Genomic DNA, 54716 nt, shown 5'->3' with positions numbered 1-54716 from the left:
CGCCCGGGCACTTCGCCCAGGTGATCTTCTGCCGGTGGAAGCGGGTGAGATCGGGCTCGGCGTTGTTCGTGGCGGCCGGCAGTCCGGTGCCGAGCACGGCCAGTCCGACCGCGCCGGTGACCGCGCAGCGCCGCAGCCTGGGCCGCGTTGACAGCTTGGCCAGCATCGATGCCTCCAGGGACGCCCGTCGCGGACCGGGTTACGGCGTCCTCGATCACGATAAGCGGGCCTCGGGGCGCACGCCTCCCGAGCTGTGGGCCCGTCCGGGGCGACGTACCCTGCGCGCCTCGCCTACCGGTCGGACGTCTTTACCGCTAGTTCGACAACCTTGCCGCTCGATGGGGTGAATGGCCGATAAGCCATAACTCGGATGGTTCGCCTGCGTTTTATCCGGTGCGGGCGAGTGCCCGCGACCATGTCTGGAAGGCAGGGAACCTATGAGACGGGTTACCCGATACGGTGTGATCGCCGTCGCGGCCTCGGGCGCGATGGCCGTGACGATGCCGGCATGCGCCGATTCCGCGGCGAACGGTGCCACGGCCGACTCGCCGGGGGTGCTCTCCGGCAACACGATCCAGCTCCCGGTGCACGTCCCGGTGAACGTGTGCGGGAACACCGTGAACGTGGTGGGGCTGCTCAACCCCGCCGCGGGCAACAGCTGCGTCAACAACGACGGCGCGGGCAAGTCGGAGAGCGCCGCGAAGGACGCCGCGAAGGGTGGCGCCTCGGCCGAGGGAAGCGGAAAGGATTCGGCGGGCGTCGTCGCCGGCAACGCGATCCAGCTCCCGGTGCACGTCCCGGTGAACGTCAGCGGCAACACGGTGAACGTGGTCGGCGTCGGCAACCCCGCGACCGGCAACGAGTCCGTGAACACGCCCGGCGACCGCCCTCCCCACACGACGAAGCCGACGCCCAAGCCGCCCGTGCCCAGGACGCACCACCCGCGGCCGAAGGAGGTCCCGCCCGCGATCGTCCCGCACGGGCCCGGGGGCTCCCTCGCCCACACGGGAGCGGACCAGACGCTCGCCGCCGTGGCGGGCGGCACGGTGCTCGTCCTGAGCGGGGCCATCCTGTACCGGCGCTTCCGCCCCCAGGCGGTGCGCTGACCCCGCGCCTCGCGCGCGGCTCGAAGGGCCCCACCGGACGGCGGGCGGTGGGGCCCTTCATCCGGCCCTTCAGTCGGCCCTTCATCGTGCGAACGTGCGTTCGTCAGTTCGCTCTCCCGGTACGGCAACGGCTTGATCGCGCCGTGACGCCGCTCCGGATGATCCGCAAGGATGCTGAGGCGCGGTCGTCACCACGCGCACGCAACCCCCTACGGAATGGAGCGCACCCATGGCCTCTCCGGCCCCCGAAGATCTCGCCGTCACTCGCGCCGGCCTCGACGACTGGTCGGTGATCAAGGGATGGGCCGCGGACGAGAGCTGGAACCCCGGGCTCGCCGACGCACCGGCGTTCTTCGCGCAGGATCCCGACGGGTTCTTCATCGGCCGGATCGACGGCGAGCCCGTCTCGGCGATCTCGGTCGTCAACCACGGCACCGACTACGCCTTCCTCGGCCACTACCTGGTCCGCCCCGACCTGCGCGGCCGCGGCCACGGCCTCACCACGTGGAAGACGGCGCTCGCCCACGCCGGAAACCGCACGGTCGGGCTCGACGGCGTGGTCGCGCAGCAGGACAACTACCGCCGCTCCGGCTTCGAACTTGCCTACCGCACGGCCCGGTTCACCGGAACCGCGCCCGCCTCCGACATCCCGGCGGACGTCCGTGTCGTACGGCCCGAGGACATCGCGGACATCACCGCGTACGACGCCACCTGCACCCCCGCCGACCGGCCCCGCTTCCTCGCGCACTGGCTCACCGGACCGGGACACCACGCCGCCGTCCGCCGCACCGGCGACCGCGTCACCGGCTACGGCGTGATCCGCCCCGGCCACGACTGCCCGCGCATCGGCCCGCTTTTCGCGGACACCGCCGAGGACGCGCGGGCCCTGTTCGCCGCCCTCACCGCCGAGGTCGCCGGCCGACAGGTCGCCATCGACGTGCCCCAGACCAACCCGGCGGGCGTCGCCCTCGCCGAGGACGCCGGTTTCACGCCCTCCTTCGAGACGGCACGCATGTACACGGGCCCGGTGCGGCCGTACGCCGAGGAGCGCGTCTTCGGCGTCACCACGCTGGAGCTCGGCTAGGAGCGTGGGTCGGTAACGAGTTCTAGGAGCCTGGGTCAGTAATCGCCGTCGCGGCGGTCCAGATGATCTCGAAGTACCTGACGCGTTCGTCCTGTCCGGCCGGCCGCATGCCGGCTGCCATCATGACGTGCTGGGACGCGATGTTGTCGTGGTCGGCGTCGCCTTTCACACAGGTGACGCCGCGTGCCCGCGCGATCAGCAGCAGCCCGCGCAGGGCTTCGGAGGCGTATCCCTTGCCTCGCGCTGACGGGATGAGGCCGTAGCCGATCGTGACGCTGCCGTTCGCGTCCATGGGGCCGTGGAAGCCCAGGCCGCCGATCGCCTGACCGTCCTCGCGGCGACGGATCTCATAGGTACCGAACGGCTGGGGATCACCGGTGTCCGCGCAGGTGCCCAGGAAGCGTCTGGCCGCGGACACGTCCCCATCGGTGGGGTATCCGGGCGCCCACCGGGTATCGCCGGGCGACTCGCCCGCCACGACTCGCTCAGCCTCGCCGACGGTCATCGGATGAAGCACGAGCCGCGCTGTCACAAGATCGCCCATGGCAGGGAGGGATATCACGCGGGACGAGCAGACGGCACCTGGATTATCCGACCGGGAAGCGTCCCGCCTCTGCTTGGTGATCGTAGGTACGGAAGGATCCTGGCATGCGTGGTGGGGATGGGCCGTTCGAGGTCGCACCAGCTCCTGCTGCTGCCCCGTCACCACCGGGGTCCGCTCCTCGCGGGCGATCGAACGCAAGCCCGCCGACGACATCGCTTTCCGGTTCCTGGCGGCCGACCAGCCCTGGCCAGATCATGACCTGCCATCGATCACGGCCGGCGGGTCGCTTGCTCGTCACTGACCCACGCTCCTAGCGTCGGGGGCCGGTCGTGCCCCCTCGCCGGTGGAAGCGGACGTGCAGGGCGCGGACGTCCTCGGTCAGCTCGGGCACCGGGCCGTCCACCGTCACCCCGGGCGCGACCTCCCGCACCGGCAGCGTCCGCACCGGCGGGGCGGGCACCCCCAACTCGGCCAGCCAGTCGGCCAGTTGCTCCGACGAGGCGACGTACACGATGCGGCCCAGGCCCACCCACGCGTGCGCGGCCGCGCACATCGGGCAGTGCTCGCCGGAGGTGTAGACGGTGGCGGCGGCCCGCTCCTCGGGCGACATGTGGGCGGCGGACCAGCGAGCCAGCTCGAACTCCGGGTGCCGGGTGCGGTCGCCCGAGGCCACCCGGTTGTGATCCTCGGCGAGCACCGCGCCGTCCGCCCCCACCAGAACCGAGCCGAACGGCTCGTCCCCGGCCTCCAGCGCGTCGGTCGCGAGCTCGACACAGCGGCGCAGGTACGGCAGCTCGGCGTCCTTCACAACCATGGCGTACGGCCCTCCTCGCGGCGTGATCTTCCCTGCGCACCCTATGCGCGCCCGCGCACGGCCGGGAAGGCGGGCCGACGACCGAGCACGGCTGTGAGGAACGCGGCGGCCAGCGAGCGAGCCCGCCGCGATGTCCGGCCGCATCGACTGCATCCACGGCCGCATCGACTGCCCGGCCCGCGACGCGACCGGTTCAGTCTCGCCCGGCGGCGGCGCTGCCCGAGCTCGGTCAAGGTTCGGTTGACCGGTAAAGCTGTTGCCCCGGGCCCGGCCCGGTGCTGGAGTGAGCCCATGGATCATGTCGGGATACTCGCCCTGTACGACCGGGACATGCGTGAAGGCGCACAGCCGGACAGCCCGGACGCCCGGGTCGAGCGGATCGGGAGCGTGGTCCGCCAGATCTCCTCCGCGCACGGATGGAACGGCGTCGTGTGGTCCGACCTGGACGAGGTGACCGCGGACGCGGCGATCGCCGAGCAGATCGCCCACTTCACCGGGCTCGGCCAAGAGTTCGAGTGGAAGCTCTACGGGCACGATCTGCCGGTCGACCTCGGCCGACGGCTCAGGAGCGCCGGGTTCACGGCCCAGCCCGAGGAGACGCTGATGATCGGCGAGGTCGCCGCTCTGACCCTGGACGCCGAGCCGCCGGAGGGCATCCGCGTCCGTCCCGTCACCGACGCGGAGGGCGTCGGCCTCGTGGCGGAGGTGCACGAGAAGGCGTTCGGCGCCGACAGCTCCCGCATGCGCCACCAACTGCTCGCCCGCCTCGCGGCCGACCCGGACACCGTGGTCGCCGTCGTCGCGTTGGCCGGGGACACACCCGTGAGCGCGGCCCGCATGGAACTGGTGCCCGGCACCAGGTTCGCCGGACTGTGGGGCGGCGGCACCGTCGAGGCCTGGCGCGGTCGCGGCATCTACCGCGCCCTGGTCGCCCACCGGGCCCGCGCCGCCGTGGACCGCGGCTACCGCTACCTCCAGGTCGACGCCATGAGCACGAGCCGCCCCGTCCTGGAGCGCCTCGGCTTCGCGCCGCTGACCACCACGACGCCGTACGTCTATGTGCCGTAGGCGACGGCCACCCCGTTGATGTCACATGCGGGCCCGACCGATCCGTCGCATGGTCATGACGACGAACCAGAGCAACCAGAGCAACCAGAGCAACCAGAGCAACCACAGCAACCAGAGCAATGAGACCCACCACAGCAATGAGGCCGACGGGAGCCGGAGCGTTCTCCTCGCGGGCGCCGGGGGTGTCCTCGGCGGCCACATCGCCCACGCTCTCCAGGAGGCGGGCCACAAGGTCACCGGCCTCGGCCGCGGCCCGCGCAACGACATCCAGGCCGACCTGACCGACCGCGACGCCCTGCTGCGCGCCGTCGACGGCCACCACTTCGACACGGTGATCCACGCCGCGACCGCGCTGCGCAAGCCACCCATGCGCCACCGCGGCATGTACGCCACCAACGCGCTGCGCACCGAGGGAACCGCCCACCTCATCGAGGCCGCGCAGGCCACCGGCGCCCGGCGTCTCGTGGCGGAGTCCATGGTCTTCGGTTATGGCTACGGCGACCACGGCGACCACGTGATCACCGAGGACGACCCCTTCGGTCCGCGTGGCCGGGACCCGGAGCTGGAACGGCACATCGGGGCCATGCGCACCAAGGAGCGCCTCACCTTCGGCACCCCGGGCCTGGAGGGCGTCGCGCTCCGCTTCGGCCTGTTCTACGGTCCCGGCGGCACCGACGCCCTCGTGACCATGCTGCGCAAGCGGCAACTGCCCGTCCCCGCCGACCACGGCCGGGTCCTGCCCTGGATCGAGCTCACCGACGCGGCCCGGGCCGTGGTCGCCGCCGTCGAACGCGGGCGCCCCGGCCAGGCGTACAACATCGCGGACCGCGCTCCCATGGGCTTCGGGGCGCATGTGCGGTGCGTGGCCGAGGAGTTCGGGCTGCCGAAGCCGATGACCGTACCGCTGTGGCTCATGAGGCCCATGTCGTACGCGCACACGGTGATGTCGACGACGCTTCGGGTCTCCACGGCGCGGGCGGAGCGAGAACTCGGCTGGGTACCCGCGCACCCCTCGGCCCGTGACGGCCTCGCAGCGCTGCGGGCCACCGCGGGACGCGGCTGAGCGGCGCGTCGCGTGCGGTCGGCGCGCCGTTCAGGTCATGACCAGGTGCCGGAGGATGTGCCGCCCTTCCCCGGTGTGCCCGGTTGTGTGCCCGGTGCACAGCTCTGTGCCTTGTGGCAGCCCGCTCCGCCTACGACGTCAGCGGCGTGCCTTCGTCCGGTCCAGTGCCGCCACGCCCAGTGCCGCGAGGCCGATCTGGATGAGCCATTCGACCCAGTCGACGCCGTCGGTGTCGGCGACGTCGAGTCCGGCCGCGATGAACGAACCGAGCAGCGCGGCCACGATGCCGACGAGGATCGTCCACAGGACTCCGATGCGCTGACGGCCCGGAACCACGAGGCGACCCAGCACACCGATGATGATGCCGATGACAATGGCACTGATGATGCCCGAGATCTCCATTTCGCCTCTCTTCTTCCTGTCCCCCTCCTGTCCCCGTGTGTACTCGGGTTCCCCTTGGAGGGAGAGACAGTCCGTTCTCGGCGTCGGCGTCGGCGACGGCGACGGCGGATGCGGGCATGCTGGGCCGGTGGCTTTGACGCGTGCTGATCGACGGAGGTGCGGATGGAGGAGCGGGTGCTCGGTGGCGGAGCCGTCGGCGAGGTCGTGCGGGTGGGGACGACCGTGCGGCGTACGCCGTCCGAACGCGCGGACTTTGTGCGGGAGTTGCTCACGTTCTTCGAGAGCCGGGGGTGGGAAGGGGCCCCGCGCTACATCGGGACGGACGAGCGGGGGAGGGAGGTGCTCGGATACATCGAGGGGCGGGCCGCCGTCACCCCCGAGGAGCGGGCCGCGGCGTGCACCGACGCGGGGCTCGTGCGCGTCGCCCAACTCGTCCGCGCCGTCCACGACATGACGCACGGCACCCCGCTCGCCGGTGACCAGGACGTCGTGTGCCACAACGACCTCGCCCCGAAGAACACCGTCTACACGGTGGACGGCGCCGAGTGGTGGCCGACCGCCGTCATCGACTGGGACCTGGCGGCGCCCGGCGAGCGCGTCCATGATCTCGCCCACGTGTGCTGGCAGTACCTGGATCTGGGGCCGAACATCACCAGTGTCCCCGACGCGGCCCGGCGGATCGCGCTCGTCTGCGACGCGTACGGGACGTGCGGCGGCAGGGAGGAGATCGTCGACGTGATCCTGTGGTGGCAGGACCGCTGCCGGCGGGGCATCGAGGCGGGCGCGGCGCGTGGTGAGCCGGCCATGGTCGGGTTGCGGGAACGTGGGGCCGTGGACGAGGTGCGCAGTGCCTACGCGTGGGTGGCCGAACACCGGCGTGAGCTGGGGTTCTTCCTGCGCTGAGGCCGTGTGGGCGGGTGCGCGCCGCAGAGCGGCCCGAAACGCTCCCCGGCGCGTGAGGGCGGGTCCGTGTCAGCTCGCGGGCGCCGGATCGTCGTCGACCCACGAGGTCACCTGACCGTCCGGCTGGAGGGCGACGTGCAGCCCGTTGTTCTGGCCGTACGCGGCGCGGCCGTTCGCCACCAGAGTGTCGAGCCGCACGCCGTCGGCGTAGACGTCGGCCTCGTATCGGCCGGCCGTGAGCCTGAAGACCTTCGCCGTCGTCACCCCGTCCGCCAGCGTCGGCGTGGCGACCAGGACGCGCTTGACGACCGGCTTGGGCTTCGGCTTCTCCCGCCCGACCCAGGACGTGACCTTGCCGTCCGGGTGGAGGGTGACGTGCAGTCCGTCGTTCTGGGCGTACGCGGCCCTGCCGTTGACGTGGAGGGCCCCGTACTTCGAGCCCTTGGCCCAGATCTCCGCCTCGTAGTGGGTCTCGCCGGTCCGGTAGACCTTCGCCCGGCTGACCTCGTCCGCGAGCTTCACCGTCTGCACGTGGACGCGCTTGGCCTTGGCGTGGTGGGCCACGGACATGACGGTGCGGAGTGCACGCATCAGTGAGGTTCCTTCGGTGGGGTTCGTTCCGACGCGTTCGACGCTACGGACCGTCCATCAAGGAGCCCCATACGTCATGTAACAGCTGTGTGGCACATAGGGGTCGAAACGGGCAAATTCCTGAGGCTGACGCGCCCGGGTTGACATGGCGCGCCAGTCGGTGACCCGGCATCTGGCCGTCCTGGAGGCCGCCAACCTGGCCAGCACGGTGCGGCGGGGCGGGAGAAGCTGCACTGCCGTGAGGGCGGACGCGGAAGGCAGGCCCGTGCATGCGGAAGGCCGGCCCGCTGGCGCGGACCGGCCCGTACGGCGTGTTCTCCGTGTGCTCCTACGCCCTGGGGGTGCTCTTCGCGGCCGTACCGGCGCACAGCGCCCCGAGGATCACGGCCAGTGCGCCGATGATGATGTTGTTGACGACGACACCCGCGTCCGGGCTGTCGCCGACGATCCATGGCGCGATGATCATCCAGACACCCATCGCGCAGAAGGCCCAGCTGAGGCCGTACATACGCTCCGGGGCCCGGGTGAACCCGAGGGCCAGCAGTCCGATCGCGATGCCCACGATCAGGTTGTGGGTCACGAGCGGGGGCTGGCTGGTCGTGTAGTGGAGTATCCAGGGGGACACCGCACAGTACAGACCGAGCAGGAACACCGGTCCGTCCACGAGCGCCACGTCGCGGCCGCCGAGCATGCGGTCGTAGCGTGCCCTCATTTCGGATGCATCGGGGTGGGCGGATATGTCACCTCTGGTGGGCTGCACGTTGGCCATGACTCGTCTCCCTTGACTTTCAGGCCTGACCGCGTCTGGTGCGGTATGCGGTAAGCACCGCCTATGGACATTCTGCGCTTATTTGCCCTTTATGTGTAGTGCTCGTCGAGTTCATGACGACATGAGGGGAGTCGCCGCCCATGAAAAGACCTCCGGTGCCGGCCTGCGCGGTGTCGAATCGAGGGCGGGTCGTTCGTGTAGGAGGTGGGAGAGCGTCACAGGGGACGCTCCGGCGCCAAGGAGGCCGTCATGAAGTACTACCTGCTCAGCGTGATGCAGCCCGTGACCGACGAGCTGCCCGCACCGGAGGTGCTCGCCGAGATCGGCAGGGACCTCGACGTCTTCCACCAGGAGCTGCGGCAGGCCGGTGCCTGGGTCTTCGCCGGAGGACTGCACGGACCGGAGTCGTCCACCGTCCTGCGGCCCCGCGCCGACGACGTCCTGATCACCGACGGTCCGTACGCCGAGGGCAAGGAGATGCTCGGCGGGATCTGCCTGATCAAGGCACCCGACCTGGACGCGGCCCTCGCATGGGGACGCAAGGCGGCGCTGGCGACCACGCTGCCCATCGAGGTGCGGCCGTTCATGGGCGAGGCCGAGGACTGATGACCGCCACGGACATCGAGGACGTCTTCCGCGCGGAGTACGGCCGTGCGGTCGCCGTCCTCGTCCGCCACCTCGGCGACATCGACCTCGCGGAGGAAGCCGTCCAGGACGCCTTCGTCACGGCCCTGCGGCGCTGGCCGGAGACCGGAGCGCCGCCGAGCCCGGCCGGGTGGATCATCACGACCGCCCGCAACCGGGCGATCGACCGGCTGCGCAGGGAGGCCGGGCGGGACGCACGGCACGCCCAGGCCGCCCTGCTCAACGCCCCCGACGCGCCGCCCGAGGAGGGCCCCGTGCGCGACGAACGGCTCCGGCTGATCTTCACCTGCTGCCACCCCGCCCTCGCCCCCCAGGCGCAGGTCGCCCTCACCCTGTGCCTCCTCGGCGGGCTCACCACCGCCCAGATCGCCCGCGCCTTCCTGGTGCCCAAGCGGACCATGGCCCAGCGGATCGTGCGGGCCAAGGCGAAGATCCGCGACGCCCGGATCCCGTACCGCGTCCCACGCGACGCCGACCTGCCGGACCGGCTCAAGGGCGTACTGGCCGTCGTCTACCTGATCTTCAACCAGGGATACGGGGGTGAGGCGGGTCTGTGCGAGGAGGCCGTGCGCCTCGGACGGCTGCTGCTCGAACTCATGCCGGACGAACCCGAGGTCACCGGGCTGCTCGCACTGATGCTCCTGATCGAATCGCGCGGGCAGGCCCGGCAGGACGAGCGCGGCGCGCTCGTGCCGCTGCCCGAGCAGGACCGCCGCCGGTGGGACCGGGAGCTGATCGCCGAAGGACAGACACTGGTCCGGCGCTGTCTGCGCCGGAACCGGCCGGGGCCGTACCAGATCCAGGCCGCCATCCAGGCCGTGCACAGCGACGCGCCGACCGCCGGGACCACGGACTGGGGGCAGATCCTGCGGCTGTACGACCAGCTCATGGCCGTCGCCCCCAGCCCCGTCGTGGCCCTGAACCGGGCGGTCGCCGTCGCCGAGGTCGAGGGACCGCGGCAGGCCCTCGACCTCGTGGACGCCCTGGACCTCGACGGCTACCACGTCTTCCACGCCGTCCGCGCCGACCTCCTGCGCCGGCTCGGGCGCCGCATGGAGGCGGCACGCGCGTACGAGGCGGCCGTCGCGCTCGCCGAGAGCCCGGCGGAGCGGGCCTTCCTCCAGCGGCGTACGGCCACGCTCAGCACGGATGAAGGGGGCTCAGGCGGCGCGAAGACGCGGTGACACCACGGTGCGGAAGCCGACGGGCCGGCGGACGGCGCCGCTGCGCGATGCCGACGCCGATGTCCGCGATGCCGCCGACGCCGACGCCGACGTCCGCGATGCCGACGCCGATGTCCGCGCGTGCGCGGGACGAGCGGTGCGATGAGCCGGTGCCTCAACTCCCGCGGGTATCCCTTGGCTTGACTGGTCTACACCCTTGACTGGTACAGACCAACGCGGTTGAGTGTGTCCCCACACCCCCCACCACGGCCGCCCCCACGCCGTGGCCGACCTCGTCGGCGCGTGCGCACAAGGCTCTGCCTCGCCCTGCCCTTGTCCGGGTGCGGCCGTGCTCCGCGAAGGAGTTGACCCCGTGTCGAGGCGCCGCATAGCCGCAGTCCTGTCCTCACTCGCCCTGGGAAGCGCCGCGCTGGTGCTTCAGCCGGCCCCGAGCGCGTCCGCCGCCGGCTTCGTCGTCAGCGAGTCGCAGTTCAACCAGATGTTCCCGAACCGGAATCCCTTCTACACGTACGGTGGCCTCACCGCCGCCCTCAGCGCCTACCCGGGCTTCGCCGACACCGGCAGCGACACGGTGAAGAAGCAGGAGGCGGCCGCCTTCCTCGCCAACGTCAACCACGAAACCGGCGGCCTGGTCCACGTCGTCGAGCAGAACCAGGCCAACTACCCCCACTACTGCGACCGGAGCCGGCCGTACGGCTGTCCGGCCGGGCAGGCCGCCTACTACGGGCGCGGTCCGATCCAGCTCAGCTGGAACTTCAACTACAAGGCCGCGGGCGACGCCCTCGGCATCGACCTGCTCAACAACCCCTGGCGGGTGCAGAACGAGTCGGCCGTCGCCTGGAAGACCGGCCTGTGGTACTGGAACACCCAGACCGGCCCCGGCACCATGACCCCCCACAACGCCATGGTCAACCAGGCCGGCTTCGGCCAGACCATCCGCAGCATCAACGGCGCCCTGGAGTGCGACGGCAAGAACCCGGCGCAGGTGCAGAGCCGCGTCCACGCCTACCAGCGCTTCACGCAGATCCTCGGCGTCTCGCCGGGCGGCAACCTGTACTGCTGACGCCCACGCCACCGGATGCCCGCAGGGGGTGTGTGCCCGCAGCGGGTGTGCTGCTCCGCCGACCCCGGGCCAGTCCTACGACGGCTGTTCCACCGCGACCCGCAGGGGCGCGCGGAAGGACAGAAGGCCCAGCATCGGGGCGTCCGGCGCCCCCGCCGCCTGCCGTATCCGCGGCAGGTGGCGGGCCGCCGCCCGTAGGGCCACCGCCGCCTCCGTCCGTGCCAGAGAGGCACCCGGACAGCGGTGGCGGCCGGCGCCGAACGCCAGGTGCTGACGGACATTGGCCCGGTGCGGGCACAGGCGCTCCGGGGAGGCGAAGACCTCCGGGTCCGATCCGCTGCCCAGGAGCATCAGCAGCAGCTGCGCGCCCGCGGGCAGGTCGACTCCGCCCAGTTCGACCGGGCGCGCGGTGACGCGGCGCCAGGTGGTCACCGGGGGCTCACGCCGCAGCACCTCTTCCACCCAAGCCTCGGCCAGGCCCTCCTCCCGCGCGACGCGGGACCACAGACCGGGCTCGGCCAGTGCCCGGCTCAGTACGGTGGAGATGAGCTGACCGGTGGTGGACTGCCCGGCGATGAAGACGAAAAGGCACACGCCGACCGCGGTCTGCACGTCGAGCGGCCTGCCGTCGGGCAGGCGGTGTGCTGTCAGGGCTCCGATGAAGGAGTCGCGCGAGGCGGTGCCGCCGGTCACCGTCCCGGTCAGCCACTGGTGGAACTCACCCACGAGCGCCGCCAGTTCCAGCTGGCGCTGCAGTGCGGACCGCCCCCAGAAGAGTTCCAGCGAGGCGTCGCTCCAGCGGATCAGCGTGGCGGGGGAGACGCCGTCGATGCCCAGCAGCTCCATCAGCACCCGGCACGGCAGCACCTGGGCGAAGGAGGTGAACAGGTCGTGACCGCCCGCCTCGTCGATGTGCTGCCGGGCGGCGGTGAGCAGCTCGTCGGCCATGCCCTCGATGACCGGTACGGCGGCCGCGACGCGGCGGGCGTTGAAGAAACGGGTGACCACCCGGCGCAGCCCGGGATGGCTGGGGGTGCCGTTGTTGGCCAGCGCGGGCGGCATGGCGAAACCTGCGCGGGCGAGCACCCGCAGGACGCCGACCGGCAGCGGGGCGACGGCATGCTGGGCGTTGTCCGGGCGGAAGGCGTCGGGGTCGAGCAGCACTCGGCGGACGTCCCGGTAGCGGCTGACGAGCCAGAGCCCGGTACCGGGATCGTGGTGCACCGGCGCGTCGGCGCGCAGCGCGGCCAGCCAGGGGTACGGGTCGCGGACAAAGCCGTCGCCGAACAGATCGAGCAGCCCGAGCGGATCGCCCGCGGACACGCTCTGAGCTGGGAAAGTCACGGCCGGACGCTAACACGTGAGCGCACGGCCGCCGCCGGTGATGTGCGCGGAGTCACGCGAGGGCCGGCGCCCCGGCAACTCCCCGTGATCGCGGGCGCCGAACGTGGTCGGTGCCGAGCGGCCACACCTCCATGCGCGGCGGTCGGTCCCCACGCCTACCGCCGACACCCTCTGCGCCCCCGCCCTGTGCGACACTCCGCTGATGACCTCCGAAACGATCACCGCGGACGCCGCGGGCACCTGGAAACTCGGCGACCTCTCCGTCAGCCGCGTCGGCCTCGGCGCGATGCGGCTGACGGGCAGTGCCGCCTTCCACCATGGCACCCCGAGTGACCGCGAGCGCTCCATAGCCATCCTGCACAAGGCGATCGAGCTCGGCGTCAACCACATCGACACGGCCGCCTTCTACTTCTCCGCCCTCCGCTCCGCCAACGAACTCATCAACAGCGCGCTGGCGCCGTACTCCGACGACCTGGTCATCGCCACGAAGGTCGGCCCCTACCGCGACCACGCCGGGGAGTGGGGCACCTCGGCCCGGCCCGACGAGCTGCGCGGCCACGTCGAGGAGAACCTGCGTCAGCTCGGCCGCGACCACCTGGACGTCGTCTACCTGCGCCGCATGCGGCAGGACTCCATCGCCGAGCACTTCGGCGCGCTGGCCGAACTGCGTGAGGCGGGCCTGATCCGGCACCTCGGCGTCTCCGCCGTGGAGCCCCGGCATCTCGCGGAGGCGCAGGCCATCGCGCCGGTGGTGTCCGTGCAGAACCGGTACGCCGTCGACCGTCCCGACCCCGTGGACGACGAGGTCCTGCGCATCTGCGCGGAGCAGGGCATCGCCTTCGTGCCGTTCTACGCCGTGGCCGGCGAGGCGGGCGCGGAGGGCGCGACCACCGCGCACGACGAGGAGGTGCTCGCCGTCGCGCGGGCGCACGGCGCGAGTCCCACCCAGGTGCGCATCGCCTGGACCCTTCACCAGGGCCCGCACGTCCTCGCCATCCCCGGCACCGGCAACCCCGACCACCTCGTCGAGAACGTGGCGGCAGGCGCCCTCCGCCTCACCGCCGACGAGCTGTCCCGGCTCGACGCGGCCCGTCAGCAGACCGGTTGAGCCGGGACTCGGCTGCTTCGCTCAGCCCGCGTACCCGCTCCTTGACGCCCTCGTTCCCCGGTGACCGGGACCTGCTCGCCGGCCGGGATGTTCGCCACCGGCGTCACGCTCCCCTCGACGACCGGTGCCCCGGTGCCCCGGTGAGTAACCACACCGTCCCCAACGACGGTCGGACGGCGGCGATCGCGGAGAACACCCCGGCTCGACGGCCCCCCCCCGCAAGGTGACCTTCCGCATTTTCTCGCAAGGTCGACGGCTTCACCGTCGCTCCGCGGACCAGGAGTACGGCGGACAGCTCCAGTTGGACGTGGACAACGCGGAGCTCAAGCCCACGCCGTCCGGATCTGAGCGACGCCACATGCCCCAGCCCCGCCCTGGAAGATCGAGTCCGGGAGCGGGGCCGTCGCAGCCCCGCGCCTCTGGCTGTGCGCATGACCCGCCAACAACCCAGTGCCGCATCAGCCAACGAGAGCCCGATCCCTCATGTATCCGGTTCAGGAAAGACGCTGGATCGTTGGGCACAGCCCGCCTTACGGTGGCGCCATGAGCGATCACTCGGTAGCGCCTGTCGCACCCGTCCATGCCTATGAACCCCCCTACTACGTGGCTGTCTTCACTACGCTGCGAACCCAGAGCCAGAGCGGCTACAGCGAGACCAACGCACGCATGGAAGATCTGGTGAAGGACGTCCCTGGGTTCCTGGGGATGGACCACGCGCAGACTCCCGGCGGGCTGGGCATCACCGTCGGGTACTTCCGCGACGCCGACGCCCTCACGGAGTGGCGGACCAACACCGAGCACCGCGCGGCGCAAAAGCGTGGGCAAGCCGAGTGGTACCAGAGCTACACGCTGCACGTGGCGAAAGTGGAGCGGAGCCACGGGTTCGTGCGAGCGTAGGTCCCGCAGAGCCCGACAGCAGGCTGGCCAACCGAAGTCACCTCCTGGACCGGCAAGCGCCCGCTGCGGATCATCCGCAGGGGCACCGGCTCGGTGGTGACCTGGCGGCGGGCCCAGATGGTGCTGCTGCCCGCCCATGGCATGCCGGTGCCGAAGATCGCCGAAGTGACGTTTCACCAGCGAGAAGGCCCGCATCGAGCACCTCTATGCGATGGCCGACGGCGAGGTCATACCCGAGGACGGCGAACCGGACGTCGTCCTGTGCCTCGACGAGTTCGGCCCGCTCGACCTTCAGCCCCACCCCGGGTGACAGTGCGCCGAGCGCGGCGGACGGCACAAGGACCCCGAGCGGGAGCCGCGGCCCCGCCAACGGGCGACCTGCACCCGCCCGAGATTCGGATCGCGATCGTGCTCGACGTTTTCTCCCGGCACCTGACCACGAAGAAGGACACCCGGGTCGGCGACTGGGCCGCAGCCCACAACATCGAGTTCGCCTGCACACCGACCAACAGCTCCTGGCCGAACCGCATCGAGGCCCAGTTCACCGCCCTGCGCCACTTCCCCCTGGACGGCACCGACCATGCCTCACTGGCGCGCGCCGAGGAACTCGATCGTCCGCTGGGTCAGGAGCTTGGCGGCGTCCGGGTCGTGGGACGGCAGCGAGCTGTCCGTGAACAGGTGCTGGTCTCCGGGGTACAGGAACATCTCCGCGTCAGCGCAATCGGAGAGGAGCGCGCGGGCAGCGTCGATGTCCTCGGCGAAAAACGGATCGGCTTCCTTCGCATGCACCTGCACCGGCACACGGTCAGGCCATGCCGCGCCGAACTCCGTGACGGGGACGCAGGCGTGGAACAGGAGCGCGCCCCGCGCGCCCGCCCGCGTCTGCGCCAGCTTCTGGGCGGGCAGCACACCGAGTGAGAGGCCGGCGTAAACGACGTCCTGCGGCAGGAGTTCGGCCGCGCGGACGCCGCGCTCCGTAATCTCGCCGAAGCCGAGCTGCTCGACGTAGGCCTGGCCCTCTTCGAGGGAGTCGAAGGTGCGCCCGTCGAAAAGGTCGGGCGTATGGACGGTGTGGCCCACCGCGCGGAGTTCGTCGGCGAAAGCGACGACTCCGGGCGTCAGCCCCTGCGCGTGATGGAACAGGACGACGACCTCTGCCATGCCCAATCCCCTTGTTTGCGGGTGGCGAACGATCCGGAACTCTAGAATAATCGAAGAGTGCCGAACCATCCCCGTCTTCCCGACTACGACCTCTCCGACGTCACCGATGTGACAGCCCCGGCCCAGCTCCGCGCGCTGGCCAACCCACTGCGCAACGCCATCCTTGAGCTCCTCCTCGAACGCGCCGCGACGGTGAGCGAACTGGCCACTGCACTCGGCCGCCCGAAGAGCACGGTCGCGCATCACGTGGGCGTCCTGGTCGATGCCCGGCTGCTGAAGGTCGTGCGGACCCGCCGGGTGCGGGCCATCGAGGAGCGCTACTACGGCCGCACCGCGCGCATCTTTCGCGTCGGCACGGTCAGCCCGGCCGACGAGGGCGCCACCCCGTACTGCAACAACGATCTCGCCACGGCCGCGGCCGAGTCGGCCCCCGCACACCAGGCAGACGAACTTTCCTCGATCGTGCGGCATGCACGGATCCCGCGGGAGCAGGCCCGCGAGTTCTGGGAGCGGGTCCTGGAGCTTGCCAACGACTACGCCCAACTGCCGCGCGGAGGCGATGTGGTGTACGGCTTCGCTGCCGGGCTCTACCCGACCGACTGTCCGGCGCTGCCAGAGGCCGAGTCTGCGGCGGACTGACCTGTACCGCAGCTCGCCTCAGACCACCCAGACCCCGTCCCGCATGAGGTACCGGCCGCGCATCTCGTGCTCCCCGTTGCGTGCCTGTACCACGCGCGGGCGTACCCGGAAGTAGACGTACGGGGCCGCGTCCGCCCGGGGATCCCAGCCCGTCTTCGCGAGGAACGCCTCGGCCGCCGCTGCAGGCACCTCCTCGGCGGCGTACAGGTGCGCGTCGCCGTCGACGAGCACGACGTCCTGGGTGTCCCCGAGCGCCAGCCGGGTCCGTCCGCCGTCGCGCAGGTTGCGGCCGGTCGGGGTGCTCAGCCGGGTCGCGAGCCATACGGACTCGCCGTCCCATACGAACCAGAGCGGGACCATGCACGGCAGCCCGTCGGCGTCGGCCGTGGCCACCCAGACGTCCATTTCCCGCTCCAGGCGGGCCAGCAGATCGTGCTTGCGCCGCTCGGGGCCGCGCGGCGGCTCGGTGATCTTCATGGCCGTGACGGTAGTGGGGGAGCGGGCGGTGCGGATCGGGCCCGGGTCCCGTCGTGGCCGGGGCGTGGGTCCTAGGCCCACAGCGCGATCGACGACAGCGATCACAGAGACGACAGAGATCACAGAGATGAGAGATCACAGGGACGACAGCGATGGCAGCGATGGCAGCGATGGCAGCGACGACAGAACCGAGAACCGGACTGGCGTGCGTGCAGTTTTACGTATAACCTCTCCCGTCAATCGCACCTCCCGGAAGGCCCCGATGAGACGCATCGCCCTGGTCACCCTCGTCGTCGACGACTACGACGAGGCGATCCGCTTCTACACCGAGGCCCTCGGCTTCCGGCTGGTCGAGGACACCCCGCGCCCGGACGGCTCCCGCTGGGTCGTCGTGGCCGCCGGCGACCAGGGCGCCGGTGTGCTGCTGGCGCGGGCCAAGGGTGACGGGCAGCGCGCCCGGGTCGGTGACCAGACCGGCGGGCGCGTCGGGTTCTTCCTGCACACCGACGACTTCGCCCGCGGCCACGCCCGCATGCTCGCCGCGGGCGTGACCTTCCTGGAGGAGCCCCGGCACGAGCCGTACGGCTCGGTCGCCGTCTTCCAGGACCTGTACGGCAACCGCTGGGACCTGCTCCAGCCCGCCGGCTGACCCCCTCCCCTCGATTCGAACCGCCCCGCTCGACGAAAGACCTCACCATGACCGCTACGCGCGTAGACGAAGAACTGATCCGCCGCCTCCCCAAGGCCGTCCTGCACGACCACCTCGACGGCGGCCTGCGCCCCGCCACCGTGGTGGAGCTCGCCGAGGCGGTCGGCCACACCCTGCCCACCACCGACCCGGACGAGCTGGCCGCCTGGTACTTCGAGGCCGCGAACTCCGGTGACCTGGTCCGGTACATCGCCACCTTCGAGCACACCCTCGCCGTGATGCAGACCCGCGAGGGCCTGCTGCGCACCGCCGAGGAGTACGTCCTCGACCTGGCCGCGGACGGCGTCGTCTACGGCGAGGTGCGCTACGCCCCCGAGCTGAACACCCGGGGCGGGCTGACGATGAGCGAAGTCGTGGAGACCGTCCAGGAGGGCCTCGCCGCCGGTATGGCCAAGGCGGCCGCCGCCGGGACGCCCGTCCGTGTCGGCACCCTGCTCTGCGGCATGCGGATGTTCGACCGTGTCCGCGAGGCCGCCGACCTGGCCGTCGCCTTCCGGGACGCCGGTGTCGTCGGCTTCGACATCGCCGGAGCCGAGGACGGCTTCCCGCCCGCCGACCACCTCGACGCCTTCGAGTACCTGCGCCGCGAGAGCGTGCCGTTCACGATCCACGCCGGCGAGGCGCACGGCCTGCCCAGCATCCACCAGGCCCTCCAGGTCTGCGGCGCCCAGCGCATCGGCCACGGCGTGCGCATCACCGACGACATCCCCGACCTCGCCGCCGGCAAGCTCGGCCGCCTGGCCGGCTGGGTGCGCGACCGCCGGATCGCCCTGGAGATGTGCCCGACGTCCAACCTCCAGACCGGCGCCGCCACCTCGATCGCCGAGCACCCGATCACCGCGCTGAAGGACCTCGGCTTCCGCGTCACCCTCAACACCGACAACCGTCTGGTGTCGGGCACGACGATGACCCGCGAGATGTCGTTGCTGGTCGAGCAGGCGGGCTGGACCGTCGAGGACCTGCGCACCGTCACGGTGAACGCCGTCAAGAGCGCGTTCATCCCGTTCGACGAGCGCCAGGCGCTCATCACGGAGGTCGTGCTTCCCGGCTACGCGCTCTGAAGCAGCCCGCGCACGTACGCGGCCTGTCCGACGTGCTGGAGATCGTCGGACAGGACGCTGACCAGCCGTACGCCGAGGCTGACCGGCGGGTCCCAGCGCTCGTCGACGATGCGCTCCAGATCCTTGGCGGTCAGCCCGCGCAGCGCCCCCAGGGTCTGGGCGTGCACGGCGTCGTAGTAGTCGGTGAGCAGGTCACCGGAGTCGACCCGCACCTTGGCGACCTTGGCGGCGGTGTGGCCGTAGCCGGTGTCGTGGCGCGGCAGGTCCAGTCCGAAGGTCTTCTGGAAGTCCTGGGTCAGCCACACCTGGTCGCGCTCGAAGGCGTCGGCGATGTGGTCGTCCTGGACGCGGGTGAGGTGCCAGATCAGCCAGGCGATGGAGTTGGCGTCGGGGGAGGGGCGGGCGACGAGGTCGTCCGGGCCGAGGCCCTCGACGGTCGCGTGGACTTCTTCCTGGATGCGGTTGTACCCGTCGATGAGGATGTCCTTGGCATGCATGCATCCACCATCGCGCAAAGCCGACCGCCGTGCGCCCCCGGGCGCTCGGGTCACACGCTCCCTGAACCGTCCCCTGAACCGTCCCCTGAACCGTCCGCCACGCGCCCCGAGTCCAGCAGGGCCATCAGCGCCCGGGCCGCCGGGCTCGTCGCCTGCGCGGGCGGCAGCAGCGCGACCGTCTCGTAGACGGTCTCGCCGTCGCCCTTCACGGGCAGCGCGGTCAGTGACCGTCGCTTCTGCCGGAAGTGGCGCGGTACGACGGCGATGCCGAGGTTCTCGTCCACCAGGTCCAGGAGGCTGTGCACGTCGTTCACCTCCAGGGCGACGGACCGCCGGACGCCCGCCGCGGCGAACGCGGCGTCGGTGGTGCGGCGCGGCCCCCAGTCCGGGTGGAAGTCGACGAAGACCTCCCCGCCCAGCTCCTCGGGGGTGACGGCGGCACCGGCGGCGGCGAGCCGGTGGCTCGGGTGGCACAGGACCGTCATCGGTTCGCTGGACAGCGGCACGGCCCGCAGCTGGTCGGTGTCCTCCTCGGCCGTCCGCACGGCGAAGGCCAGGTCCAGGCGCCCGGCCGCGACCTCCTCCGCGAGCGCCCCCGCGCCCGCCTGCCTGAGGCAGATCTCCACGTCCGGATGCTGCCGCCGGAAGGCCGCGAGCAGCCCCGCCACATGCACCCCGGCGATGCACTGCTCGGACCCGAGCGCCAGCATCCCGCGCAGCACGCCCTGCACCGCGGCGACCGCCTCATGGGCCGTCCTGACCTGCGCCAGGATCCGCTCCGCCTCACCCAGCAGGGCCCGCCCGGCCGGGGTGAGCGTCACCCGGCGGGTCGTCCGCACGAACAGCGGGGTCTGCAGCTCCCGCTCCAGTGCCCGGATCGAGGCCGACAGGCCGGACTGGGACACCATCAGGCGCTCTGCCGCCCGGGTGAAGTGCTGGTCCTCGGCGACCGCCACGAAGTGCTGGAGATGGCGCAATTCCATGATTGAGCAGCGTAACCGCTGAATCCCATCTGATTTACCTGTTGGACCACTGCCCGCAGGTCACGAAAGAGTGGATACCGACCGGACTACGGTTCTGCGGAACCGTCCTTCGTGTGCCAACCCCTCTGGAGTCGCGTTGTACACCGCACACCCCGACCGCTATGCGGACATGCCCTACCGGCGCACCGGACGCAGCGGACTGAAACTCCCCGCGCTGTCCCTCGGACTGTGGCACAACTTCGGCCCGGCGGACCGCTCGGTCGAGCACCAGCGGGCCATCCTGCGCCGCGCCTTCGACCTCGGCGTCACCCACTTCGACCTGGCCAACAACTACGGCCCGCCGCCCGGAGCCGCCGAGTCCGCGCTCGGCGAGGCGCTGAAGGCGGACTTCGCCCCGTACCGCGACGAGCTGGTCATCTCCACCAAGGCCGGCTATCTGATGTGGCCCGGCCCGTACGGCGAGTGGGGCTCGCGCAAGTACCTGCTGTCCTCGCTCGACCAGAGCCTGAAGCGGATGGGCCTGGACTACGTCGACATCTTCTACTCGCACCGCCCCGACCCGGACACTCCGCTGGAGGAGACGATGGGCGCCCTGCACTCGGCGGTGCAGCAGGGCAAGGCGCTGTACGTCGGCGTCTCCAACTACTCGGCCGAGCAGACCCGCGAGGCGGCTCGCATCCTCGGCGAGCTGGGCACCCCGCTGCTCATCCACCAGCCGCGCTACTCGATGCTCGACCGCCGCCCCGAGGACGAGGGCCTCCTCGACGCCCTGGACGAGCTCCAGGTCGGCTCCATCGTCTTCTCCCCGCTGGAGCAGGGCGTGCTGACCGCCCGCTACCTCGACGGCATCCCGGAGGACTCGCGGGCAGCGAGCGACAGCCCCTTCCTGAACTCGGACGCGCTCACCGAGGACCTGGTGGCCAAGCTGCGCGCCCTCGACGACATCGCCAAGTCCCGCGGCCAGTCCCTGGCCCAGCTGGCCCTGGCCTGGGTGCTGCGCGGCGGCCGGGTGACCTCCGCGCTGGTCGGCGCGAGCAGCGCGCGGCAGATCGAGGACAGCGTCGCCGCGATCGGCAACCTGGACTTCGACGCGGAGGAACTGGCCCGCATCGACGCGGTGATCAAGGGCTGAGCCGTTCGGTCAGGCGCACGGTCACGGAGTCGCCCTCCTGCTTCCCGATGGCCTTGCGCACGTCGGCCCTGACGGGGAGCTTGTGGGTGCCGTCCCCGAGGGCCATGAACGAACTCTGGAACGGATGTCCGTCGATCGTCCCGCGGATCCTCACCAGACCGCGCGTGCCGAAGAAGCCGACGGACTCCGGCCAGACGACATAGGTCCAGCCACCCTTGCTCGGGCTCTTGCGCAGGACGGCGGTGAATTCCGCGTCCACCGTCCCTGTCCCACCGGTGGTCATGGTGCCCTCCTTCGCGGCGGTCCTTCCGCCTTCGGTGGTCAGACCGCCGCGCGGCGCGGAACTCATCGCTCAGGTGCCGGCGGGAACCCGGTCCAGGAATCCCAGCACGGACGTGATCCGGCCCTCGGCGTCCAGGGTGATCACGTCCGACCCGGCCACCGGCGCCGCCTCGTCGGCCTCGCTCACCAGCTCCCAGGAGAAGCGCGCCGTGTCGTGGTGGCCGTCCACGGAGCCGGTGAGCCGGAACGCGAAGCCGGGGAACTTCGCCTGCGCCGCCGCGACGACGGCGACGATCCCCTCGTGGCCGCGCACCTCGGCGAGGGGGTCGGTGTAGCCGCCCTCAGGGGCCCACGCGGTGGCGACGGCCCTGGCCCGCTCCTGCGGCTCGCGGGCGTTCCAGGCCTCGAAATAGCGGGCGACGGCGATCTCGTACCGGTCGGTGGGCGTGGGCATGGTCGATCAGCCTCCAACGAGGTCGTCACTGCTGGTCGGAACCGGATCGCGGTCGCGGCGAGCCGGTACCGCAACGATGCCCGTACGCACCGGAAAGCTCGATTACCTCCGGGGTAATGCCCGGGTCGCGCAGCGAACTTGACGTGTACCCGCCGTATTTCGGCCACCACGGGCTGTGAATATGCCAGGAGAGTGGCCGGAAAGTCGTGGTGACAGTGTTTCAGTAGTGAACATACTCGACTGCGAGAGCGCTTCACTTGGGGCGACGGCGCCCTCACGCACCGCTCATGAGCCGCAGGGAAAGCGAGGCCCGCCGACAGGCGAACAAGCGACACGGGGGAGAGTCACGTGCACGACGAGTTCCTGTGCCATGTCACCGCGTACGGGGTCTGCGGTGGCCGGCGCATCGGTGTACCCCTGGGAACCTACCGAGCGCCCACCCTGGCCCTCGCCCTGTGGTGGTTACGCGACCGGGCCTCCTGGATCGCCGAGCGATTAGACCCGCAGCCCGGCGCCGGGCACCTCCCGCCGAAGGCGCTCGTCCCGGTCGCCGACACCGTGCCCGACGTGCCGGCCGTGCTGCGCGCCTGGTGCGGCGATGTCGGCCGGCAGGAGCTGGTCGCCGACGAGTTGGCGGCCGGACGGCTGGTGAGGATCGCCGTGAGCGACGACACCACCGAGTACGAACTGCTCGCCGAGTCGGTGGACGCCCTGCGCATGCAGCGGACCGTTCCTCCGCTGGTCGTGCCGGTCGCCTGAGGTGGCCGTTCCGAACGGGCGCCGCACCAGGTGAAGGCAGGCCGCAAGGACGGACAAATCAGGCATCGCATGGCATCCACACCGACGGCCACCGCGTCCACGCATCGGGGTCAGCGCTGTCGAGCCGCTCCTCCGGCGGTGAACGCCGACCCGCTCACCCTTCCCCGCGCTTCCCGGCCTCGCCCCGGTGCCGCCCCCACCGCGCCGCCGGCCCGCCGAGGAACCCGGCGACCAGCCCCCACAGCACCGCCAGTCCGACCGCGCTCCAAACCTCGGGCCGCAGGAACAGCTCCCCGCCCAGGTCCCCGCCGAGGTCACCGATGCCCAGGACCGACAGCCCGTAGTGCGCCGAGACGCGGCCCACGAGGCAGATCATCAGCACCGTCAGTGCGAGGGCGACCGCCAGACGCACCGCGTGCCGCCAGGCGGGCATCCGGGCCGGAGACCGCCTCGCCATCACGAACGCCGCGCCCAGCAGCAGGACCGCGTCGACGACGACGAGCCACCACACCCTCCCGTCGTGCTCGGCCAGGCTGCCCAGATCGAGCTCGGCGACCTCCGGGCCGCGCAGCACCTCGTCGAGCACATGCGGCATGGGCAACCCGAACGGACCGTCCACGCGGCCGTCCCACGTCGCGCCGAGACCGATCGTGAGGGCGAGCCACACCAGGTTCGGCAGGCCGAGCAGGATCACCGCCAGGGTCTCGGCCGCGTGCCCGCGGGTCGCCGCGACGACCAGGCCGATGACGACACCGAGCCCCACCCAGACGAGCAGCAGCACCACCATGGCGTACGCGGCCGGCCGCACCGACTCCTGGAAGCGCAGCAGCCGACCCGGCAGCGGTGCCCCGCGCGAGACCAGCAGGGCGAGCAGCAGCACGCCCGCCAGCCACAGCACGCCGAAGAACACGGTCGCCGGTACGTCGGTGGTGAAGCCGACCTGCGGCGAGATGCCGAACAGGTCGCCGAGGTCGCCGAGCGTCTCATCACCGAAGTCGCTGAGAGACAGGGAGAAGGTCTGGCGGGCGGCGAAGGACAGCGCCAGCAGCGCGACGAGCCACAGGACGGCGATCCTGGCGGCCCAGCCGGCCAGCTCCCCGGCGCCGGCGACCGCCCGGTGCCGCAGCGGCCGCAGGAAACCGGCGGCCAGGACGAGGGCACCGACCAGTGTCACGGACAGCGGGATCACGGCCAGCCCGGCGTCGGACTCGGCCAGGTCTCCGGCGTTCCCCGAGAGCTCGACCCTGCCGCCGACCGCCGTGACCACCGTCGCCGCGACGACCCGAGGGAAGGCGTTGTCCGGGAGCTCCGCGGCCCCGGCCGCCCACAGCCCCAGCGCGGCCACCACCCCCATCGACACCAGCGCGGCCAGCACCGCGCCGACGGCCGGTACCCAGCCGTGACGGGCCACGGCCGGACGGGAGGGAGGCGGCACGCTCACCCTGCCCACGCTAAGCAGCGCCCCCGCGGCACGCCCGCCGGGAGGTCCGTCCGCGTCGGCTCGCGGGCGCGCGGGAGCGGGAGGAAGAACAGGGCGTTCGCGCCGGTCGCCGCAGTCGCCGTCGCTGTGACGTACGGCGCTACCTGCGAAGGGACTGCGAAGCGCTGCGCTGGGTACGAGGACTGGTGCAGCAGCGTCCGGCCAGGCCGGCTTCCGAGAGAGACACGCATGATCGAGCACGTGGGCGGGGCAGTGATTCCGACTGGTTTCGACGTGCCCGTGGAACCGCTTCGGCGGGCGGCGCACTACAGCGGCGAACCGGGATGCATCGCCGAGGCGCGGTCGTTCGCCGCGGTGTTCCTCGGCCGGCTCAGGACCGAGTGGTGTGCCACGATCGATGAGCCCGCCGAGGACAAGGTGCTCCTCGTGGTCAGCGAACTGGTCACCAACGCCGACCGGCACAGCAACGGCCCGTACATCCTGGAGCTGGAGGGCACGGACGACGCGGTGACGGTCTGCGTGTACGACAGCAGTTCCGCCCTGCCCCGCCGCTACCCCAGGGATCCCGAACGGGTCGGGCGGCACGGCCTGGAGATAGTGCACGCCCTGGCGGCGGAGGTCTCCGTGGAACGGGTACCGGTCGGCAAGCGGGTGCGCGCTGTGCTGCGGACGAGCGCCGAGTGACGGACGCGGCCGCGCGGACCGCCGCGCCGACCTGAGCCGCGATTTCCCCCAGGGCGGAATTCCGCTCCCTTCCCCTGACGTCCCTGACTTCTACGCTGGTCGGGTGAGCGAACAAGCGACGAACGAAGCCCGCGTCATTCCCCTGCGCCCGCCGACCGCCCGCCCGTCGGCCGCCCGCTCGGGAGCGACCCGCCCAGCGTCCGAACGCCCTGCCACCGCGCCACCCACGACCACGACCACGCCCGCGCCCCACGCCCCCGCCGCGGCCCCGCCCCCCGCGGCCAAAGAGCCCCTGTGGCGCGACCTGATCGGCGACGTCCTGCGCCGCGAGCGCCTCGCCCAGGAGCGCACGCTCAAGGACGTGGCCGACGCCGCCCGGATCTCCATGCCGTACCTCTCGGAGGTCGAGCGCGGCCGCAAGGAAGCCTCCTCGGAGGTCCTCGCGGCCGCCGCCCACGCCCTGGGACTCGGCCTCGGCGACCTGCTGTCGCTGGCGCAGGGCGAACTGGTCAGGCTGGCCGGCCGCCGAGTGCCCGCCGGTAGCCGCGGCAGGGCGGGTTCGCGGTACGACGGACTGTGCCTGGCCGCCTGACCGCGGTGGCGGACCGGCGCCTCAGACCCCCACGAGGCGCCGGCTCAGCACCTCGTCCGCCAGGCCGTACGCCACCGCCTCCTCAGCGGTGAACACCTTGTCGCGGTCCATGTCCGCGCGCAGCGTCGCGATGTCGTGGTGCGTGTGCCGGGCCAGCACCTCCTCGACCTGCGAGCGGATCCGGACCATCTCCTGGGCATGCAGGGCGAGGTCGGAGATCATGCCCCGGCTGCCACCGGAGGCGGGCTGACCGAGCAGCACACGCGCGTGCTCCAGCACGAACCGCCGCCCGGGATCGCCACCGGCCAGCAGCACCGCCGCCGTGGACGCCGCCTGCCCGACGCAGCACGTCGAGATCGGCGCCCTCACATACGACATCGTGTCGTAGATCGCCATCAGCGAAGTGAACGAGCCGCCGGGGGAATTGATGTAGACCGAGATCTCGCTCTCCGGGGCCGACGACTCCAGATGGAGCAGTTGCGCGATGACGACGTTGGCGACACCGTCGTCGATCTCGGTGCCGAGAAAGATGATGCGCTCGTTGAGCAGCCGGCTGAACACGTCGTACGACCGCTCGCCCGCCGGCGTGCGCTCGACCACGTTCGGAATCGTGTACGTCCCCATCACTGCAGCCCCATCCTGCGTCGCGACGTGGCCGGGCGGACGTCCGCGAGGGACTCCACGACCCGGTCCACCATGCCGTACTCCCTGGCCTCCTCGGCCGTGAACCAGCGGTCGCGGTCACCGTCCCGGGAGATGGCCTCCGGGGTCTGGCCGGTGTGCTCCGCCGTGATCCGCTCGATCGTCCGCTTGGTGAACTCCAGGTTCTCCGCCTGGATCTCGATGTCCGCGGTGGTGCCGCCGATGCCCGCCGACGGCTGGTGCATCATGATCCGCGCGTTCGGCAGCGCGTACCGCTTGCCCGCGGTGCCGACGCTCAGCAGGAACTGGCCCATGCTCGCGGCGAACCCCATGGCGAGCGTCGCGACGTCGTTCGGGATCAGCCGCATCGTGTCGTAGATGGCCAGGCCCGCGTGCACCGACCCGCCGGGGCTGTTGATGTACAGGCTGATGTCGGTGCGCGGATCCTCCGCCGACAGCAGCAGGAGCTGGGCGCAGACCCGGTTGGCGGAAGCCTCGGTGACCTCGGTGCCGAGGAACACGATGCGCTGCCCGAGCAGTTGGGCGGCGAGATGGTCGTCGAACCGCGTGGGCGGCGCGTCGCCCTCCTCGGCCCGGGGCGCGAGCGCGGAAAGTGGAGTCATCGGATCTCCTCGTGGTGGTGGGGATGCCGTCGACTCCACTGTCGACCGCGAACGCCGCCGCTGGTCGGTTTCTCTGCCCGTGGCAGATCAGCTGACGGCAGAGCCCTTCCGCAACTCCCGGAAGAAGGCCCGCACATCGCCGACCAGCAGATCCGGATCCCCCCCCCGTCGCGAAGTGCCCGCCCGACCCGGCCAGCCGCGCGTGATGATCGGCGCGCCGGCGTCGGGCTCGCTTGGGCGTATCGGCCATCTGGTTCAGCGGAAACGGCCCGACCGATGAGTTTCGCCGCGAGGAACGGTCGACACAGATGACAGCGACCCCGCCCCACCCCAGGAGGAACTCATGGCAAGCGACGGTTTCACCACGTGTCTCTGGTTCGACGGCCAGGCCGAGGAGGCCGCCCACTTCTACGTCTCGGTCTTCAAGAACTCCAGCGTCGGCAAGATCGCGCGCTATCCCGAGGGGGCCCTCCAGCCCGCCGGCAGTGTCATGACCGTCGAGTTCACGGCCAACGGTCACCGGTTCCTCGGGCTCAACGGCGGTCCCCAGTTCAAGTTCACCGAGGCGGTCTCCTTCATGATCTTCTGCGAGAACCAGGAGGAGATCGACTACTACTGGACCAAGCTCACCGAGAACGGCGGCGAGCCCGGCCCGTGCGGCTGGCTCAAGGACAGGTACGGCGTGTCCTGGCAGGTCGTCCCGGACCGGCTCGACGAGATGGTCACCGACCCGGACCCGGCGAAGGCGGCCCGTGTGACCGCGGCGTTCATGGCGATGGGCAAGTTCGACATCGCCGCCCTGGAGCGGGCCTACGCGGGCGAATGAGGCGCTAGCCGCCCCCGGTTTCGCCGATCACCCGGGTGATCTCCCTGGCCATCCGCAGGATGCCCGGGGAGCGGACCGGGCAGGGCTTCGGCGTGGACGTCGTGGGGGCCAGACAGAAGTGCAGGTAGTCCTCGTCGAGGTGCAGGGCGGTGCGGTCGCGGTCCGGCTGGGTGCAGTAGTCCGGGTGCTCGCGCTCGTACGCGGTGCACGGCAGATACTGCGTCCAGGTGTAGCGGGACCCGGCGGGGGCCACCGTCGCGCCCGCGTCGGCCACCACGTGGCCCGGGGTGGCGGCCTGCTCCTCGTAGAGGGCGTTGACCCGCCGGACCCGGTCGGGAGAGACCGGGTCCGGACCTTGCAGCACCCAGACGATCCGGGCGTCTCCGGCAGCGGCGATCTGGTCGCTCAGCCGCCTCATGTCGGCCGCGTACCGCTTGAAGTACTTCTCAGGGGAGGCGGCGTGGGTGATGCCGTCCATGCACGGCGTGTACCCCCACGCGTTGCCCCAGAACTGAAGCACCACGAAGTCCGGCCGCAGCCGGCGCACCAAGGCGGCCGCCTTGTCCGCGGCCGGGACGAGGGACCGTTCGCCCGTGCCCTCCAGGTAGTCGCACAGGGTGGTGCCCGAGTACGGGGCGCTTGTGTACGCCGCTCGCAGGGCGCGGCGCACTTCCTGCCCGAGCACCTTCTGCGCCTCCATCGCGAGCGAGTCGCCCAGATACAGCACCGAGGGCGCCCGCGCAGGGGACTTCGCGCCGCTGCTCGGAGAGGCCGGCGCCCGCTGCTGCGTCGTGGCCGACCCCTGAGGCGCCTCAAGCGGCGCCGCGGCCTTGGGCCCGGACGCCGGATCCCCGCACGCGCCGAGCAGCACGGCGGCCAGCACCACCCCCACCAACCACGGCTTCCGCATAAGGCAACTCCCGCCCCGGACACCGAAAACGGCTCCCCAGGCAAGCACAGCCCGGCCCCAGGGGGAAGACCCGCGTCGGCCACCGGAGTCCCTTGGCCGACGCCGGTCATGACGGTCACTCAGACGCGGTCCGCCGCGATCAGCAGATACTGGAAGCTGCCGTTGCGGTACGCGTTCAGGAACGTGTCCTCGATGCCCGTCACCAGGTGGTCCGCCTCACGGCGCAACTCCCAGTAGGGGAGGGCCGCCTCGGTGAGGTCCTGCACCTGGACCGGGACGAGGCGGTTGCGGGCCATGGCGCGGAAGTACGCCGAGCGCGGGTGGATGTCGCAGATGTAGTGGGCGTTGATCAAGGACACCTCGCGGGAGGCGCGTCCGTAGGTGTCGTTGTAGCAGCCGGTGATGACGACGTAGCGACCGCCGCGGCGCAGCAGCCGGGCGTGCTCGGCGAACAGCAGGTCGAGCTCGACGTACATGGTGGACTCGTTGTTCCACGAGGCCGCGAACGCCCCGGACGGCAGACCGGTGTCGAGCATGTTGCGGCAGTGGTAGCGCACCCGGTCGTCGATGCCCCGCTTACGGGCCTGCTCGCCCGCGAACTCGGCCTGCTTGGCGGAGATGGTGACCCCGTCGGCCTCGCAGCCGTAGCGCAGATGCGCCACGACACTGCCGCCCCCGCGCCCGCACCCGGCGTCGAAGACCCGGTCGCCCGGCGTCAACGGTCCCAGCCGGTCGGCGAGCAGTTCGGCCTGGGCGTGCTCCAGCCGGTGCAGTTCGGCGGTGAGGCGCTGCCGGCGCCGCACCGGGTCGGGTTCGTCGAGCACGGAGCGGTCCGCTTCGCCGATGCCGTAGTGATGGTGGTACAGGTCGTCGATCTTTCCGAGTTCGAGGTTGACCGGGTTCTCCTCGGCGTTCCAGTAGTCCGCGACGCGGGTCTGGTACGTGGACTGGGACGGCACCGGGGCGGTGGTGGTGCCGGCTTCGGGGGCGATGGTCAACGGTGACTCCTCGTGCTGGTGGCTGTTTCGCTCTGTCATTCCTTGGCGCATTACCAGTAGTGGGGCAGGTGGTAGCGGTGGCTGTTGGTGGCGTGCCACTCGTGGTTGCCGGCCACCCAGTCGGACAGACTCCGGGCGTAGCGTTCGACGAGGGGGGAGGTGGCGGACAGCGCGGCCGACTCCTCGTCGAAGGCGTCCATGATCCGGTTGTGGATCTCGACGGCCCTCAGATAGGCGGCCTTGAGCCCGCACCGCTCGTTGGCCGCGATGACCTGCGGCAGGTTGAGGTGGGTCGGATCGCTCGCGAGCTCCTTGGTGAAGGAGTACAGGTCGTTGACGATCGTGGTCGCGTTGCAGGCGAGCGCCGTGATCCGCTGGATCTCGGGCCGGGCGTAGACCGCCTCGGGCAGCTCGTAGCCGTCCACGGCGTCCACGATCGACAGACACGGACGGAAGTTGTTGAACTGCCGCATCACCAGGTACTCCCAGACCCGCGGCACATGGCGGGTCTCCGCCCAGGCGGCCTCGGCCAGATAGCCCAGGTGCAGCCGGGCGATGTCGTGCACGAAGCGGTCGGTCTGGCTGGGGGTGGCGAAGCAGGCGTAGTCCGCGAGGGCGAAGTGGTACGAGCGCAGCGGACCGTCGGCCCGCACGCCGTGACGCCACTCCTCCTCCAGTTCGGGGACGCCGTGGTACGGGTCGATCGCCGACTGGGCCATGATCAACCGGCCCCCGAGGCCCCGGCGGGCTCCGCCGCGGCCCTCGTCCTCCTCGCAGTAGCAGGAGTCGACGACGTTCTCCGCGAGCAGCAGCTCACCGGCGACCGTCAGCCGTTCCAGATCGACCGCCTCCGGATGCTGGAGCACCACGGCCCGACCGAACTGGAACCCCGAGAAGTCCCCTTTCCACGCCTCGGGGAACAGGTCGAGCCGCCGGGCCCAGGCCTCCAGCCTGCGGTCGACCTCCGCTGCCTTCGCGGGGTCGGCGGGGGCGACCTGCCGGTACCGCAGCCCCGGGATCACCCCGCCGCGCCGGGTGCGCAGGGTGCTCGCCACGTTCGGCGGGCCCGGCGGCGAGAAGACGGACGGCGTGCTCATGGCGTGCTCCACGCGGTCACTCGGCCGTCCGGCCGATCTGGGCGTTCTCGAGGATCCCGACCGCGTCGGGCACGAGGATCGCCAGCGAGTAGTAGGCCGTGACGAGGTAGCGGATGATCGAGTTGCCGTCGATGCCCATGAACCGCACGTTCAAGCCCGGTTGATACTCCTCCGGGATGCCGGTCTGGTACAGCCCGATGGCGCCCTGGTCGCCCTCCCCGGTGCGCAGCGCGATGATGCTGCTGGTGTGCTGCGCGCTGATCGGGATCTTGTTGCAGGGGAAGATCGGGACGCCGCGCCACGCGGGGATCTCGTGCCCCTCGACGGTCGCCGTGCCGGGTACCAGGCCGCGCCGGTTGCACTGCCGGAAGAACGCCGCGATCGCCTTCGGATGGGCGATGAACAGCTTGGTCTTGCGCCGCATCGACAGCAGCTCGTCCATGTCGTCCGGGGTCGGCGGCCCGGTGAACGTGCTGATGCGCTGCCCGTGGTCGGCGTTGTGCAGCAGCCCGAACTCCCGGTTGTTGACCAGCTCCCACTCCTGGCGCTCGCGGATCTCCTCGATGGTCAGCCTCAGTTGCTGCTCGGTCTGGTCCATCGGGTTGTTGTAGAGGTCGGCCACCCGGGTGTGGACCCGCAGCACGGTCTGGGTCAGGGACAACTCGTACTCACGCGGGGCGAGTTCGTAGTCCACGAAGCCGCCGTTGAGGGTCGGTTCGCCGACATGGCCCGCCCGCACGGGCACATCGGCCTCGCCCTTGCGGTTCATGGGCAGGCTCTGGCGCGCGGCGTAGGCCTCCAGGTGCGCCGCGAGGGACGGCACCCGGTCGGTGAACTCCTCGACCACGGTCCAGGGCAGCGCGAGCAGTACGCCGGCGGTCTCCGCGCGCACCGAGCTCAGCCAGAGCGGGTCGGGCCGGCCGATGGCCTCGTCGCCGATCTGGTCGCCGTCGGTGACGACGCCGAGGATCTCCTCCTCGCCGTACTTGCCCTCCGTGAAGCGGGTGAAGCGGCCGTGCACGACGAGGTAGGCCTCGGTGACGGGCTGCCCGGCCTCGACGAGCACCTGGCCGGCCCGGATCTCCCGGACCCGGAACCGGGTGGCGACCTCCCTGAGGACGTCGGTGTCGGCGTAGCCGCGCAGGGCCGGAAGCTCGGTGAGGGTCTCGGGGATGACCTTGATGTCGTCGGCCCCGTTCTGGTCGAACTGCACCCGGCCCCGGCCCACGCGGAGCTGAAGCCGGCGGTTGACCCGGTAGGTGCCGCCCTTCACATCGACCCAGGGCAGCATCCGCAGCAGCCAGCGTGAGCTGATGGCCTGCATCTGGGGTTCGGACTTGGTGGTGGTGGCGAGCTGCCGGGCCGCCTGGGTGCTCAGACTGGTGAGCTGACCGTCGGACCGGGGATCGGGATCGGGTTCGTCGATGGCGGGACCGGTGGCGCTGTCCGGTGTGGACACATTCCCTCCCGGGGAGGTGAGCGGGCTGGTCAAGCGCGTGCACCAGCCAAACAGCCGCTGTGGCGCCTGGATCAGGGCGTGAAGGGGGCGGCTTCGGACCCTGGAGGTACAAACCTGCCGTACGGGGCAATGGGCACACCGTGGGTGCACCCGCTCCCCTCCTGTGACCCCGCACGCTGGAGTGACGGCGCTCAGGACAGGTCGTCCACCAGCACCGCCGCCCCGTCGAACCGGCCCGCCTTCAGGTCCCGCAGCGCCGCGTCGGCCCGCGACAGCGGATAGGCGTGCGTCGTGGCGTGTACGGCGTGCTCGGCGGCGAGCGCCAGGAACTCGACGCCGTCCGCGCGCGTGTTGGCGGTGACGCTGCGCAGTTGCTTCTCGTAGAAGAGGTCGCTCTCGTAGCGCAGCGCCGGGACGTCGCTGAGGTGGATGCCCGCGATCGCCAGGGTGCCGCCCCGGTCGAGGGCCCGCAGCGCCACCGGGACGAGATCGCCGACCGGCGCGAACAGGATCGCGCTGTCCAGCGGCTCCGGCGGCAGCTCGGAGGTGTCGCGCGCCGAGGCGGCACCCAGATCGAGCGCCAGCTTCCGCGCGGCCGCGCCTCGCGTCAGCACATGCACGGTGGCGCCCTCGGCCAGCGCCACCTGCGCGCACAGATGCGCGCTGCCCCCGAAGCCGTACAGCCCGAGCCGCCCGCCCGCGGGGAGCGCCGCCCGCCGCAGCGCGCGATGGCCGATGATCCCGGCGCACAGCAGCGGCGCGACCGTGACGTCGTCGAGGCCGTCCGGCAGCCGATAGGCGTACGCGGCCGGTACCGTCGTGTACTGCGCGTAACCACCGTCGGCGTCCCAGCCGGTGTACCGCGAGGCCGGGCACAGGTTCTCGGCCCCACGCGCACAGTAGGCACAGGTGCCGTCGGTGCGCCGCAGCCAGGCCACCCCCACCCGCTCCCCGCCCTCGAAGCCGCGTACCGCCGCCCCGAACCCGGCCACCACACCGACCACTTCGTGCCCGGGAGTGACCCCCGGCCGGTGCACCGGCAGATCCCCCTCGGTGACGTGCAGGTCCGTCCGGCACACCCCGCACGCACGCACCCTCACCAGCAGCTCGTCGTCGCCCGGCACCGGAACCGGCTTCTCGACCAGCCGGAGTGCCCCCTCCTCGACCGGCCCCGGCCCGAGCACCGCCCACGCGCGCATCGTCCCGTCCGCCACACCGCGCCCCTTCGTCGACCGGCCCGACCGTCTGCCTCCAGTCTGGAACGGAAGCGGACATTCGGCGCGCGCCCCGCCCTCCGGGTGGCTAGCGTGAGAATCCGGACAACCAACCCATCCGGAAGAGGGTCGCACCATGGCCGTGCCACCTGAAGGAACCCCTTGCTGGGCCGACGCGATGTTCGGTGACGTCGAGGGAGCCAAACGCTTCTACGGCGAAGTCCTGGGCTGGACCTTCGGCGAGGAGTCGTCGGAGTACGGCAACTACACCCAGGCCTACGCGAACGGCAAGGCCGCCGCCGCGGTCGTCCCGCCCATGCCGGGCCAGGAGGGCATGTCGCAGTGGTGTCTGTACTTCGCCTCCTCCGACGTGGCCGCCACCGCCGCCAAGATCCGCGAGAACGGCGGCGCGATCCTGATGGAGCCGATGGAGGTCGGGGAGTTCGGCAGCATGTGCCTGGCCCGTGACCCGGGCGGCGTCGTCTTCGGCGTGTGGCAGGCCGGTACCCACGAGGGCTTCGACACGGCGATGGACGACCCCGGCGCGTTCTGCTGGGCGGAGATCTTCGCCCGCGAGCCGGAGAAGTCCGACACCTTCTTCCCCGCCGTCTTCGGCTACCGGCAACAGCGGTTGGAGGACGACGGGATCGACTTCCGCCTCTACACCCTCGGCAAGGAGACCATCGCCCTGGGCCGGATGAAGATGACGGACGACTTCCCGCAGGACATCCCGCCGTGGATCAACGTCTACTTCAACGTCCCCGACTGCGACGACGCCGTCGCCAGGGCCACCAAGCTCGGCGGTGTGCTGCGCTTCGGCCCGATGAGCAGCCCCTTCGGCCGGTTCGCCGCGCTGAGCGACCCGCAGGGCGCGAACTTCTCGGTGATCGACACCGGCACCACCGAGGGCGAGATGCCCGAGATCACCGACCTCTCCTGACCGACTCCGCGACCGGGCACCCGGCCCGCCCATGGCATGATCGGACACATGCGTGAACGTGTGGTGGCCGCGTGCGACGGGGCCTCGAAGGGAAACCCCGGCCCGGCGGGCTGGGCCTGGGTCGTCGCCGACGAGAAGGAGACCCCGGACCGCTGGGAGGCGGGCCCGCTCGGCCGGGCCACCAACAACGTCGCGGAACTGACCGCGCTGGAGCGCCTGCTCACGGCGACCGACCCCGGCGTACCACTGGAGATCCGGATGGACTCCCAGTACGCCATGAAGGCCGTCACCACCTGGCTGCCCGGCTGGAAGCGCAACGGCTGGAAGACGGCCGCCGGCAAGCCGGTCGCCAACCAGGACCTGGTCGTGCGCATCGACGAACTGCTCGCCGGCCGCACGGTCGAGTTCCGCTACGTCCCCGCCCACCAGGTCGACGGCGACCCGCTGAACGACTTCGCCGACCGCGCCGCCAGTCAGGCGGCCACCGTGCAGGAGCCCGCGGGCAGCGGCCTGGGCTCGCCGGAGCCGCCGCCCTCCCCGGACACCCCGCAGGCCAGGGCCCCCCGCCGCAAGTCCGCGCCCGGCCGGAAGAACGGCAACTCCTCGCGCACCATCAAGGCCAAGTTCCCCGGCCGCTGCGTCTGCGGACGCGGCTACGCGGCGGGCGAGCCCATCGCCAAGAACGCGCAGGGCTGGGGCCACCCGGAGTGCCGCACCGCCGAGGCATGAACGACGACGGACCGGGCGCGGACGGGGCCCGGGCGGATCGGGCGCGGTCTCAGGCCGCGTCGAAGGTGTAGTGCGCGGTGTGGTCCAGCAGGTCGGCGGGACGCACGTCGTTCCACGGCTTCATCGTGTCGTCGAGGTCGACCACGTTCGGCGTCCCGGCAACCGGGACGTAACCCGAGCCGGGGTGGCGCCGCTGCCAGTCCGCCCACAGCTTGTCGACGTAGGCGTGGTGCAGCCAGAACACCGGGTCGTTGGGTGACATGCCGGTCGCCATCTGACCGCCGACCCAGACATGGACCCGGTTGTGCAGATTGACCCCGCGCCAGCCCTCCAGGTGGTTGCGGAAACCGTCCGACGCGCTGTTCCAGGGCGCCATGTCGTACGTCGGCATCGCGAGCACGGACTCCACCTCGGCCCGGGTCGGCAACTCCCGTACGGCGGCGCCGAGCGAACGGCGCAGATACGTGCGGCCGTCGACGCGCACGTTGACCGTCCAGTTGCCGCTCGACGCGGCGAACGGCCCGTCCATCACCCGCCCGTCGAGGCTGCGCCCGGTGCCGCCGAGGAAGTCGGGCGCCCACAGCGAGGACCGTATCGAGCGGTCGGCGGTCCAGTCCCAGTACGGCAGGGCGACCGAGGCGTCCACTTCCTGCAACGCGCGCTCGAACTCAAGCAGGAATCTGCGGTGCCAGGGCAGGAAGGACGGTGAACGGTGGCCGGTGCGTTCCCCGTTGTCGGTGTCGCCGATGATGAAGGCATTGTGGGTCGTGACGAACTCGTCGTAACGGCCGTTGCGCTTCAACTCCAGCAGGGCGGCGACGAGTCGCCGCTTCTCGTCGGCGGTCAGCAGGGCCTGGTTCTTGCGGACGGTCATGGTCGGTGGTGCTCCAAAGTACTTGTGCGGCCGGTCGGTCGGCGGCAGGTCAGTTGGCGGGGAAGGGGAGGAGCGTGGCGCCCTGGAGCTCGTCGACGGCGGCCCGGGCGGCGGCGCGCGGGGTGGGGACCGGGTCGTAGTGGCTGACGACGCTGATCCAACTGCCGTCGGCGTTGCGCATCACGTGCAGTTCCACCCCGTCGACGAACACGGCGTAGCCGGCGCCGTGGTGCTGGTGACCGCCGCCCGAGACCGGCCGGCCCTGTATCCGGCGGCCCTTGTAGACCTCGTCGAAGGACGCGGGGGAGTGGGGGCCATGCCCGGCGGTGGACGCGGTGGACGCGGTGGACGCGGCGGATTCCCTGGCGGCGGTCGACGCGGTGGGGGCGGCGACCGCCTGGGCACCGGCCGTGGTGGCGAGGGCGGCCGCGGCGGTGAGCGCACGGCGACGGCTGAGTTCCGGCATGCGGGCTCCTGGATCGGGTTGGTTCGGATGACGACTCCGCATGCCTACCGGGCCGGACGAGGGTGGGAGAAATCGGTCGGGAGCGGTTGGCCGCGATCCGGACAAGTGCCCACATGTCGTGCAAGGTTGTACGAAGATGATCTTGCTGCGGGCGGAGCCCGCCGCCACCCGGAACGGGAAATTCCTCCCCTGGAGGCGCCGTTCCGGGCGGTACTTCGCTCACCGGCGCGTCGCCAGTGGTCTGCCTCACCCGTCGAAGCTGACGCGATCCGGAGCGTCGTGATGTGTCACGCCCGCCCTGATAGCGTGCGAAGCCGAAATGGCTGATTTGAGTAATTTATGGGGGTGTGTGTGAAGGTCGCCTGCGTCGGCGGCGGGCCCGCCGGCCTGTATCTCTCGATCCTGCTGAAGCTGCGGGACCCGTCCCACGAGGTCACCGTCCACGAACGCGACCCGGAGGGTTCCACCTACGGCTGGGGCGTCACCTACTGGCGCGGACTGCTCGACAAGCTGCACGAACACGACCCCGCATCGGCCCGCGCCATCGCCGAGAGTGCGGTCCGCTGGAGCGAGGGCGTCGCCCACGTACGGCACCTGACGACCCGTCGGGCCGGCGACGAGGGTCACGGCATCGGCCGCCACCGGATGCTGGAGATCCTCGCCGCCCGTGCCCGCTCACTCGGGGTACGGCTGGAGTACGAGCACGAGATCACGCCGGGGAACCCGCCCGACGCCGACCTCGTCGTGGCGGGCGACGGCGTCCACAGCGCCCTGCGCACCCACCACGCCGACCACTTCGGCACGCGGACCACCATCGGCCGCAACCACTACATCTGGCTCGGCACCAGCAAGCCCTTCGACGCCTTCACCTTCGCCTTCGTCGAGACCGACCACGGCTGGATCTGGTGCTACGGATACGGATACGGATGCGGATACGGCGTGGGCCCCGCGTCCGGCACCGTCGTCGTCGAATGCGCCCCCGAGACCTGGACCGGTCTCGGCCTCGACACCGTGAGCGCGGCCGACGGTCTGGCCCTGCTGGAGAAACTCTTCGCCGACGCCCTCGACGGACACCCCCTCACCGGCCGCGCCGACGCCGACGGCCGGGCGCGGTGGCGGAACTTCCGCACCCTCACCAACCGCACCTGGCACCGCGGCAACCTCGTCCTGCTCGGCGACGCCGCCCACACCACCCACTACTCCATCGGCGCCGGCACGACCCTCGCCCTGGAGGACGCCATCGCCCTGGCCGGCGCGCTGCACGCGCACGCCACGCTGCCGAGGGCGCTCGCCGACTACGAACAGCGCCGCAAGAAGGCCCTGTTGCCCGCCCAGAGCGCGGCCCGGCACAGCGCCCAGTGGTACGAGCACCTGCCCCGCTACATCGACCTGCCCCCGCAGCGGATGTTCGCCCTGCTCGGCCAGCGCCACTCACCCCTGCTGCCCCACGTGCCGCCCCAGTTGTACTACCGGATCGACCGGGCGGCCGGCCAGCTGGAGACGGTGCGCCGCTTCAAGCGCTGGCTGGGACCGAAGGTCGCGCGCACCGTGCAGGCGAGGGCACTGGCGTCCCGCGAGTAGCCGCACTCACCGGAACAACCGGTCGAGGAAGGCGTTGCCGAACACACCGTGGGGGTCGAGCCGGTCCAGCACCCCGGCAGCCTGCCCCCATGCGCTCTCCCCGAAGGAGCCGGGCACGACCGCGTCCAGCACCTCCTCGTCGCGCCAGGCCGCCTCGTCCGTGTAGGCCCAGCCCTTCGACCACTCGACGCGGGCCGAGGCGTACCCGCCGTCGAAGGCGCGCAGCACGAACCGCTCCATCTCGCGCAGGAACTCCTCCGCGTACGGCGTCCCGGGGAGCGTCAGGACGTTCAGCCACACGGCCGTGTCCCACTCGGGACGATCTCCACGCGGCCGGAGCGCCGACAACAGCGGGGTCCGCGCACCGTCCGCCCCGACATCCGCCGGATCGTCCAGGCCGGTCACCCGGATCTCGACCGAACCGTTGACCGGGAACCGGCCGCGGGCCGCGTACGCCGTCAGCCGCTCCCGGTAGAAGGCGGTGAACTCGGCGACGACGCGCTGCACTTGGGCCCGCCCCGTCAGCACGGCGTAACCGTTCGTGGCGATCTTCAGGGTCGTCGGCCGCAGGTACAGCAGTGTGTTCTTGGACGGCCCCCAGATGTCCGCCGACATCGTCGCCACGAGCCCGAGCGCGGCCACGTCGTACTGCGCGTTGCCCAGCACCGGTGCCAGGTGCCAGGCGCCGTCCGACACCATGCGCCCGACCAGGTCCGCCACCGGGGTCGGGACGTTGTCGGAGAACGGGTAGTTGTAGGGGGTCCGCACGTGCCGCGAGGCCAGCGGCCGGGTGGGGGAGACGCTCCACACCTTCAGCCACGGGAACTCGGTGAAGGCGAACCAGATCGCCTCGACGCGTCCCGTCCGGTCCAGGAAACTCGCCAAGGTGCGTCCGCCGGTGCCGGGCGCGGCGAAGAGGTCGCCGGCCGGGATGTCCGTACGGCTGACACACCGCAGGTTGGTGTTGTCGCCCACGCGCAGCACGACCTCGGTGACCAGTGACCGGCCGAGATGGGTGAGCAGCGCGGCGCAGTCCGCCGCGTCACGTTCGTACGTCCGCAGTACGTACGCGTCGCTCGCCCCGTCCCAGACCACGGCCGTCAGCGACAGCACGAGATTGCTCAGGGAGCCGTACGTGTGCCCGGGCAGCCGCTGTTCGCCCCGCGCCGGTACCGCGGTGCCGTGCGCGGCCACGGCCAGGGCACCGCCCAGCGTGAGGTTGCCGGGCGCGGGGACCGCGGTGACGCCGAGGCCGTGCTGCTCCAGGTAGGTCAGCAGGGCCTCCACGGTGACGCCGGCGCCGGCGCGTACGGACGTCGGCGAGTCCAGGGCCAGGCCGGTGAGGTGGGAGGCGGTGTCGACCAGGAGGACCGGAGCGCCGGGCGACGTGCTCTGCGCGATCGTCAGCGGTGACCAGCCGTGCGAGGCGCCTCGGGCTCGGACTTTCCAGCCGTGCCGCCGGGCCCAGTTGACGACGGCTACCACCTGGTCGGGGTCGGCCGGCGCGCAGGCCCACAGTCCGTCGGCGGTGATCTCGCCCACCCAGTTCCGGTACGCCGAGCGGTACAGGGCCACATCGGCGGGGAAGCCCGGTAACTCCTGTGACGCGACGGCCGGTTCCACCGGAAGGAGTACCGGTACGGCGGCCAGGGCGGCGGTGGTGCGGAGGAAGCGCCTGCGGCTGAGGAAGTCGGTCACGGGGCCACGCTAGGGACCGGCGCGACACCCGTGGCTCGCCTGTCGGAACCATTCACACCTGTGAGTGATGCATGCGCCGGGTGACACTGCGGAGGGGCCGGTTCCGTGAGCGCTCACGAGGAATGACACACTGACGCCATGGACGAGCGTGTGATTGTTAGGTCGGGTCAGCGGGCATCCGTCGTCGGTCTCGGTACGTGGCAACTGGGCGCCGACTGGGGAGACGTCGACGACAAGGAAGCCCTGGCGGTGCTGGAGGCGGCGGTCGAGTCGGGGGTGACCTTCTTCGACACCGCCGACGTGTACGGCGACGGCCGCAGCGAGCAGACCATCGCCGCGTTCCTGCGGGCCAGGCCCGAGCTGGACATCTTCGTCGCGACCAAGATGGGCCGCCGCCTCGACCAGATCCCGGAGAACTACGTCCTCGACAACTTCCGCGCCTGGAACGACCGTTCGCGGCGCAACCTCGGCGTGGACCGGCTCGACCTGGTCCAGCTGCACTGCCCGCCGACGCCGGTCTACTCGACGGACGAGGTGTTCGACGCCCTGGACACCCTGGTGGCGGAGGAGCGCATCGCCCACTACGGCGTCAGCGTGGAGACCTGTGAGGAGGCGCTGACCGCGATCGCCCGCCCGGGCGTCGCCAGCGTGCAGATCATCCTCAACCCGTTCCGCATGAAGCCCCTGCGTGAGGTGCTGCCCGCCGCCCAGGAGGCGGGCGTCGGCATCATCGCCCGCGTCCCGCTGGCCTCCGGCCTGCTGTCGGGCAAGTACACCAAGGACACCGTCTTCGCCGCGAACGACCACCGCACCTACAACCGGCACGGCGAGTCCTTCGACCAGGGCGAGACCTTCTCCGGCGTCGACTACGCGTCGGGTGTGGAAGCCGCCGCCGAGTTCGCCGACCTCGCGCCCGAGGGCTTCACACCGGCCCAGCTGGCGCTGCGCTGGATCATCCAGCAGCCGGGCGTGACGACCGTGATCCCCGGTGCCCGCTCGCCCGAGCAGGCCCGCGCCAACGCGGCCGCCGCCGCGCTGCCGGACCTGTCCGACGAGACCCTCACCGCGATCCGGGACCTGTACGACCGGCGGATCAAGGACCAGGTGGAGGGCCGCTGGTAGTCCGCCGACGCGGCACCGCCCCGGCCGGCCGGACAGAATCCCCGCTCAGGGGGTACTCGCGGAGGGAAGGACTCAGGTCGTTCGACGCGGGAGGACATGGTGACGGCCACCGAAGGCGGTGCTACCAGGCGCAGGGGGCGCAACGAGACCGAGGAGGAGAGAGCCGACCGCATGTGGGTCGAGCTCCTCCAGGAGGTCCGGGTGGCCCAGATGGGCGTGCAGATCCTGTTCGGATTCCTGCTCACCGTCGTGTTCACCCCCAAATACGACGACCTGGAGTCCACGGACCAGACCATCTACATCGTGACCGTCGTCCTGGGCGCCGCCGCCACCGGCGCCCTGATCGGTCCCGTGTCCCTGCACCGGCTGGTCTCCGGGCGGCGCATCAAACCCAAGGCGGTGGAGTGGGCCTCCCGGTTCACCCTCGTGGGCCTGATCCTGCTGCTGGTCACGATGGCGGCCTCGCTCCTGCTGATCCTGCGCGTCGCCACCGAGGACGGGTATGTGCCCTGGCTGGTCACGGGCGTGGTCGTCTGGTACGTCGTCTGCTGGTTCGTGCTGCCGCTGTGGGCACGCCGCCGCCACACGGAGTGAGCACACGCCGCCACGCGGAGCAAGCGGCGGCGCGTCCACTGTCGTCGGCATGAGCACGGCTACCGCGGTCGCGCCGCCCCGCCCTGGGCCCCGCGCAGCGCCGCGATGCAGGTGGAGATGGCCTGCTGGAGATCCTCCAGCTGCTGCACCATGTCGTCCTCGACGAACTCCTGCACATCGTCGAAGGTGAGCTCCTCGAAGACCTTGGTCGCCCGTTGCAGGCTGTTGTAGAACTTCGTCCGTCGCTCCCGCACCCGCAGCTCGGGGTCGGCCTCCACGGTCTCGGCCACGAGGGACCTCATCGCGCCGTAGGCCTCGGTGGCCCACTCACCGGTGTCCTCGTCGTCCTCCAGCTCGTCGATGAGCGACAGATGCCGCTCGGCCTCCTGGCGCAGGTCGGAGGGCGCCTCGACGGTCTGCCCCGCCGGGGTCTTGATCTGGCCGGACTCGGCGATCTGGCGGACGTAGTCGATCCGGTCGGCCGCCCGGTTCTCGCCCGCGACCGCCTTCTTCAGCTCCTCGGTGCGCACCACGTCACGCGCCAACTCGGCCTGCAGCTCCGGGTCTTCGCGCACCCGGTCCAGCAGCGCCTGCCGGGCCGCGCGGGCGGTCGAGGGGTCGGCGAGGATCGCGGCGCGCAGCGCGGTGGGGTTCTCGGCGACCTCCAGGGCCTTGGTCGGGCGGATGCCCTCGGCCTCGGCGGCCTCGGCGATGGCGGTGCCGCGCTCGGAGGTGGCGCTGGTGCGGGAGACGTAGTAGCCGAGCCACACGTCGGCGTCCGGCAGCTCCACCTCCTGACCCGGCGCGAGAGCCTCGAAGTGCGGGACGAGACCGTCGTCGGCGGCCCGGTCCCAGGCCTTGTAGTAGCGCATGACGCGCTCGGGGGAGCAGCCGGCGAGCTCGGCGAACTCCTTCGCGGACACCTTCGGCGTCTCACCCGCGCTCTGGCCGCCGGGCCGCACGCTGCGCGCCACCATCAGGCCGAAGGCCCACCCTCCGGTCCGCGCGTAGACCCCGAACTCACGCGCGTCCCGCGCGACGAGATCGGACAGCGGGGACGGCGATGCGGGGGACGTCTCGGGCGGGACGAACGCCAGGGTCACGGATGGCTCTCCTGTACGGGTACGGGCTGCTCGGAAGGCAGAAGTGCAGACCGGCAGCTTATGGCACCCGCGCGGGACGCACGCGCGCTCCCCGGTGCCGCCCGGTGCGCTGTGGTGCGGGCGAGTCAGCCGAGGGTGTCCCGCAGCGCGGGCAGCAGCGTCTTCTCCGCCCAGTCGAGATAGGGCAGCTGCGTCTCGCCGCCGATCTGCACCAGGGCGATCTCGGTGAAGCCCGCCTCGGCGTACGGGCGGACGGCCTCGACGAAGGCGTCCGGGTCGTCGCCGCACGGGATCGAGCCGGCGACGTCGTCCGCGGTGACGAACTGGGTCGCCGCCGCGAAGGAGTCGGGGTGCGGCAGCTCCGAGTTCACCTTCCAGCCGCTGCCGAACCAGCGGAACTGGGAGTGGGCGCGCTCGATCGCGGCGTCCCGGTCGGGGTCGTAGCAGACCGGCAACTGCCCCACGCGCGGCTTGCCCTCGCCGCCGTGCCGGTCGAACGCCTCCAGCAGGTCCGCCTTGGGCTCCGTGGCGATCACCAGGTCGCCGAGCCGGCCGGCGAGCTCACAGGACTTGTCCCCGGAGACGGCGATGCCGATGGGCGGCGGCTGGTCCGGCAGATCCCACAGCCGGGCCGACTCCACGTCGAAGTGCGTGCCGCGATGGTTCACATGCCCGCCCGCGAACAGCGCGCGGATGATCTCCACCGCTTCTTCGAGCATCTCGTGCCGTACGTCCACGGGCGGCCAACCACCGCCCACCACATGCTCGTTGAGGTTCTCGCCCGAGCCGAGCCCCAGCCGGAACCGGCCCTCGGACAGCAACTGAGTCGTGGCGGCCTTCTGCGCCACCACCGCCGGGTGGTAGCGGACCGTCGGACACGTCACGTAGGTCATCAGCGGAATCCGCGAGGTGGCCTGGGCGGCCGCGCCCAGCACACTCCAGGCGTACGGAGAGTGACCCTGCGAGCGCAGCCACGGAAAGTAGTGGTCCGAGGTCACGGAGAAGTCGAAGCCCGCCTCCTCGGCGCGAACCACATGGTCCACCAGCTCACGGGGGCCGGCCTGCTCGGTCATCATCGTGTATCCGATCTGCACCATGCGGACCGAGTCCCCGAACCCGCGGGGCCGAAAACGGGACGGACGGGGCCGGGGGACAGGATCTGCCGGGACCGCCGCCACCGGGCGGCCCGGTCAGTTCTCGGGCACCTGGAAGGTGCGCAGAATGACCTCCAGGGCCTCGCGGTTGCCTGGGTCGTCCCAGTCGCTCTCGGGGGTCGTCCAGCGCAGTGAGTAGCCGCGGTGCTCGGCGATCAGGAAGCCGCGGCCGAAGGTGCGGACCCGGGTGCCGTCCTTCTCGGAGAGCCATTGCATGTCGGCGCCTTCGTATCCCTGGTACGTGGTCGCCTCGATCTCGCCGATCCGCCGGAATCCGCTCCGCTCCTCCAGGCCGGGCTGGACGTCGTCGCGCCAGACGGCGACGGGATCCGGGCCCACGCGCTCGCTGTAGGTGACGGCCAGCTTGCGCGGATCGTCCTCGGCACTGAAGATCACGCGGTACGCCAGGTCCGCGGCACGCTTGGTGCGCTGCGCCTCCCAGCCCTCGGGCAGGGCGACGGAGAAGCCCTCCGGTGACGTGTACGTCCGGTAGCCGGAGGGCAGGGCCGTGCCCGAGGGGGTCGCGGTGGGCGTCCCCGCCTCCGTCTCCTCCTGGGTGGGGGACGAACTGGGTGAGGGAGCGGGGGACGGGGCGGTCGGCGCCCCGGCGGAGGCGGACGGGCCGGGTGCCGTACCCGCCGCCGAGGAGTCGGAGTCGTCCGGCCGTTGGCTGGTCACCACGAGAACGGCGGCCGCGACGGTGACGACGGCCAGCGCGGTGCCGGCGACCATGGCACGTCTGCTCCAGCCCGGCCCCGCGACGTACCGGCCGCGCACCCGGGGGCGCGGCGGTGTCTGGAGGGACGCCTCCGGGTCCTCGTCGAGGACGCGGACGAACGCGTCACGGACCACCGGTCTGCTCAGCCGCTCCCGGGAGTCCTTGCGCAGCAGCCCCTGCACGGCCTGGGTGAGCGGCCCCGCACGCACCGGGGCGCGCAACGGAAGCCGGTCCACCCCCTTCAGCGTGGCCTCGGGCCGGTCCCGTTCGCGGTACGGCGGACGCCCCTCGACCATCGTGTACAGGATCGCGCCGAGCGCCCACAGGTCGGACGCCGGCCCGATGCGCTCGTCGCGGGCCTGCTCCGGAGCGGCGTACGACGGCGCCGCGACCCGGGGTGCGAGGGTCGCGCCGGCCAGCCCGAAGCCGGTGACCACGACGGAGCCCTCGTCATCCACGAACACCTGGCCCGGGCTCAGCTCGCCGTGCGTGATGCCCGCGACGTGCGCCGCCTCCAGCACGTCGAGCAGTTCGAGGCCGATGCGCGCGGCCCGCACATGGTGCAGCGTGCCCTGCTGGGTGAGGAGTTCCCCCAGAGGCGTGCCGTCGATCCACTCGGTGACGATCCACAGGCTCCCGGACTCCTCGACGGCGTCCAGGACGGTGGCGACCCGGCCCGGGCGCAGCAGCCCCATCCGCTCGGACGTCCGCAGGATCCGCGAGGTCGCCCGGCGCCTGTCGTCCGGGCCCATGTCGTCGGGCAGCCCGATCTGGGAGAGGAGGCACGGGCGTTCGGTCTCCATGTCCTCGGCGTAGTAACTGACGCGATTCGTCTCTCGATGGACGACATCGACCAGCCGGTACCTTCCGGCGACCAACCCGGCTGTGGAGACGCGCGCCTTGACCATGGCCATCCCTCGCTGAACCCCTGGCTCTCATTTCTTACAGGAAGTACGAGAGACGTGACGGGAAGCGTTCAACGCAATCCCCAACCAAAGGCCGCTTCTTTTCCATTGTTTCTGACGGGCGAGTAAGCTGACTGAAAGTTAAGGGAATTGAGCCAGAACAGTTCAGCCCAGACCGAAATCCTTCGCCCAGCGCAGCACATCCCCGGTCGTCGCGTTGCCCCCGCACACGACCAGCCCGAGCCGGGCGCCGCCCCCGACCCGCTCCCGCACCCGCCGGGCCGCGGGCAGCAGACAACCGGCGGCCGGCTCGGTCCACACCTTGGCGTGCTCGGCGAGATCCAGCACGCCCCGCACCGCCTCCCGGTCCGGCACCACGAGCACCTCGTCGACCAGGGCGGACACATGGTCGTAGGTGAGCTGGGACACGGTCGGCGCGCTCAGCGTCGACACGATCGACGACAGCGCCACCGGCACCGGCCCGCCCGCCGCCAGCGCCCGCGACATGGCCTCGGCGCCCTCGGTCTCCACCCCCCAGATCCGCACCCCCGGACGGCGGGCCCGCAACGCCACCGCGACACCCGCGATCAGCCCACCGCCCCCGACGCTGACGAGTACGTCCGTGAGGTCACCGGCGTCGTCGGCGAGCTCCAGCCCGACGGTGCCCTGGCCGGCGACCACCAAGGGGTCGTCGAAGGGGTGGACGAGCGTCAGGCCCTCGTCGCGCAGCCTCGTGACGAGCGAGAACGCCCCGTCCATGTCGTCCGTCAGCCGCACGTGCGCCCCCGCGTCACGCGCGATCTCGACGGCACGGGCCGGCGCCGAACGCGGCATCACGACGGTGGCCTTCACATCGAGGACGGCGGCCGTCATCGCCAGGGCGATGCCGTGGTTGCCCCCGCTGACCGCCACGACCCCGGCGGCGCGCTGCGCGTCGGTCAGCGAGAGCAGCTTCGCCGTCGCCCCGCGGGCCTTGAACGAGCCGGTGCGCTGCAGGAGTTCGAGCTTCACCGTGACCGGAACGCCGAGCAGGGCCGACAGCCCGGGGCTGGGTACGGTCGGGGTGGGTACGACGTGTCCGGCGATGAGTCCGGCCGCGGATTCGACGTCCGAGATCCCGATCAAGGCAGTCACCTCTCCGGCGCGGGGCGGTGATCCGCGCCGCTTCGCACCCTGACGTGGCGGGGGGCGCCGGTCAACTCGGTTCCGGCGCGGGCGTGGTGCCGCGCCGGTCGTCGTACGGCCCGTACCGAGCCGTCACAGGTCGCGCCGCACGAGGAAGTCCAGCAGCGACCGCAGGTCCGCGGCGGCGCCCGCCTCCAGGGGCACCTCGGCGAGAGCCGCTTCTGCTGCGCTCACCTGGCGCCGTGCCTCGGCCAGTCCGGCCGAGCGGCCGCCCGACTCCTCGATGAGCGCCGCCGCCGCGCCGGGGTCGGTGGCCGACTCCAGCAGCGCGGACAGCCGAGCGGACGCGGGGGAGTCGAGCGCGGCCAGCACCGGGAACGTCTTCTTCCGCTCCCGCAGATCGCCGTACACGGGTTTGCCGGTGACGGCGGGGTCGCCCCAGATGCCCAGCAGATCGTCCACCACCTGGAAGGCGATGCCCAGATGGCGTCCCGCCCGGTCGAGGGCCGAGACGGTCGCGGGCGGCGCACCGCCGAGCAGAGCGCCCAGCGCGGCCGCACAGCCCAGCAGGGCGCCCGTCTTGTGCTCGGCCATCGCCCGGTACTCCCGCGGCCGCATCCGCTCCGGGCCCGACCACGGCCGCGTGGCGAACAGCAGGTCGTCCGCCTGCCCACGCACCAGGTCCCGCAACGCCCCGGACAGCAGCCGCACCGCCGCCGGACCGGCCGGTGCCACGGCGAGTGTCTCGACGGCCAGCGCGAACAACGCGTCCCCCGCGAGGACGGCCGGTCCCGTGCCGTATGCCTTCCAGACGGTGGGGCGGCGGCGCCGGGCCGTGTCGCCGTCCATGATGTCGTCGTGCAGCAGCGAGAACGCGTGCACCAGCTCCACCGCCACCGCGCCGGGCACCGCGACACACCCGGGCGCCCCGGACGCCTCGGCCCCGAGCACGGCCAGCGCCTGCCGTACGCCCTTCCCGCCGGAGGCGTCGGCGGGTGCGCCGCCCACCTCGCACCAGCCGAAGGAGTACGCGGCCATCTCACCGACCCATGGATGCGTCCGCCCCACCGCCTCCCGCAGGGCGGGCCGCACCAAGGCACGGCAGCGGTCGAGGAGCCGGCGGGCGTCTGTTGGGGCACCCACGGGCGAGGCGGCCTCGTGGGAGCCGTACGGATCCCGCACCGCCGAAGGGAAGACCGTCACCGTACGGCCACCGCCCCGGCGCCCGCCACGGCACTGTCCGCGGGGTCCCGCACGATGCCGAACTCCTCCTGCGCCCGCGCCACCATCTGCCGTGCGTGCCGCAGCCCGATCCGCTCCAACACGCCCGCCAGCTCGGCCAGTTCGGCCGCCGTCTCGGCACGGTCGCGCCCCAGCCGGGCCCGCGACTTGACCAGGCCCAGCCGGGACAGTGCCTCCCCGCGCGGCTCGCTCATGTCCCGGAACTCCCCGAGGGCCAGCTCGTACAGCTCTCGCGCCTCGGCGTAACGCCCGGCGCGGTAGAGGACGTTGCCGCGCATCTTGTGGTTGTAGGCCAGCGCGCTGGACAGCTTCATCGCGCGGCACGTGGTCTCCGCCTCGGACAGCAGCTCCAGTGCCCGCTCCGCGTCGCCGTCGCGGACGGAGACGATGTCGGCGAGCCCGCGCAGCGCCCAGGCATGGCCCCGTCGGTCGTCGGCACGCGCGGCGATCCCGGCCGCCTCCTCGAACAGGGCGTAGGCGGTGTCGTACGACCCGGTGTTGCGATGGATCTGGGCGATGCCCTCCAGCGCCCACACCGTGTGCCGTGCCTCGCCGCGCCGCCGGGCCTCGGCCAGCAGCTGCTCGTGCAGCCGGTGGACGGCTTCGTAGTCGCCCTGGATCCGGCCCGTCTCCGCCAGGCCGGCCAGGGAATAGCCGCGTACGACGATGTCACCGCCGCGTTCGCCGAGCTCCGCCGCGAGCCGAAGCAGCCGCCGGGCCAGGGCGAACGATCCCCGCTGCCGGGCCAGGGTGCCCCCGCTCCACAGCGCCCAGGCCATTGCCGCGGTGTCGCCGGCCTCCCGGGCGGCGCGGTAGCTCGCCTTCCATGCCCGGTCCGCGTCCCCGATCTGACCCAGCCGCCGGTGCGCCTCGGCGACCGCGAGGCCCGACCGCGCCGCCTCGCCGTGCTGCCCGGCCCGCTCGGCGGCCCGCAACCGCTCGGTGCCGGCGGCCAGGACGTCGGTGAGCGACGAGTTGACGGACAGTGTGGTCAGGGCGCCCTGGTACTCGGGGGCGAATGCCTTGCCGTACATCGATTCCTCTCGGTTCATATACACACGGCGTATACGTCCTACGTATACGTCCTGCATATACGCTTTGTGTATACACGATGTGTATAGAGCGTCGAAAACCCGCCCTGGCCCGGGGGCCAGGGCGTCACCTGTTGCCGATCAAGACGCCGACGCGACAGAGAGGGTTGCCCGTGAGGCGCAGATCACGTCCGGCGGGGTCGGTGCGGACGGTCAGTGTTGCTGGGCCTTCTGAGGTGTCACCTCACTCGGCCGGACGACGACATGGCCCTGACCCTGGAGCATCAGCTGCACGGCCTCCCCGGAGCCGCCGCGCAGCATCGAGCCGAGCGACTGCGAACGGTGCAGCGAGGTCTGCAGCCCGGCGGTCCAGCCGACCACGGCGTCTGTGTCGACGTACACCGGGAACTCCGGCGAGACCGGGATCACGAGCGGACTGCCGTCGCACACCAGCCCCAGCTTGCCGTGCCCCGTGAAGACACTGTTGAACAGGCCGCCGCCGGTGATGCCCGCGCCCTTCACCGTCGCGATCCGGTACGACAGCGAGGCGTCGAAGCACAGGACGTTGCGGCCGTTGACCGTGAACTCGTCGCCGGGGTCGACGTCGACGATGAAGCAGCTCTGCGCCTCGTGCGCGAACCAGGCCTCGCCTTGCCCGCGCACCGCCATCAGCGGCAGCCCCTCACCGGTCATGGCCCGCTTGAGCATGCCGCCCATGCCCTGGCCCTTGCGCTCGAACTGGAGGTTGCCGCGGTAGGCGACCATCGCGCCCTGGCGGGCGTGCATCTCGCCGTTCACCGCGTACTTGATGCATTTGGCGTTCTCGATCGTCATGCCCGGCGCCGTGGCGGGCTGGACCATGTGCTCGCTGGAAAAGAGGTCACCCTTCATACGCGCATCCTTTCCCGGACGCTCCCGTTCCGGCCAGTTCGCGTCGCGTCGGCCTCCCTGGGGTCGTCACGCGCCGAACAGTTGCGTCCAGTACGTGCCGGCCGGGCCGCCGCCCGCGAAGCCGACGCCGATGTGTGTGAAGTCGCGCTTGAGGATGTTGGCACGGTGACCGGGGCTGTTCATCCAGCCCTCCACCACCTCGGCGGGGGAGCGCTGGCCGCACGCTATGTTCTCGCCGATCGAACGCATAGGGGAGCCCGCGGCGGCCGCCCGGTCCCAGGGCCGGCTTCCCTCGGGCGAGGTGTGGGAGTAGAAGGCGCGGGCCGCCATGTCGGCGCTGTAGTCCTGCGCCGCCGTGCCGAGCGCGGGATCGACGGCCAGCGGACGCAACCCCGCTCTGGCCCGCTCGCGGTTGGTGAGGTCGACGACCTCGGTCGCGGTGCGGGACAGGTCGCCCGGCGTGAGCGGCCTGGCCCACAGTGCCGTCCAGTAGGTGTCGCCCGAGCGGCCGCCCGTGGCGTGGGCCAGGGCCGCGTGGGTGAAGGCCGGGTCGTGCAGGGTGCGGCGGGGCTGTTCGGTGCGCAGGCAGTACGCGACGAACTCGGCGGGTGTGCGGGGGCCGGAGACCAGGTGTTCGCCGACGGTGAGATACGCGTACCCGGCGGCCGTGACGCGCTGGTACACGCAGACTCCGTCGCCGCCCTCGACGCCGAGTCTTCCTGCCTGGGCCATGGCGCGGGCATGGGCCCGCGCGGCGGAGGCGAGGCGGGCGTCGAGGGTCACGGGAGGTGAACCGGCCCTGCCACGGGCGGAGTTGACCAGGTCGAGGAAACCGTCGGGGGCGGGGGAGGAGAGGTGCGGGGTGGTGACGGCGGACAGGGTGTGCGTCGCGGGCCGCGCGGTGGGCACGGGGGGAGCGGCCGGTACGGGTGGGGCGGGGGCGGAGGGGACCGGGGTCGGCGTGGCGTCCTCGACGACGTCCACCCCGAAGTCACGCGCGAGCCCGGCCAGCCCGTCCGCGTATCCCTGCCCCAGGGCCCGCAGCTTCCAGCCGTCGCCCCGCCGGTAGATCTCCGCGAGCAGCAGCACCGTCTCCTGCCGGGGGCGCGGCGGGGCGAACCGGGCGATCGCGTGGCCGCCCGGGCCGCTGACGTGGAGCACGGGGGTGGGCAGACGGCCCAGGGGAGTGCCGGCGTCGGCCGGGCTGACGACCACCGTGACCCGCGTGGCCCCCTGGCGCAGTCTCGACGGGTCGACGGTCAGGGTGTCGCCGCGGAGCCGGGCACCCGGAGCGGACGGCTGGTTGTAGAACACGAAGTCGGCGTCGCCCCGGACCTTGCCGCTGTCGTCGGTGACGAGCGCGGACACGTCGAAGGGGCCGGGGACCCGGACGGTCACGCTGCCGGCCGGAAGGGGCAGATTGCCCCCGGGAACCAACTCGCTCATCGGGCCGTCCTGGTGGGTGGTGCGAGATCCGGTGGTGCTGTCCGGGGAACGTCCACCGGATCTCACGGGTTCCCGCCCGGAGCGCGCCCTCAGCGCGAGTTCGGGTTCACCGGGATCGCCGGTGCGACGTCCTCGTGTCGTTCGACCGGTGCCGAGCTGCGCCCGGACTTCGCCTTCTTGCCGCAGAACGCGGACTCCAGCGTGCCCAGCATGGTGTTGAGGACCGTGCCGTTGTTGGAGGTGTTGGCGAGCGCGGCGAGGCTGCGCTCGCCGTCCTTGGACGCGAACGCGTACGTGTAGTAGCCCTGGACGGCACCCGTGTGGCCGTACACGGAGATCCCGCACGACAGGTCGCGGCGCCGCAGTCCGAGCCCGTACGCCTGCGTGCCGCCCGCCGGTACCCACCGCTGCATCTGGGCGAGCTGCGCCCGGGAGGTCAGCCGGCCGCCGAGCAGCGCCGACAGGAAGGTGTTGAGGTCCCGCGTGGTGGAGATCACTGCGCCCGCGCTCTGCGCCCAGGACACCGTCTGCTCGGTGGCGTCGACGAGCGCCGCGCCGGCCGCGTCCGGGGTGAGATAGCCGCGCGCGTGACGGCCGGGGATCTTCTGCTCGGGGTGCACATAGAAGGTGTCGCGCAGCCGCAGCGGGTCGATGATCCGGTTCTGGTACTCGGTCCGCACGGAGTGGCCGGTGAGCTCCTCGATGAGCATGCCGGCGACGACGAAGTTGGTGTTGGAGTAGGAGTAGGCACCGCCGGGCTTGGTGGTCCGCGGCTTGCTCAGGGACCGGTTCACCAGCTGCCGGTAGGTGAAGACCTTCGTGCGGACCGCCTCGAAGCCGGGAACCGTCCGCGCGAACATCTCGTTCGTGTAGTCGTGCAGTCCGCTGCGGTGGCTGAGCACATGGCGCACCGTGATGCGGTCGTCGGGCAGCAGCCCCGGCAGATAGCGGTTGACCGGGGCGTCGAGCGCCAGCTTCTTCTCGTCGGCCAGTTGCAGCAGCACGACCGCCGAGAAGATCTTGGTGACGCTGCCGATGCGGAACCGGTCGGTGTTGCTGATGGTCCGTCCGGAGCGGCGGTCGGCGACCCCTGTGGCCGCCCAGTACACCGTGCTGCGGTCGTCGAGGCGCGCCATCGCGCCGGGAGCGCCCTGCCGCCGCGCCGTGCGCAGCACGTCCCACAGGCCGTCGACATCGGGTCCGGGCAGCGCGCCCGCCGAGGGGGCCGTCGTGGTGACGCCGGGCCGCTGGGGCGCGGCATGGGCGGGAACCGCCAGGAGCGACACCAGGGCCGCCGTCGCCGCCGTACCCCTGACCACCGTTGCTGAGACCATCCGGATTCCTCTCGTTTCCGTTGCTGTGTCACCGATGCGTGATCGGTCGGGTTCGTGCGGGGCAACCTTCTCGCATCCCGTCAGATCCCCACAGACGACTCACAGTTGGACCGTCGCGGATCACCGGGTGGGAGTCCCCGATGGTCGTCCGGGGCCTCGTTTCCGAGCGGATCCCGCTTCTCCAAGGGCGTCACGTACGCTCAGGAACCGGTGTGGGCGCTGTTCGGGAACTACCGCACGGCGGCGGCCGAATCGCGCCTCGACCACGACCACGACCACGCGGATACGATCGCCGCACTGCGCAGAAAGCTTTACCTGCCACACGTCAGCCCGACCACGGGCTGGCTGGAGGAGTGGATGTCCCCCGACAACCTCGGCGAGACCACGCACCGCCACCTGTCCCCGCTCGTCGGCCTGTTCCCCGGTGACCGCATCCGCCCGGACGGCTCCACCCCGGCCGACATCGTCGCCGGCGCCACCGCCCTGCTCACCGCACGCGGCATGGACGGCTTCGGCTGGGCCAACGCCTGGCGCGGCCTGTGCCGGACCCGCCTGAAACACGCGGAGAACGCCTACCGACCGGTCGTCGACAACCTCCGCCCCTCCACCGGCGGCGGCAACGGCACCGCCCCCAACCTCTTCGACATCTACGAAGTGGAACGCGGCCGGGGCATCTTCCAGATCGACGCCCACCTCGGCACCCCGGCCGCGATGGTGGAGATGCTGCTGTACTCCCGGCCGGCCGAGGTCCGCCTCCACAGCGTCGGCGGCCGCACCACGACGGTCGCGTACGGCGGGCTGTCCCGGACGGTCACCCTGACGCCCGGTGCGTCCGTCACGCTGAAGGACTTCGCCCGGTGAGGGCCGGACTCCCGCTGGCCGCCGCCCTGTTGACGGTCGTCGCCTGCCAGAGCGCGCCCGCCGGGACGACCGGCGACCCGAGTGGCGTCGTCACCTGGGCGGCGACCGCCGACCGCATGGGCGACGGCGTCGCCGGCCGCGGCTACCGGCTCGTCGTGCACACCAGCGTGGGCGGAACCGACCTGCGGGTCCGGCTCTCCAACGCCTTCGGGGACCGGCCGATGACCTTCGACAGCGTCTACGCGGGCATCCAGAAACAGGGCGCCGAGCTGCGGCCGGGCAGCAACCGGCGCCTGACCTTCGACGGCGAGCGCACGGTCACCGTGCCGGCCGGCCGGACCGTGTGGAGCGACCCGCTGCCCGGGAAGCTGCCCGCCGCCACGAACCTGGTCGTCAGCCTGCACAGCCCGGACGCCGGCGGCCCGGCCAGCGGCCACTGGATGGCCATGCAGACGTCGTACGCCACCCAGGGCGACCACACCGCCGAGGAGAGCGGCGCCGCCTGGACGATCCCGACCGGCTCCTGGTTCCACCTCGACGCCGTCTCCGTACGCGCCCCCGCGGGCACCGGGGCGGTGGTCGCCCTCGGCGACTCCATCACCGACGGCTGGCAGTCCACCACCGACCAAAACCGCCGCTGGCCCGACCACCTCGCCCGCCGGCTGCACCGGGCGGACACGGCGGTCAAGGGCGTGGCCAACGAAGGAATGGCCGGGAACAAGGTCCTCACGGACCTCCCCGGCCAGAGCGCGCTGAACCGGCTGGAGCGGGACGTCCTGTCGCTGCCCGGCGTGCGGACCGTGTTCCTCTTCCAGGGCGTCAACGACATCAAGGCCCGCACGGGCGTCACCGCCGAGGACCTGATCGACGGCTACCGCGAGATCATCCACCGCTCGCACGCGGCCGGCAAGTGCGTCGTCGGCGCGACCGTCGGGCCCTTCAAGGGCTGGCACGAATGGGACCCGGCCGCCGAGGCCGTACGCCAGGAGGTCAACGCGTTCATCCGCACCAGTGGCGAGTTCGACGCCGTCACCGACTTCGACCGCATCCTGCGCAGCCCCAGCGATCCCGAGCGGATCCTTCCCGCCTTCGACGGCGGCGACCATCTGCACCCCAACGACAAGGGGATGCAGGCACTGGCCGACGCCGTCGACCTGACCGCCCTCGACTGCGACACCACCGACTGACGCGCCGGACAGGGAGTCAGCCGACCGTCTCCTCGCGGGTGATCAGACCCTCGCGGTAGGCGATCGCCACCGCCTCCGTACGGCTCGCGGCGCCCAGCTTGGCCAGGATGTTGGAGACGTGGACGCTCGCCGTCTTGCCGGTGATGTACAGCTCCTCGCCGATCTGCCGGTTGCTGCGGCCGAGGGCGAGAAGACGCAGGACGTCCTGCTCGCGGGCGGTGAGCGGTGCGGTGCGGCCGGCGGCGCCCGCCGTACGGTCGGTCGCGGTCTCCTTGAGGCGGCCGCGACGGATCACGGCGTCCAGCCGGCCCAGGAGGAGCGTCGCGCCGAGCCGGGCGGCCGTCTCCCGGGCCTCGGCGGCCTCGGCCGCTGCCGTGTCGCGGTCGCCCGCCGCCAACAGGGCCTCCGCGTGGGTCTGGCGGCAGAAGAACGCCGACGCCGAAGGCGCCATGTCCACGTACGAGGTGGACGGGATCTCCTCCGACATGTC

Annotated in this window: 58 protein-coding genes and 4 pseudogenes (1 of these 62 running past the window's edge); 28 read left to right on the top strand and 34 right to left on the bottom strand. The window is 71.6% G+C overall.

All coding sequences use genetic code 11. The features are described 5' to 3' along the window. Nucleotides 1-166, bottom strand: partial view of an alpha/beta hydrolase gene (locus ABZ078_RS00310; protein WP_356570195.1) — the 5' portion only. 1418 nt of this gene lie to the left of the window's left edge; 166 of the gene's 1584 nt are visible here — the first part of the coding sequence; its start codon is at nt 164-166; its stop codon lies beyond the left edge, outside the window. A 271-nt stretch (nt 167-437) separates the two neighbouring features. On the opposite strand from ABZ078_RS00310, the gene ABZ078_RS00305 reads away from it, so the two are divergent. Together ABZ078_RS00305 and ABZ078_RS00300 are read left to right on the top strand one after the other, a co-directional pair. Continuing rightward, complete coding sequence (locus ABZ078_RS00305) at nt 438-1106, top strand: chaplin (protein ID WP_356570194.1); 669 nt, start codon at nt 438-440, stop codon at nt 1104-1106. 229 nt (nt 1107-1335) lie between these two features. Further along, a complete protein-coding gene (locus tag ABZ078_RS00300) occupies nt 1336-2190 on the top strand; it encodes a GNAT family N-acetyltransferase (protein ID WP_356570193.1) in 855 nt (284 codons plus the stop codon). 22 nt (nt 2191-2212) lie between these two features. Here ABZ078_RS00300 and ABZ078_RS00295 read toward each other — a convergent pair whose 3' ends face one another. Together ABZ078_RS00295 and ABZ078_RS00290 are read right to left on the bottom strand one after the other, a co-directional pair. After that, nucleotides 2213-2734 (bottom strand): GNAT family N-acetyltransferase, encoded by a 522-nt coding sequence (locus tag ABZ078_RS00295; protein WP_356570192.1) that lies wholly within the window; start codon nt 2732-2734, stop codon nt 2213-2215. 310 nt (nt 2735-3044) lie between these two features. After that, nucleotides 3045-3548, bottom strand: a complete 504-nt coding sequence (locus ABZ078_RS00290) for a nucleoside deaminase (protein WP_356570191.1) — start codon at nt 3546-3548, stop codon at nt 3045-3047. A 291-nt stretch (nt 3549-3839) separates the two neighbouring features. On the opposite strand from ABZ078_RS00290, the gene ABZ078_RS00285 reads away from it, so the two are divergent. Together ABZ078_RS00285 and ABZ078_RS00280 are read left to right on the top strand one after the other, a co-directional pair. Beyond that, complete coding sequence (locus ABZ078_RS00285) at nt 3840-4616, top strand: GNAT family N-acetyltransferase (protein WP_356570190.1); 777 nt, start codon at nt 3840-3842, stop codon at nt 4614-4616. 55 nt (nt 4617-4671) lie between these two features. Further along, nucleotides 4672-5679 (top strand): NAD(P)-dependent oxidoreductase, encoded by a 1008-nt coding sequence (locus tag ABZ078_RS00280; RefSeq protein ID WP_356570189.1) that lies wholly within the window; start codon nt 4672-4674, stop codon nt 5677-5679. Nucleotides 5680-5817: 138 nt separating this feature from the next. On the opposite strand, the gene ABZ078_RS00275 is transcribed toward ABZ078_RS00280, so the two are convergent. Then, nucleotides 5818-6081, bottom strand: coding sequence for a GlsB/YeaQ/YmgE family stress response membrane protein (locus ABZ078_RS00275; RefSeq protein WP_356570188.1), 264 nt, complete (start codon nt 6079-6081; stop codon nt 5818-5820). Between the two features lie 162 nt (nt 6082-6243). Between ABZ078_RS00275 and ABZ078_RS00270 the strand changes: the two genes are divergently transcribed. Beyond that, on the top strand, nt 6244-6984 hold the full coding sequence (locus ABZ078_RS00270) for a phosphotransferase (protein ID WP_356570187.1): 741 nt from the start codon (nt 6244-6246) through the stop codon (nt 6982-6984). 69 nt (nt 6985-7053) lie between these two features. On the opposite strand, the gene ABZ078_RS00265 is transcribed toward ABZ078_RS00270, so the two are convergent. Further along, nucleotides 7054-7575: a hypothetical protein gene (locus ABZ078_RS00265; RefSeq protein WP_356570186.1), complete on the bottom strand. Its 522-nt coding sequence runs from the start codon at nt 7573-7575 to the stop codon at nt 7054-7056. Between the two features lie 136 nt (nt 7576-7711). Between ABZ078_RS00265 and ABZ078_RS00260 the strand changes: the two are divergent. Continuing rightward, nucleotides 7712-7795, top strand: a pseudogene (locus ABZ078_RS00260) (ArsR family transcriptional regulator); the annotation flags it as partial. Between the two features lie 108 nt (nt 7796-7903). Here ABZ078_RS00260 and ABZ078_RS00255 read toward each other — a convergent pair. Beyond that, complete coding sequence (locus ABZ078_RS00255) at nt 7904-8344, bottom strand: SPW repeat protein (protein ID WP_356570185.1); 441 nt, start codon at nt 8342-8344, stop codon at nt 7904-7906. Nucleotides 8345-8593: 249 nt separating this feature from the next. Here ABZ078_RS00255 and ABZ078_RS00250 point away from each other — a divergent pair, with 249 nt between their 5' ends. The 4 genes from ABZ078_RS00250 (at nt 8594) to ABZ078_RS00235 (ending at nt 11236) form a co-directional block, all read left to right on the top strand. Next, nucleotides 8594-8950, top strand: coding sequence for a YciI family protein (locus ABZ078_RS00250; protein WP_356570184.1), 357 nt, complete (start codon nt 8594-8596; stop codon nt 8948-8950). Beyond that, a complete protein-coding gene (locus ABZ078_RS00245) occupies nt 8950-10173 on the top strand; it encodes a sigma-70 family RNA polymerase sigma factor (RefSeq protein ID WP_356570183.1) in 1224 nt (407 codons plus the stop codon). Before ABZ078_RS00250 ends, ABZ078_RS00245 begins: the two co-directional genes overlap by 1 nt. Before the next feature lie 7 nt (nt 10174-10180). Further along, nucleotides 10181-10318: a hypothetical protein gene (locus tag ABZ078_RS00240; RefSeq protein WP_356570182.1), complete on the top strand. Its 138-nt coding sequence runs from the start codon at nt 10181-10183 to the stop codon at nt 10316-10318. Nucleotides 10319-10525: 207 nt separating this feature from the next. After that, on the top strand, nt 10526-11236 hold the full coding sequence (locus tag ABZ078_RS00235) for a chitinase (protein ID WP_356570181.1): 711 nt from the start codon (nt 10526-10528) through the stop codon (nt 11234-11236). Nucleotides 11237-11311: 75 nt separating this feature from the next. Here the strand turns inward: ABZ078_RS00235 and ABZ078_RS00230 are convergent, their stop codons facing one another. Continuing rightward, nucleotides 11312-12580: a cytochrome P450 gene (locus tag ABZ078_RS00230; RefSeq protein WP_356570180.1), complete on the bottom strand. Its 1269-nt coding sequence runs from the start codon at nt 12578-12580 to the stop codon at nt 11312-11314. A 202-nt stretch (nt 12581-12782) separates the two neighbouring features. Between ABZ078_RS00230 and ABZ078_RS00225 the strand changes: the two genes are divergently transcribed. From ABZ078_RS00225 to ABZ078_RS00215, 3 genes and pseudogenes are all read left to right on the top strand, one after another. Then, nucleotides 12783-13688 carry an aldo/keto reductase gene (locus tag ABZ078_RS00225; RefSeq protein ID WP_356570179.1) on the top strand — a complete coding sequence of 302 codons (906 nt, stop codon included), beginning with the start codon at nt 12783-12785 and terminating at the stop codon, nt 13686-13688. 543 nt (nt 13689-14231) lie between these two features. Continuing rightward, entirely contained in the window at nt 14232-14585 is a 354-nt protein-coding gene (locus ABZ078_RS00220; RefSeq protein ID WP_356570178.1) for an antibiotic biosynthesis monooxygenase, read from the top strand. Nucleotides 14586-14702: 117 nt separating this feature from the next. Continuing rightward, nucleotides 14703-15173 (top strand): annotated as a pseudogene (locus ABZ078_RS00215) (IS630 family transposase); the annotation flags it as partial. Here the strand turns inward: ABZ078_RS00215 and ABZ078_RS00210 are convergent. Continuing rightward, entirely contained in the window at nt 15171-15746 is a 576-nt protein-coding gene (locus ABZ078_RS00210; RefSeq protein ID WP_356570177.1) for a dienelactone hydrolase family protein, read from the bottom strand. The pseudogene ABZ078_RS00215 and the gene ABZ078_RS00210 overlap by 3 nt on opposite strands. A 57-nt stretch (nt 15747-15803) precedes the next feature. Between ABZ078_RS00210 and ABZ078_RS00205 the strand changes: the two genes are divergently transcribed. Then, nucleotides 15804-16385 carry a winged helix-turn-helix domain-containing protein gene (locus ABZ078_RS00205; protein ID WP_356570176.1) on the top strand — a complete coding sequence of 194 codons (582 nt, stop codon included), beginning with the start codon at nt 15804-15806 and terminating at the stop codon, nt 16383-16385. Between the two features lie 18 nt (nt 16386-16403). Here ABZ078_RS00205 and ABZ078_RS00200 read toward each other — a convergent pair whose 3' ends face one another. Beyond that, nucleotides 16404-16862, bottom strand: coding sequence for a pyridoxamine 5'-phosphate oxidase family protein (locus ABZ078_RS00200; protein WP_356570175.1), 459 nt, complete (start codon nt 16860-16862; stop codon nt 16404-16406). Between the two features lie 262 nt (nt 16863-17124). On the opposite strand from ABZ078_RS00200, the gene ABZ078_RS00195 reads away from it, so the two are divergent. Together ABZ078_RS00195 and ABZ078_RS00190 are read left to right on the top strand one after the other, a co-directional pair. After that, a complete protein-coding gene (locus ABZ078_RS00195; protein ID WP_356570174.1) occupies nt 17125-17511 on the top strand; it encodes a VOC family protein in 387 nt (128 codons plus the stop codon). A 47-nt stretch (nt 17512-17558) separates the two neighbouring features. Then, nucleotides 17559-18632 (top strand): adenosine deaminase, encoded by a 1074-nt coding sequence (locus tag ABZ078_RS00190; protein ID WP_356570173.1) that lies wholly within the window; start codon nt 17559-17561, stop codon nt 18630-18632. Here the strand turns inward: ABZ078_RS00190 and ABZ078_RS00185 are convergent. Beyond that, a complete protein-coding gene (locus ABZ078_RS00185; RefSeq protein ID WP_356570172.1) occupies nt 18620-19129 on the bottom strand; it encodes a DUF664 domain-containing protein in 510 nt (169 codons plus the stop codon). The genes ABZ078_RS00190 and ABZ078_RS00185 overlap by 13 nt on opposite strands. A 50-nt stretch (nt 19130-19179) precedes the next feature. Continuing rightward, nucleotides 19180-20112 (bottom strand): LysR substrate-binding domain-containing protein, encoded by a 933-nt coding sequence (locus ABZ078_RS00180; RefSeq protein ID WP_356570171.1) that lies wholly within the window; start codon nt 20110-20112, stop codon nt 19180-19182. A gap of 136 nt (nt 20113-20248) precedes the next feature. Here ABZ078_RS00180 and mgrA point away from each other — a divergent pair, with 136 nt between their 5' ends. Continuing rightward, on the top strand, nt 20249-21244 hold the full coding sequence (gene mgrA, locus ABZ078_RS00175; protein ID WP_356570170.1) for an L-glyceraldehyde 3-phosphate reductase: 996 nt from the start codon (nt 20249-20251) through the stop codon (nt 21242-21244). Here mgrA and ABZ078_RS00170 read toward each other — a convergent pair. Both ABZ078_RS00170 and ABZ078_RS00165 read right to left on the bottom strand, forming a co-directional pair. Then, nucleotides 21234-21527 carry a DUF1905 domain-containing protein gene (locus ABZ078_RS00170; RefSeq protein ID WP_356570169.1) on the bottom strand — a complete coding sequence of 98 codons (294 nt, stop codon included), beginning with the start codon at nt 21525-21527 and terminating at the stop codon, nt 21234-21236. The genes mgrA and ABZ078_RS00170 overlap by 11 nt on opposite strands. A 69-nt stretch (nt 21528-21596) precedes the next feature. Then, nucleotides 21597-21980 carry a nuclear transport factor 2 family protein gene (locus ABZ078_RS00165; RefSeq protein WP_356570168.1) on the bottom strand — a complete coding sequence of 128 codons (384 nt, stop codon included), beginning with the start codon at nt 21978-21980 and terminating at the stop codon, nt 21597-21599. Between the two features lie 348 nt (nt 21981-22328). Between ABZ078_RS00165 and ABZ078_RS00160 the strand changes: the two genes are divergently transcribed. Then, nucleotides 22329-22739, top strand: coding sequence for a hypothetical protein (locus ABZ078_RS00160; protein WP_356570167.1), 411 nt, complete (start codon nt 22329-22331; stop codon nt 22737-22739). A gap of 154 nt (nt 22740-22893) precedes the next feature. Here the strand turns inward: ABZ078_RS00160 and ABZ078_RS00155 are convergent, their stop codons facing one another. Beyond that, nucleotides 22894-24174 (bottom strand): streptophobe family protein, encoded by a 1281-nt coding sequence (locus ABZ078_RS00155; protein WP_356570460.1) that lies wholly within the window; start codon nt 24172-24174, stop codon nt 22894-22896. Between the two features lie 234 nt (nt 24175-24408). Here ABZ078_RS00155 and ABZ078_RS00150 point away from each other — a divergent pair, with 234 nt between their 5' ends. Further along, complete coding sequence (locus tag ABZ078_RS00150; RefSeq protein WP_356570166.1) at nt 24409-24864, top strand: ATP-binding protein; 456 nt, start codon at nt 24409-24411, stop codon at nt 24862-24864. Between the two features lie 103 nt (nt 24865-24967). Further along, on the top strand, nt 24968-25456 hold the full coding sequence (locus tag ABZ078_RS00145; protein ID WP_356570165.1) for a helix-turn-helix transcriptional regulator: 489 nt from the start codon (nt 24968-24970) through the stop codon (nt 25454-25456). 21 nt (nt 25457-25477) lie between these two features. On the opposite strand, the gene ABZ078_RS00140 is transcribed toward ABZ078_RS00145, so the two are convergent. Both ABZ078_RS00140 and ABZ078_RS00135 read right to left on the bottom strand, forming a co-directional pair. Beyond that, a complete protein-coding gene (locus ABZ078_RS00140) occupies nt 25478-26080 on the bottom strand; it encodes an ATP-dependent Clp protease proteolytic subunit (RefSeq protein WP_356570164.1) in 603 nt (200 codons plus the stop codon). Beyond that, nucleotides 26080-26721, bottom strand: a complete 642-nt coding sequence (locus ABZ078_RS00135; protein ID WP_356570163.1) for an ATP-dependent Clp protease proteolytic subunit — start codon at nt 26719-26721, stop codon at nt 26080-26082. The genes ABZ078_RS00140 and ABZ078_RS00135 overlap by 1 nt, the downstream gene beginning before the upstream one ends. A gap of 343 nt (nt 26722-27064) precedes the next feature. Between ABZ078_RS00135 and ABZ078_RS00130 the strand changes: the two genes are divergently transcribed. Then, nucleotides 27065-27547 (top strand): VOC family protein, encoded by a 483-nt coding sequence (locus ABZ078_RS00130; RefSeq protein ID WP_356570162.1) that lies wholly within the window; start codon nt 27065-27067, stop codon nt 27545-27547. A gap of 4 nt (nt 27548-27551) precedes the next feature. Here ABZ078_RS00130 and ABZ078_RS00125 read toward each other — a convergent pair whose 3' ends face one another. The 5 genes from ABZ078_RS00125 to ABZ078_RS00105 form a co-directional block, all read right to left on the bottom strand. Continuing rightward, on the bottom strand, nt 27552-28457 hold the full coding sequence (locus tag ABZ078_RS00125; protein ID WP_356570161.1) for an SGNH/GDSL hydrolase family protein: 906 nt from the start codon (nt 28455-28457) through the stop codon (nt 27552-27554). Between the two features lie 119 nt (nt 28458-28576). Beyond that, nucleotides 28577-29455, bottom strand: coding sequence for a geranyl diphosphate 2-C-methyltransferase (locus tag ABZ078_RS00120; RefSeq protein WP_356570160.1), 879 nt, complete (start codon nt 29453-29455; stop codon nt 28577-28579). 50 nt (nt 29456-29505) lie between these two features. After that, entirely contained in the window at nt 29506-30552 is a 1047-nt protein-coding gene (locus ABZ078_RS00115) for a family 2 encapsulin nanocompartment cargo protein terpene cyclase (RefSeq protein ID WP_356570159.1), read from the bottom strand. Between the two features lie 16 nt (nt 30553-30568). Then, nucleotides 30569-32011 (bottom strand): family 2B encapsulin nanocompartment shell protein, encoded by a 1443-nt coding sequence (locus ABZ078_RS00110; RefSeq protein WP_356570158.1) that lies wholly within the window; start codon nt 32009-32011, stop codon nt 30569-30571. 191 nt (nt 32012-32202) lie between these two features. Beyond that, nucleotides 32203-33210 (bottom strand): zinc-binding alcohol dehydrogenase family protein, encoded by a 1008-nt coding sequence (locus ABZ078_RS00105; protein WP_356570458.1) that lies wholly within the window; start codon nt 33208-33210, stop codon nt 32203-32205. 151 nt (nt 33211-33361) lie between these two features. Between ABZ078_RS00105 and ABZ078_RS00100 the strand changes: the two genes are divergently transcribed. Together ABZ078_RS00100 and ABZ078_RS00095 are read left to right on the top strand one after the other, a co-directional pair. Next, nucleotides 33362-34165: a VOC family protein gene (locus ABZ078_RS00100; protein WP_356570157.1), complete on the top strand. Its 804-nt coding sequence runs from the start codon at nt 33362-33364 to the stop codon at nt 34163-34165. Nucleotides 34166-34201: 36 nt separating this feature from the next. Further along, the gene (locus ABZ078_RS00095) at nt 34202-34894 is read left to right on the top strand and encodes a ribonuclease H (protein WP_356570156.1); all 693 of its coding nucleotides are present in this window, start codon (nt 34202-34204) and stop codon (nt 34892-34894) included. A 49-nt stretch (nt 34895-34943) separates the two neighbouring features. Here the strand turns inward: ABZ078_RS00095 and ABZ078_RS00090 are convergent, their stop codons facing one another. Then, nucleotides 34944-35768 carry a tyrosinase family protein gene (locus ABZ078_RS00090; RefSeq protein ID WP_356570155.1) on the bottom strand — a complete coding sequence of 275 codons (825 nt, stop codon included), beginning with the start codon at nt 35766-35768 and terminating at the stop codon, nt 34944-34946. A 49-nt stretch (nt 35769-35817) separates the two neighbouring features. Next, the gene (locus tag ABZ078_RS00085; RefSeq protein WP_356570154.1) at nt 35818-36234 is read right to left on the bottom strand and encodes a tyrosinase cofactor; all 417 of its coding nucleotides are present in this window, start codon (nt 36232-36234) and stop codon (nt 35818-35820) included. A 345-nt stretch (nt 36235-36579) separates the two neighbouring features. Here ABZ078_RS00085 and ABZ078_RS00080 point away from each other — a divergent pair, with 345 nt between their 5' ends. After that, nucleotides 36580-37815 (top strand): FAD-dependent monooxygenase, encoded by a 1236-nt coding sequence (locus ABZ078_RS00080; protein WP_356570153.1) that lies wholly within the window; start codon nt 36580-36582, stop codon nt 37813-37815. Nucleotides 37816-37821: 6 nt separating this feature from the next. Here ABZ078_RS00080 and ABZ078_RS00075 read toward each other — a convergent pair whose 3' ends face one another. Beyond that, nucleotides 37822-39513, bottom strand: a complete 1692-nt coding sequence (locus ABZ078_RS00075) for a cholesterol oxidase substrate-binding domain-containing protein (RefSeq protein WP_356570152.1) — start codon at nt 39511-39513, stop codon at nt 37822-37824. Nucleotides 39514-39651: 138 nt separating this feature from the next. Between ABZ078_RS00075 and ABZ078_RS00070 the strand changes: the two genes are divergently transcribed. Together ABZ078_RS00070 and ABZ078_RS00065 are read left to right on the top strand one after the other, a co-directional pair. After that, the gene (locus ABZ078_RS00070) at nt 39652-40635 is read left to right on the top strand and encodes an aldo/keto reductase (RefSeq protein ID WP_356570151.1); all 984 of its coding nucleotides are present in this window, start codon (nt 39652-39654) and stop codon (nt 40633-40635) included. Between the two features lie 96 nt (nt 40636-40731). Further along, on the top strand, nt 40732-41229 hold the full coding sequence (locus ABZ078_RS00065; protein ID WP_356570150.1) for a DUF6328 family protein: 498 nt from the start codon (nt 40732-40734) through the stop codon (nt 41227-41229). A 59-nt stretch (nt 41230-41288) separates the two neighbouring features. Here the strand turns inward: ABZ078_RS00065 and ABZ078_RS00060 are convergent, their stop codons facing one another. The 9 genes from ABZ078_RS00060 to ABZ078_RS00020 form a co-directional block, all read right to left on the bottom strand. Continuing rightward, on the bottom strand, nt 41289-42332 hold the full coding sequence (locus ABZ078_RS00060) for a hypothetical protein (RefSeq protein ID WP_356570149.1): 1044 nt from the start codon (nt 42330-42332) through the stop codon (nt 41289-41291). A 125-nt stretch (nt 42333-42457) separates the two neighbouring features. Beyond that, nucleotides 42458-43429 (bottom strand): LLM class F420-dependent oxidoreductase, encoded by a 972-nt coding sequence (locus ABZ078_RS00055; RefSeq protein WP_356570148.1) that lies wholly within the window; start codon nt 43427-43429, stop codon nt 42458-42460. 93 nt (nt 43430-43522) lie between these two features. After that, entirely contained in the window at nt 43523-45118 is a 1596-nt protein-coding gene (locus ABZ078_RS00050; RefSeq protein WP_356570147.1) for a serine/threonine-protein kinase, read from the bottom strand. A 156-nt stretch (nt 45119-45274) separates the two neighbouring features. After that, the gene (locus tag ABZ078_RS00045) at nt 45275-46234 is read right to left on the bottom strand and encodes a threonine/serine dehydratase (protein WP_356570146.1); all 960 of its coding nucleotides are present in this window, start codon (nt 46232-46234) and stop codon (nt 45275-45277) included. Between the two features lie 132 nt (nt 46235-46366). After that, nucleotides 46367-47377: a polyprenyl synthetase family protein gene (locus ABZ078_RS00040; protein ID WP_356570456.1), complete on the bottom strand. Its 1011-nt coding sequence runs from the start codon at nt 47375-47377 to the stop codon at nt 46367-46369. Between the two features lie 56 nt (nt 47378-47433). Beyond that, entirely contained in the window at nt 47434-48510 is a 1077-nt protein-coding gene (locus tag ABZ078_RS00035) for a tetratricopeptide repeat protein (protein WP_356570454.1), read from the bottom strand. 210 nt (nt 48511-48720) lie between these two features. Next, a complete protein-coding gene (locus ABZ078_RS00030) occupies nt 48721-49398 on the bottom strand; it encodes an AIM24 family protein (protein WP_356570145.1) in 678 nt (225 codons plus the stop codon). A gap of 66 nt (nt 49399-49464) precedes the next feature. Further along, the gene (locus ABZ078_RS00025; RefSeq protein WP_356570144.1) at nt 49465-50844 is read right to left on the bottom strand and encodes a CAP domain-containing protein; all 1380 of its coding nucleotides are present in this window, start codon (nt 50842-50844) and stop codon (nt 49465-49467) included. Between the two features lie 89 nt (nt 50845-50933). Then, nucleotides 50934-52178, bottom strand: a complete 1245-nt coding sequence (locus ABZ078_RS00020; protein ID WP_356570143.1) for a serine hydrolase domain-containing protein — start codon at nt 52176-52178, stop codon at nt 50934-50936. Nucleotides 52179-52358: 180 nt separating this feature from the next. Here ABZ078_RS00020 and ABZ078_RS00015 point away from each other — a divergent pair. Beyond that, nucleotides 52359-53039: pseudogene (locus ABZ078_RS00015) on the top strand (glycoside hydrolase family 95 protein); the annotation flags it as partial. Between the two features lie 26 nt (nt 53040-53065). Beyond that, nucleotides 53066-54226, top strand: a complete 1161-nt coding sequence (locus tag ABZ078_RS00010; RefSeq protein ID WP_356570452.1) for an SGNH/GDSL hydrolase family protein — start codon at nt 53066-53068, stop codon at nt 54224-54226. A gap of 16 nt (nt 54227-54242) precedes the next feature. Here ABZ078_RS00010 and ABZ078_RS00005 read toward each other — a convergent pair. After that, nucleotides 54243-54635: pseudogene (locus tag ABZ078_RS00005) on the bottom strand (response regulator transcription factor); the annotation flags it as partial. Between the last annotated feature and the right edge of the window lie 81 nt (nt 54636-54716).

The organism is Streptomyces sp. NPDC006385 (genome assembly GCF_040612485.1).
Taxonomy (GTDB): domain Bacteria; phylum Actinomycetota; class Actinomycetes; order Streptomycetales; family Streptomycetaceae; genus Streptomyces.
This window is presented reverse-complemented; position numbering and strand designations above follow the sequence as displayed.

Bases quoted from the DNA above. Each gene is read 5' to 3' on its own strand.
- ABZ078_RS00305 (WP_356570194.1), top strand. From the start codon at position 438: ATGAGACGGGTTACCCGATACGGTGTGATCGCCGTCGCGGCCTCGGGC.
- ABZ078_RS00300 (WP_356570193.1), top strand. From the start codon at position 1,336: ATGGCCTCTCCGGCCCCCGAAGATCTCGCCGTCACTCGCGCCGGCCTC.
- ABZ078_RS00295 (WP_356570192.1), bottom strand. From the start codon at position 2,734: ATGGGCGATCTTGTGACAGCGCGGCTCGTGCTTCATCCGATGACCGTC.
- ABZ078_RS00290 (WP_356570191.1), bottom strand. From the start codon at position 3,548: ATGGTTGTGAAGGACGCCGAGCTGCCGTACCTGCGCCGCTGTGTCGAG.
- ABZ078_RS00285 (WP_356570190.1), top strand. From the start codon at position 3,840: ATGGATCATGTCGGGATACTCGCCCTGTACGACCGGGACATGCGTGAA.
- ABZ078_RS00280 (WP_356570189.1), top strand. From the start codon at position 4,672: ATGACGACGAACCAGAGCAACCAGAGCAACCAGAGCAACCAGAGCAAC.
- ABZ078_RS00275 (WP_356570188.1), bottom strand. From the start codon at position 6,081: ATGGAGATCTCGGGCATCATCAGTGCCATTGTCATCGGCATCATCATC.
- ABZ078_RS00270 (WP_356570187.1), top strand. From the start codon at position 6,244: ATGGAGGAGCGGGTGCTCGGTGGCGGAGCCGTCGGCGAGGTCGTGCGG.
- ABZ078_RS00265 (WP_356570186.1), bottom strand. From the start codon at position 7,575: ATGCGTGCACTCCGCACCGTCATGTCCGTGGCCCACCACGCCAAGGCC.
- ABZ078_RS00255 (WP_356570185.1), bottom strand. From the start codon at position 8,344: ATGGCCAACGTGCAGCCCACCAGAGGTGACATATCCGCCCACCCCGAT.
- ABZ078_RS00250 (WP_356570184.1), top strand. From the start codon at position 8,594: ATGAAGTACTACCTGCTCAGCGTGATGCAGCCCGTGACCGACGAGCTG.
- ABZ078_RS00245 (WP_356570183.1), top strand. From the start codon at position 8,950: ATGACCGCCACGGACATCGAGGACGTCTTCCGCGCGGAGTACGGCCGT.
- ABZ078_RS00225 (WP_356570179.1), top strand. From the start codon at position 12,783: ATGACCTCCGAAACGATCACCGCGGACGCCGCGGGCACCTGGAAACTC.
- ABZ078_RS00220 (WP_356570178.1), top strand. From the start codon at position 14,232: ATGAGCGATCACTCGGTAGCGCCTGTCGCACCCGTCCATGCCTATGAA.
- ABZ078_RS00210 (WP_356570177.1), bottom strand. From the start codon at position 15,746: ATGGCAGAGGTCGTCGTCCTGTTCCATCACGCGCAGGGGCTGACGCCC.
- ABZ078_RS00200 (WP_356570175.1), bottom strand. From the start codon at position 16,862: ATGAAGATCACCGAGCCGCCGCGCGGCCCCGAGCGGCGCAAGCACGAT.
- ABZ078_RS00195 (WP_356570174.1), top strand. From the start codon at position 17,125: ATGAGACGCATCGCCCTGGTCACCCTCGTCGTCGACGACTACGACGAG.
- ABZ078_RS00190 (WP_356570173.1), top strand. From the start codon at position 17,559: ATGACCGCTACGCGCGTAGACGAAGAACTGATCCGCCGCCTCCCCAAG.
- ABZ078_RS00185 (WP_356570172.1), bottom strand. From the start codon at position 19,129: ATGCATGCCAAGGACATCCTCATCGACGGGTACAACCGCATCCAGGAA.
- ABZ078_RS00180 (WP_356570171.1), bottom strand. From the start codon at position 20,112: ATGGAATTGCGCCATCTCCAGCACTTCGTGGCGGTCGCCGAGGACCAG.
- ABZ078_RS00170 (WP_356570169.1), bottom strand. From the start codon at position 21,527: ATGACCACCGGTGGGACAGGGACGGTGGACGCGGAATTCACCGCCGTC.
- ABZ078_RS00165 (WP_356570168.1), bottom strand. From the start codon at position 21,980: ATGCCCACGCCCACCGACCGGTACGAGATCGCCGTCGCCCGCTATTTC.
- ABZ078_RS00150 (WP_356570166.1), top strand. From the start codon at position 24,409: ATGATCGAGCACGTGGGCGGGGCAGTGATTCCGACTGGTTTCGACGTG.
- ABZ078_RS00140 (WP_356570164.1), bottom strand. From the start codon at position 26,080: ATGGGGACGTACACGATTCCGAACGTGGTCGAGCGCACGCCGGCGGGC.
- ABZ078_RS00135 (WP_356570163.1), bottom strand. From the start codon at position 26,721: ATGACTCCACTTTCCGCGCTCGCGCCCCGGGCCGAGGAGGGCGACGCG.
- ABZ078_RS00130 (WP_356570162.1), top strand. From the start codon at position 27,065: ATGGCAAGCGACGGTTTCACCACGTGTCTCTGGTTCGACGGCCAGGCC.
- ABZ078_RS00125 (WP_356570161.1), bottom strand. From the start codon at position 28,457: ATGCGGAAGCCGTGGTTGGTGGGGGTGGTGCTGGCCGCCGTGCTGCTC.
- ABZ078_RS00115 (WP_356570159.1), bottom strand. From the start codon at position 30,552: ATGAGCACGCCGTCCGTCTTCTCGCCGCCGGGCCCGCCGAACGTGGCG.
- ABZ078_RS00105 (WP_356570458.1), bottom strand. From the start codon at position 33,210: ATGCGCGCGTGGGCGGTGCTCGGGCCGGGGCCGGTCGAGGAGGGGGCA.
- ABZ078_RS00100 (WP_356570157.1), top strand. From the start codon at position 33,362: ATGGCCGTGCCACCTGAAGGAACCCCTTGCTGGGCCGACGCGATGTTC.
- ABZ078_RS00095 (WP_356570156.1), top strand. From the start codon at position 34,202: ATGATCGGACACATGCGTGAACGTGTGGTGGCCGCGTGCGACGGGGCC.
- ABZ078_RS00090 (WP_356570155.1), bottom strand. From the start codon at position 35,768: ATGACCGTCCGCAAGAACCAGGCCCTGCTGACCGCCGACGAGAAGCGG.
- ABZ078_RS00085 (WP_356570154.1), bottom strand. From the start codon at position 36,234: ATGCCGGAACTCAGCCGTCGCCGTGCGCTCACCGCCGCGGCCGCCCTC.
- ABZ078_RS00070 (WP_356570151.1), top strand. From the start codon at position 39,652: ATGGACGAGCGTGTGATTGTTAGGTCGGGTCAGCGGGCATCCGTCGTC.
- ABZ078_RS00065 (WP_356570150.1), top strand. From the start codon at position 40,732: ATGGTGACGGCCACCGAAGGCGGTGCTACCAGGCGCAGGGGGCGCAAC.
- ABZ078_RS00055 (WP_356570148.1), bottom strand. From the start codon at position 43,429: ATGGTGCAGATCGGATACACGATGATGACCGAGCAGGCCGGCCCCCGT.
- ABZ078_RS00050 (WP_356570147.1), bottom strand. From the start codon at position 45,118: ATGGCCATGGTCAAGGCGCGCGTCTCCACAGCCGGGTTGGTCGCCGGA.
- ABZ078_RS00035 (WP_356570454.1), bottom strand. From the start codon at position 48,510: ATGTACGGCAAGGCATTCGCCCCCGAGTACCAGGGCGCCCTGACCACA.
- ABZ078_RS00030 (WP_356570145.1), bottom strand. From the start codon at position 49,398: ATGAAGGGTGACCTCTTTTCCAGCGAGCACATGGTCCAGCCCGCCACG.
- ABZ078_RS00025 (WP_356570144.1), bottom strand. From the start codon at position 50,844: ATGAGCGAGTTGGTTCCCGGGGGCAATCTGCCCCTTCCGGCCGGCAGC.
- ABZ078_RS00020 (WP_356570143.1), bottom strand. From the start codon at position 52,178: ATGGTCTCAGCAACGGTGGTCAGGGGTACGGCGGCGACGGCGGCCCTG.